Genomic DNA, 57,671 nt, shown 5'->3' on the forward strand with positions numbered 1-57,671 from the left:
CGTTTTCATCTTTCTTAGGGTTTGCATAGAAGTGAGCAGGACGAGGACGCAGCGCCCCCATTCTTAACAACAGCTCTTCAGGGTTAAGTTCTTTTGCTGCTTTCACCGCAAACGTTAGGTCATCAAACTTAATCACATCTTCAACAGTCTTGTTGTAGTAGTCGTTGTACCAAGGCTCGAGAATGTCTTTCGAGCGGTAGAACTTCAACATAAAGACAAAGTCGTCGGCAGTAACAGGTTTACCATCCGACCATTTTGCTTCTGGATTCAGTTTGAAATAAACGGTTTTGTTATCACCCGCTAACGCCCACTCATTCGCTAACTCTGGGATGAATTCTAGAGTATCTGGGTGACGTACCACCAAGCCCGGAGTTTCATCCAAGATATAAGAACGCAAACCAGAGTTCGCATCAGGGCCGACGCTGCGCAAAGTCTGCGGAAAGCTAGACATATACGCTCGGAAAGTACCACCGCGTTTTGCTTCAGGAGAGCCATATTGAGGCTCATCCCAGTTTGTTTGCCAGTTTAAGTCAGTCGGAAGCGTTGCTGACATCGCACCAAAACTCAGGGCGCTCAGCGTTGACGCTAGTAATAATTTTTTCATAAAACTTCCCTTTTTTATGTTTTGCTCACAATGCTTGCTTAAACATAGCGTGTGAATTTTTTCGGGTCGAATGCCGCTCGGATTGCTTCGCCGATGAAGGTCACCATCACCAATACCAGTACGATAGAGCTTACTACTGAAGAAACAATCCATGGCGAGTCTAAGTTTGACTTACCTTGTTGTAGTAACTCCCCCCAACTTGGCGTTGGTGGCATCAAACCAAGACCTAGGTAATCAAGAGCGGTCAGAGCGGTGATGTTGGCTGCAATGGTAAACGGTGCGAGTGTCACGATCATTACCATGGTGTTTGGCAGGATGTGGTTAAACAAGATACGCCCAGTCGATGCACCTAATGCACGCGCTGCCATTACGTATTCACGCGCCGACTCTTTGTAGGTCATGGTACGCATGTACCACGTCATCCCCATCCACCCAAAGAGTACGTTAATACCGACGAACAGAGTAAAGGTTGGTTGCACTATCGAGACGAGGATCATGATGACGTATAAGAAAGGCACCATTGACCAGACCTCGATCAAACGCTGAACAAACAAGTCGAACTTGCCACCCCAGAAACCCATCGCACAGCCAACAGCAGTACCAATCGCGTACGAGATCGCCATTGTAAGTAGCGCAAATCCCATCGCAGTACGGAAGCCGTACACCAATCGAGCTAAGATGTCTCGACCAATCACATCAGTGCCTAGGTAGTGCTTATCTTCAGCGCTTGGCGCTGTCGGTGGGAAATCACCACTAAAGTCTTGCTCGTAAGGGTTCCAAGGAACAATCGGTAGAATAACGAAGTTATCGCCGCCTTCCGCTTCAAATACTTTCTGTAGTTCTCGGTAATCGGCCTCACTTGAAGACGCTTGACCAAACTCGCTACCTAGACGTACATCGCTTACGACCGGAAAGTAATAGCTGCCATCGTATTTGACGACCAAAGCTTTGCTGTTGATCAACAGTTCAGCAAAGAGAGATAGGATCAACATGGTTGATAAGATCAAAAACGACCAGTAACCACGTTTGATTTCTTTAAAGTGACGGATTTTCTTTTGAGTTAACGGGCTCACTTTAATCATATTACGCTCCAAACTTCACACGTGGGTCGACTAAAGCAACACAGATATCTGAAATGATATTACCGATCAGCAGCAATACCGCGTTGATAGCTACGATGCCCATTACTACAGGGTAATCGCGCTCCATGATGGATTCATAGCCAAGCAGACCGATACCATCAATGTTAAAGATTACTTCGATAAGGAAAGCACCCGTCATGAAGAACAACAGTGAGTTACCAAAGTGAGAGGCAATAGGAATCAAGCTGTTACGCAGAGCATGTTTACGCACTGCTTTCTTAAATGGCAGACCTTTAGCAATCGCGGTACGGATGTAATCGGATGACAGGTTTTCCATTAGGTTATTTTTCATTGTCATCGTTAGCGTTGCGAAGTCACCAATGAGGTAACAGATCAAAGGCAATACTGCGTGCCACATGATGTCTTTTGCGCGCTCGAAGAAGGTTTCATAGTCATCAAAGTCGTCTCCGACAAAGCCCCCCATCGGGAACCACTCTAGGTGATAACTGAACAAGGTAATAAGTAGGACGCCAACCACGTATCCGGGAAGTGCGTACCCAACAAAGATGAGAATAGAAGAAGCGGAGTCAAATACAGAGCCGTGTTTGAGCGCTTTATAGTAGCCGAGCGGAATCGAAATAAAGTAACTGATAAAGAAGGTCATTCCGCCATAAAACAAAGACACAGGTAAGCGCTCTGCGATCATGTCAGATACAGGCTCGTAGTAGCGAGTCGATTCACCTAAATCTAACGTCACCAAACGGCTTAACCATTCTACGTAGGCTTCCATCACGGGCTTATCCAGTCCGTAAAAAGCGTTTAGCTCTGCAATTTGGTCATCAGATAAGGCGGTGTTGCCACCAGCTGATGTCATAGACGCGGCACCATCACCTTGCGCCTGCATTTGTGAAAGCATGCGCTCAACCGGACCACCTGGCACGAATCGAGTGATAGCAAAGATAAGAATGGTAATCCCGAGAAACGTCGGAATAACCAACGCTAAACGGCGTAAAAAGTACGACAGCATATACAACTTGCTCCTTGTCTACTGTCCATTATTAGGCGGGTTTGGAGAGGAGAATTCCGGCCCAAAATGGTGCATCTCTATCCCGTAGTAACTAAAGCTGTTGAAACACACTCCCTGAGTTTCAAAAGCTAGTTTTTTCCACTACTGCAATAATTTCAGCGTCATATTTATCTTGAATCCAAGTAAGCTTCAAGTGTTTGAATCCAAAACATGACAAACTTCCTCCGATGTCCAAAAACAGAAATGTTTTTGTAAATAATTATAAAAAACCACAAAACCAATTCATACAGAATATCAATCTAGGCACTTTAGAGCCAAAACCCTATATAAACATGCATATATGCAGAATAATTAGACAAAACACCCCCACTACCATTTGACCTCAAAATACGAGTGAGCCCTTTTATAACGGTGGGTATCATATTCTGATACCACCTTGTGCGATCGAGTTAACATGCCCTGCATTCCATAAAAACTCTCAATCAGAACAATTATCTAGATTAATGCTTAAATTCAGTGCCAATCGCCCACTTAAAAAGCATAGGCGATATAAGTCATTAGACTTTACAAGAAACACAAAATACGGTGTTTTATTAAAATTTAATCTCAATTTATAAACGTCATGCAGTAAATTATTCTGTGATTTATGTCACTTTTGGTTTTTTACATCTTTTTTACATTTCTTTATCTCTGTTTACCACTGGTTTGACTTCCTTTTTTCATCTCAGGTATACATGTTCGGAACGTTAACGAAATATTAACGTCATAATTGGCCGTTATGGCCAGACATAGGAATAATAATAATCGGAGCAACAAGGATGTATAAAAACACAACCGCTTTATCTGTTGCGATCAGCCTTGCACTGGGGACGGCAGCAGTGGCCCCTCTAGCAGCGCAGGCAGAAGAGCAGCAAGTTGAACAACTTCAGAAGATGAAGGTAACAGGTTCACGAATCTCCACGACGGATATGGAAGGTCCATCGCCAGTCACAGTAATCAGCAGTAAAGATATTGAATCGAAAGGTTTCAATAGCGCTCAGGACGTTTTAAATAGTTTGACTCAAAACACCGGTGGTGTGATGGCGCAAACGAACTCATTCTCTTTCACTCCTGCAGCTCAATCGGTAAACCTGCGTGGCCTTGGGGCTTCTCGTACGTTGATTTTGATTGACGGTCGTCGCTTACCTCAATACCCATTAGCAGAAAACGGCACTTCAAACTTCCAAGACATTGGTCAAATCCCTGTGGCAGCTATCGAAAGAGTCGAGGTTATGACTGACTCAGGTTCTGCAATCTACGGTTCTGATGCGATCGGTGGTGTTGTTAACTTCATCCTGAAAAAAGACTTTGATGGCGTCTCTGTCAAAGTTCGTGCTGGTGATGCAACAGACGGAGGTTACCAAAATGGCCGCCTAGATGTTGTTGCTGGTAAAGATTACGAAGATAAACGCATCTTGTTTGTCGGCCAATTCGCGGGCAACGAAATGCTAAAGCAATCCGATCGCGACTGGGCGGGTAATGATGCTTCAAATCGCTCACAGCTAAGCGGATACTCTAGCTACGGTTCTAACTTTTACGGTGATGACGGCACACATCTAACGCCGGCAGATGTAGGCTCATCATGTAAAGAAGTCGTTGGTGAACACGGTGTCGATCGTGCTGATGGTAAGTGTGGTTTCAACCGCTCTGCATACCGAACTTTGAAGCCAGAAAACAAACAAGTTGACCTACTAGTACGTGGTGAACTTGATGTGAATGATGATGTTACAGCTATGGCTGAAGCGCGTTTTGGTTACAAATCAACAGAATCTGAGTTCGAACCAAATCCATACAACGTTGTTGTTGATGACACACACTTCCGTGGTGCAGGTGAGTACACGCGTCGAATGGTTGAGTTTGGTCCACGTGAAAGCAACACAGAAGCAGATTCTTACGGCCTAACAGTAGGCCTAACTGGCTTATTAGCTGACGCTTACGATTGGGATGTTTACGCTAGTTACTCTGAACAAACAGTTGAAACTGATAACCCAGCAATTTACACAACTCTAGATGAAGCTGTTCAAAACGGTGATGTAGACCTACTAGGTCCGATTTCTCAAGATGTTGTAAATAAGTACTCAGGTACGTCAACCAAAGAAGCATACTCAAAACTTTACTCTCTTAACAGCTCACTTTCTGGTGATCTAGTAGAACTTCCTGCGGGTATGTCTGGTTTCGCTGTTTACGGTGAGTGGAACCGTACAGACTACAACGAAAGTATTGATGCTACGACTGCAGCAGGCGGATTCTCTGGCCTTGGTGGTACATCTGGTGGTGGCGAACGTGATCAGATCGGTCTTGGTGTAGAAGCATTGATTCCTATCATTGAAGATCTAGAAATGACTATCGCAGGTCGTTACGACCACTACTTTGATGATTCAGCGACTGGTGGTGCTTTCACTCCTAAAGTAGCTCTAGCATACCGTCCAATCGACACACTTCTACTTCGTGGTAGCTACGGTCTAGGCTTCCGTGCTCCGGACCTAAAACGTCTATTCGGTCAAGAGACTCGCGGATTTGGTTCTGGTTTTGACCCAGTTCTTTGTGCAGCAGCTGGCGGTAGCGGTCCTCAAGACAAAGACAAGTACCCAGAGTGTGATACTCAATACTTCGATACAGTAAACGGTCCAAACTCAGAGCTCAAAGAAGAGACAAGTACCAACATTAACTTAGGTCTTGCTTGGGAGCCTGTTGATGATCTTGGTCTAACGGTTGATTGGTACCACATCAAAATGGAAGACGTCGTAACAGCGCCTAGCTACCAGGATGTAATCAACGATCCAGGCAAATACCCTGGTACAGAAGTGGTTCGTAATGCAGACAACACTATCGCATCTGTTTCATACGGCCCTGTAAACCAAGCATTTGAAGAGCGCTCTGGTATTGACCTAGCAGTATCTTATGCATACGACACTGATGCGTACGGCTCTTTTAACTCGCGTCTTGCTGTTACAAAGATCCTAGTTGCGGAATACCAAGAAAACGATGCTGAGCCTGTTGTTGATGAAACAGACTTCCTACCTGAGTACACAGCAACGCTAAACCTAGGCTGGGCGTACGAAGATGTAGCAGTAAACGTGTTCGGTAAATACCGTGACCGTATGTGTTCAAGCTTTGCAAACCGCTACTACTTCGACGACTGTGATGCAGCAAAAGATGCTGGTTACAAAGCAGAAATTGCAAGTATGACTACTTGGAACCTAACTGCGTCATACCAGTTCACTGAAAGCGGCCGAGTAACACTTGGCGCAATTAACGTCTTTGACAAAGTTCCACCTGCGGATCCTCTAAGCGACACATCTCCGTTCTACGCAAGTGGTTACGATGACCCAATCGGTCGCCAACTATACATCGAAGCATCATACGACTTCTAAAAACTATTTGGCGCGGAAATTTCCGCGCCCTTTTCGACTGACTTAAACACTGACAAGGATGCAACATGAAATTTAAGGAATTTGGCCTTAGTGCCATAGCTGCAGCATTGCTCACGATCAGTAGCAGCTCTTTAGCAGCAAACTCAGGAGCAGTTGTTTCAACACAAGCAAAAGCAAACAAATCCTCAGAAGTTTCACAACAAAAAATCGACACCTATGCTGAAAGCACTGAAGGCATGTTGGCTGAATACAAAGGCCTACTGCGTCAGATCGACAGCATGAAAGTCTACAACGAGCAAATCAACCGCATGGTTCAATCTCAGCAGGGAGAGCTGGATTCATTGAACAGCCAGATTGCTCAAATCGACCAAACAGCAACAGAGGTTGTGCCTCTGACGCTAAAAATGATCGATGCCCTAGATGAATTCGTTACTCTGGATCTACCATTCCAAAAAGAAGAACGTACTAAACGTGTCGTTGAGTTACGTGACCTAATGGATCGCGCAGACGTAACAACTTCAGAGAAATTCCGTAAAGTGATGGAAGCGTACCAAATCGAAGAAGGCTTCTCTCGCTCAATTGAATCTTACAAAGCTAGCCTAGAGCGCAACGGTGAAACCGTGACTTACGACTTCCTACGTATTGGTCGTACTGCGCTTCTATTCCAATCTCCGGATGGCGGTGAAACAGGCATGTGGAACCAACAAACTCGTCAATGGGAATCACTACCTGAGAACTACCGTATCGCTGTACAGCAAGGCCTTCGTATCGCTAAGAAACAAGCGCCACCAGCGCTGATCAAACTGCCTGTATTTGCTGGGGAGGAATAAGAAATGAAAGGATTCAAAACTCTAGCCGCTGGTTTGCTAGCGAGCTTATTCATGATTTCTGGTGCACAAGCTGAAGCGCCACAGAACCTATCTGAGCTACTGAAAAACGTCAAATCAGAAAGTATCGTTGAATCAAAAGAGAACAAAGCTCGTGAAGCTGAGTTCAAAAACAACCGTGACCAACAAGCTGCACTTCTTGAAAAAGCTCGTGCAGAACTTGCAGCACAACAAGCACTTGGTGATGAACTCAAAGCCACATTTGATGAAAACGACAAGCAGCTAACTGAACTGACTGAAACACTGCGCGTTCGTTCAGGTACTTTAGGTGAGATGTTTGGTGTGGTTCGCCAGTATGCTGGTGAGTTTAAAGGTCTATTTGCCGCTTCGCAAAACGCCGTTCTTTTCCCTGAGCGTGATGCTCTGCTGTCTAAACTAGCAGAAAGTAAAGAACTGCCGTCAACGCAAGAACTTGAAGCGTTTTGGCACACCATTCTACAACAAGTCGTAGCTTCAGGTGATACAACAACAGCACCAGCAACCGTTGTATACGGCGAAGGTAAAGAAGCGGTCCGTGACGTAACCCTAGTTGGTGAGTTTAACGCAATCGCAGACGGCAAATACGTAACTTACGTACCTCAAACAGGTAAGTTCGAAGAGCTATCACGTCAACCAAGCAAAAACATCACTCGTCTTGTGGGTGGCTTTGAATCAGCAGACGGCACATACGAACCACTGTTTATCGACCCATCTCGTGGTGTGATTCTGTCTTTATTAGTACAAAGCCCTACTGTTCAGGAACGTATTGACCAAGGTGGTATCGTTGGTTACGTCATCCTAGGTATGGGTGCAATTGGTGCACTTATCGCTCTCGTTTGTTACCTACGCCTATTGGTTATCGGTGGCAAAATGCGCAAACAAGCGAAATCTGACACTGTTATCCCTGGTAACCCATTGGGTGAAGTTATCCAAGCTTACCAAGAACATAAAGGTGACAACCTTGAAGATCTTGAAGCGAAGCTGGACGAAATCATCCTACGTAACGCACCGAGCATTGAACGCTTTATCAGCTCAATCAAACTGTTCGCTTCTGTAGCACCTCTTCTAGGTCTACTAGGTACGGTTATGGGTATGATCGGTACGTTCCAAGCAATCACACTATTTGGTACAGGTGATCCGAAGCTAATGGCTGGCGGTATCTCAGAAGCACTTGTTACTACGATGCTTGGTCTGGTTGTCGCAATTCCTCTGCTGTTCCTGTACACAATCGTACACAGTAAAGGTCGTCGTTTGGTTCAAACTCTTGAAGAACAGAGTGCAGGCTTCATCGCTCGCTATCAGGAAAAACTGCATAAAGCCGAAAGCTAAGGAGGCGTTATGTGGTGGTTAGTTGGAGAACTTGAATCAATTAGGCGCTTCTTGGGAATGGGTGGTGATGTACTTGTCGCCATCTTTATCCTCAGCTTCATGTTATGGGCAGTCTTACTAGAACGTTGGTTTTACTTCGCTGCCGTCGCTCCCAAAGCAATGAAAAAAGCCGTTAGTTTTTGGGAAGAGCGTTCAGAACATAAAAGCTGGAACGCAAAGATGATCCGACAAGAAATGGTTTCTCGTCAGGATATTGAGAATAAAAAGGGACTGCCAATCGTCAAAGTATTGATTGCACTTTGTCCCCTACTTGGCTTGCTCGGCACCGTTGTCGGCATGATTCAAGTATTCGACATCTTAGCGGTAACAGGAACAGGAAGCCCTCGAGCAATGGCCTCGGGGATCTCAAAGGCAACAATCCCAACACTAGCGGGAATGGTGGCTTCACTATCAGGACTTTTCTTTAGTACACGTCTTGATCATTTAGCCAAAGTCACCACGCAGAAGCTTGAAGACAAGCTAAAGCACATTGCCTGAGTAAACGGAATTAGAGGTATAGGTCATGAAGAGACGCTATAGCAATGACAGCAGCGACGAAGCTGCTATCGATATGACCCCGATGCTAGACATCGTGTTCATCATGTTGATCTTCTTTATCGTAACAACATCGTTTGTTAAAGAAGCAGGTCTTGAAGTAAATCGTCCGACGGCGAGCTCAGCGCAAACCGTTAAGAAAGGTAACATCATGGTTGCCATCGGTGCTGCGGGTGATGTTTGGGTTGATAAACGTCGTATTGAAGTTGACGCCGTACGTGCCAACATCGAACGTCTACGTGCAGAAAGCCCAGATGGCGCGGTTGTTATCCAAGCGGATACAGAAGCTAACGCTGGCGTAGTCGTGAAGGTTATGGACCAGATTAAGATGGCAGGTGTAGAAAGCATCTCCATTGCCGCAACCAATAAGGATTAAGCCTATGCGGTATCTGGCCTCAATTGCACTGGCGCTCATTGTCTCCCTCGGATTGTTCTGGGGGATGGACAAGCTAGTAAACAAAGAGCGCCACGAGCTAGTGTCGAATGATGACCTACGTATGGTTGAATTCATTCGCATTAAACCGGACGAAAAAATACAGGAGAAAAAACGCGAACTTCCGAAACCGCCACCACCGAAGCGTCCGCCACCACCTCCAGAAATGAAGGTGACGTCAACGGTAAAACCGGTGATGGATCAAATCCCGATGGACATGCCAAAACTTGATCTTCCAGTTAACGTAACTGGTGGTTCAGTACTTGGACACTATTCTCAAGGCGGCGGGGCACAAATGGCTGGTAGCGGCGGTCCAACACCGCTTGCAACATTCCAACCCCAAATGCCAAGAAAAGCGGCTAAAGCTGGTATTGAGAAAGGCGTGGTTTTACTTGAGTTCACAGTAAACGCGAGAGGCGCCGTTGAGGATATTAAAGTCCTTAAAGAAAAGCCTCGTCGTTTAGGGCTAGGAAAGGCTGCAAGAAAAACGGTTTCTAAATGGACTTTCAAACCAAAACTGGTTGATGGAAAACCTGTTAGCACGCGCTTGTCGCAAGAAATAGAGTTTTCAACCAACTAAGGAGTCACCATGAAAAGTTTATGGAAAAGCAATGTGGCTTCTTTAATTCTCCTTGTTGGGGTGGCAACTGCCACTCCTTCAATGGCGAAGGAAGCACCACAATTATCGGATCGCACATTTCGTACCGTAAATAAAGTACAAGAGTTAATTGCGACCGAGAAATACTCAGCTGCGAAAGAGAAGCTTACTAGTGCTTTAAACAGCACAAAGTCAAAAAAGTACGACAGAGCAGTACTACTTCAACAAACGGGTTTTCTCTATTCTTTACAGGATAATTACACGCAGGCAGCTAAGTATTTTGCTGAGGCACTCAAGCAGGACGCCCTGCCCGTCCCCGTTGCTCAGCAAGTTCGATACAGCTTGGCGCAGTTATACTTGGCTGAAGAGAAGTTTAAGTTATCAGTAAAAACAATGAATGAGTGGTTTAAAGTTGCAGAGACAACCAAAGAAAAACCACAAGCTCATGCTTACATCACTCTAGCTAGTGCATACATTCAATTGGAAGATTACAGAAATGCAATTCCTCCAACGAAGAAAGCAATCTCGATGACGAAGAATCCAAGTGAATCTTGGTACTTGATTCTGGTCGCTTCTCACTATGAACTAGGCCAACTGAAGAGTGTTGCAAGCGTACTGAAAACGCTAACCTCTAAATACCCAGAGAAAAAGCGTTATTGGATGCAGCTTTCCGGCGTATATATGGAGCTTGGCCAAGAGCGTAACTCTTTAGCAGCCCTAGAAGCTGTATATAAAATGGGTAAGCTCGAAGGCGAAAAAGAGTACTTGAGACTTGTTAACTTCTTGGCATACCAAGGCATTCCTTATAAAGCAGCTAAAACGCTTGAAAAAGAGATGGCTTCTGGAAATATCGAGAAAACAAAGGCGAATTACGACCGCTTAGCAAGTTTTTGGCAGCAAGCGAAAGAGCTAGACGAATCGATCATTGCATACAAGAAATCGTATGAGATGGCACCATCAGCAAAAACCCAGATTCAGATTGCTCGCTTAATGATTCAAGATAAACAGTATTCACAAGCAACAAAATTTGCTCAAAAAGCATCCTCAAATGCGACGAGGGAGCAACAAGCAGAACTCGAATACATACGTGGTATGGCTTTCTTCGAGCTTAAACAACCTCAAAAAGCACTGCAGGCAATGAAAGGGGCGGCAAAATCACCAACCTTCAAGCCTACGGTGAGCCCTTGGATAAACTTCTTAGAGTCACAAGGCTAGTCACTGAAAAGCAGTAACGTGCAACGCTAAAGTTGCTCCGAAGATTAAGTGTGAGTCAGTCGCACGCCTGGGGAAGTGAAAGCTTCCCCTTTTTTCGCCTCTATATATAGAGAGAGAAGTCATCCCACACGTCAAAGATCAAAAAGATCGGCTAGCAACCACAGGGAGTTCATGATACTCTTCGCCTCCATTTTTTCTGGCGGGTTTATCACCAATCCTGAGTGGTTTGGTGGAGAAATCATCAACGTCAGTGCTATCGTTATACCAATCTAGCTGTTAAGCATCATTGGCATAACTACAAGGTCGAGACTTCTTTTCGGCATTCACTCAATCCAACCAAAAGTGGAACAGTACAATGGGCAAAGGTACTCTCTATATCGTATCTGCACCTAGCGGCGCAGGTAAATCTAGCTTGATCTCAGCAATGTTGGAACGTAACCCAACATACGCAATGAAAGTGTCTGTGTCTCATACTACTCGTGGCATGCGCCCTGGCGAAGAAAACGGTATCCACTACCATTTCGTCGCAAAAGAAGAGTTTAAAGCTCTGATTGCACAAGGCGACTTCCTAGAATACGCAGAAGTGTTTGGTAACTACTACGGCACATCACGCGTATGGATTGAAGAAACGCTAAACAAAGGCATCGACGTTTTCCTAGACATCGACTGGCAAGGCGCGCGTCAAATCCGCGAACAAATGTCAGAAGCGAAAAGCATCTTTATCTTGCCGCCATCAAATGGCGAACTTGAGCGCCGCCTAACCACTCGTGGTCAAGACAGCGATGACGTTATCGCAAAACGCATGGCAGAAGCAAAGTCAGAAATCTCGCATTACAACGAGTACGATTATGTGATCGTAAACGACGATTTCGATACTGCATTGATGGACTTTAAAGCCATCCTACGTGCGGAAAGATTGAAGGAAGAAAAGCAAGCTGCTAAATATAAAGGTATGCTTGACGCACTTCTAGCAGAGTAATTCTGCGCAGAAACACAAATTTTCGCTTCTTTATTACGGTAAGGAAGCTTATATTGCTTATATAGAAAGTCATTGTTGTTGCACGTCTTATCGCTAGTAAATATTACGCTGAGACTGTATACTTTCTCGTCATTCAAAATTTAGTTAACTATTTGGAGTCCTCATGGCACGCGTAACTGTTCAAGACGCTGTTGAAAAAGTTGGCAACCGTTTCGACCTAGTACTGATTGCGGCTCGCCGCGCTCGTCAAATGCAAACTGGCGGTAAAGATGCACTAGTGCCAGAAGAGAACGATAAGCCAACGGTTATCGCTCTACGCGAAATCGAAGAAGGTTTAATTACTAAAGAAGTTCTAGACGCTCGTGAACGTCAAGAACAGCAAGAGCAAGAAGCGGCAGAGCTAGCGGCAGTAAGCAGCATCGCTCACAACCGTTAATTCTGACTTTAGAATTCAACAACCTCCCGGGCCTATAATTTGTATCTATTCGATAGCCTCAAAGACGTTGCCCAAGAATACCTAACAGAGCCTCAAATTGAGGCTCTGCGTCAATCTTATGTGGTAGCAAGAGATGCCCATGAAGGGCAAACCCGCTCAAGCGGTGAACCATACATCATCCACCCAGTCGCTGTGGCTCGAATCTTGGCCGAAATGCGCCTCGATATCGAAACCCTCCAAGCTGCTTTGCTGCATGACGTCATCGAAGACTGTGACGTTACAAAAGAAGATCTCGAAGAGAAATTCGGCAATACCGTCGCTGAGCTGGTTGATGGTGTATCTAAACTGGACAAACTCAAATTCCGCGATAGGAAAGAGGCTCAAGCCGAGAACTTCCGTAAGATGGTTCTGGCGATGGTGCAAGACATCCGCGTTATCCTGATCAAACTGGCTGACCGTACGCACAACATGCGCACGTTAGGTGCCCTGCGCCCCGACAAAAAACGCCGTATTGCTCGTGAAACACTGGAAATCTATGCGCCACTGGCTCACCGTCTTGGTATTCACAATATCAAAACGGAACTTGAGGAGCTTGGCTTCGAAGCGCTTTACCCAAACCGCTACCGCGTTCTAAAAGAAGTGGTAAGGGCGGCACGTGGTAATCGTAAAGAGATGATCCAACGTATTCACAGCGAAATTGAAGGTCGACTCGAAGATGTTGGCTTGAATGCGCGCGTGTTAGGTCGTGAAAAGAACCTGTTCTCCATCTATAACAAGATGAAAACCAAAGAACAGCGTTTCCACACCATCATGGATATCTACGCTTTCCGAGTGGTTGTTGATACTGCCGATACTTGTTATCGCGTTCTAGGCCAAGTACACAGCTTGTATAAGCCGCGTCCTGGTCGCATGAAAGATTACATTGCGGTACCAAAAGCGAACGGCTACCAATCGCTGCATACTTCTATGGTTGGCCCACATGGCGTGCCTGTTGAAGTTCAGATTCGTACCGAAGATATGGATCAAATGGCGGACAAAGGTGTCGCTGCGCACTGGTCATACAAAGACAAGGGCGACAAGTCTGGCACCACAGCACAAGTGAAAGCTCAGCGTTGGATGCAAAGCCTGCTTGAGCTACAACAAAGCGCTGGTAACTCATTCGAATTCATCGAAAACGTAAAATCGGATCTTTTCCCAGATGAGATTTACGTCTTCACACCAAAAGGTCGTATCGTTGAATTGCCATTAGGCGCAACGGCTGTCGACTTTGCCTATGCCGTACATACTGATGTCGGTAACTCTTGTGTTGGTGCTCGTGTTGACCGCAACCCTTACCCACTAAGTAAGGCACTGAAGAACGGTCAAACAGTAGAAATCATCAGTGCACCTGGCGCTCGTCCAAACGCGGCTTGGTTAAACTATGTCGTGACTTCTCGCGCTCGCACTAAGATTCGTCAAGTATTGAAGACCATGCGTCGTGAAGAGTCGATTACCTTAGGTCGTCGTCTACTGAATCACGCTTTGGGTCGTCATTCGATTGATTCAATCTACCCTGAAAACATCCAAGAAGTGCTGACTGATCTGCGCCTAGAAAGCGTCGATGATCTGCTAGCAGCCATTGGTTTGGGTGAATTGATGAGTATCGTCATCGCACGTCGCTTATTGGGTGACACTGATGAATTGACCACCACAAGCTCAATTCCAAACGAGTCTAACAAGAAACTGCCAATCCGTGGTGCAGAAGGTCTGCTACTGACTTTCGCAAATTGTTGTCACCCTATCCCGGATGACCACATTATTGCTCACGTATCGCCAGGTCGTGGTCTTGTGGTTCACCGTGAAACGTGTCCAAACGTACGCGGATACCAGAAAGAGCCGGACAAATATATGGCAGTCGCTTGGTCTGAAGAGTACGACAAAGAGTTCATCGCGGAACTGAAAGTCGATATGCTCAACAACCAAGGTGCGTTAGCGGAATTGACCAATGTGATTTCGAAAACTGGTTCGAACATTCACGGTCTCTCAACCGAAGAACGCGATGGTCGCTTGTACACCGTTACCGTTCTGCTAACCACCAAAGATCGTGTTCACCTTGCTGGCATCATGCGTAAGATTAAGACCATGCCACAGGCGACTCGAGTCAGACGAAGAAAGAACTAAACTCTATCGCCACCCACACTCTGGGTGGCGATTTTTTTATATCCCTATTTATTATGAATTTAGAACGTTACAACCGCATCCATCAGGTGCTAAAAGCACGCCAAACCGACCTCACTCTGTGCCTTGAAGAAGTTCATAAGCCGAACAACGTTTCTGCCGTGATCCGCACAGCAGACGCAACAGGCTTACACAAAGTTCATGCGATTTGGCCCGACAAAATGCGCACACTGACCCACACCTCAGCAGGTGCTCGCAATTGGGTTGAAGTGGATACGCACGATTCGATTGAAACTGCGATTACTGAGCTCAAAGCGCAAGGCATGCAAGTTCTGGTCACTAATCTTTCAGACACCGCAGTCGACTTTCGTGAAATCGACTACACCAAGCCAACGGCAATCATTCTGGGTAGCGAAAAAATTGGTGCTTCAGAGCAAGCGAAGAAACTCGCAGACCAAGACATCATGATTCCAATGATCGGTATGGTGCAGTCTTTGAATGTCTCAGTCGCCAGTGCTGTGATTCTTTATGAAGCACAGCGTCAGCGTGAAGCCGCTGGGATGTACGAACGTGATGAAAGCGCACTGCCAAAAGAGACCATCAACCGCATTCTGTTTGAGCGTGGTCATCCAGTCTTAGCAAAGGTAGCGAAACGCAAAGGGCTAGAATATCCACAACTTGATGACGAAGGCCAAATTGTGGCTGATGAATCATGGTGGAAAGAGATGCAGAAGAAATAAATAGACTCGAGAGGCGAGAACGCTGTGCTTCGAGATAACCTCATATCACCAATCGATATGGCTCTTTCTCGCCTCACTGGTTAAGTTTGTTTCCGCGTTCTCGAATCTCGGAGCGTAAGCGTTCCCATATCCCTTTCTCTAACTTAATCCTGTACAAAAACACAGCTTAGTGGTTAACATACTGCTATGTTAACTATTTTCTTGAGCCCACTATGTCTGCCCAAATGTTATCTGCTGTTCCTTTAACCTCTCTGTCTGGAGTTGGCGCCAAAGTCGCAGAAAAACTCGCCAAAGTCGGCTTACATAGCGTTCAAGATCTACTGTTTCACCTTCCTCTTCGTTACGAAGATCGCACTCGCATTTACCCAATCGCCAAACTGCATGCAGGGCTCTGGGCGGCGGTACAGGGCAAAGTCATGGCTGTCGATACCACTTTCGGCAAACGCAAAATGCTGACGGTAAAAATCAGCGACGGTAATGGCACGATTACCCTACGCTTTTTTAACTTTACTGCCGCGATGAAGAACAATTTCTCGAATGGTAAGTTAGTACACGCTTACGGCGAAATTAAGCGTGGCGGTATGGGCTTAGAGATTGTTCACCCTGACTACAAGTTTTATGTAAGTGAGCAAAAGCCGGACGTGGAACAGAGCTTAACCCCCGTTTATCCAACCACCGATGGGTTACGCCAAATCACTTTGCGTAACCTGACGGAACAAGCCTTATCACTCCTCGATAAAGCTGCTGTACAAGAGTTGCTGCCTTCCGGTTTGTACGATCACCAGATCACCATGTCGCAAGCGCTGCATACGATTCATCGACCGCCTCCAACCATTAATTTGGATGAGTTTGATGAAGGTAAACACCCTGCTCAAATTCGGTTGATCATGGAAGAGTTACTGGCGCAGAACCTCTCTATGTTGGCAGTGCGCAGCAAAGGGCAACAAGACGTTGCATTACCTTTGGCGTCGTGTGACTCGCTGAAAAAGCAGTTACTGGCTCAATTACCTTTCTCACCGACCAATGCTCAAGCACGAGTCGTTAATGAAATTGAAGCTGACTTAGAAAAAACGCACCCAATGATGCGCCTTGTTCAAGGCGACGTAGGCTCGGGAAAAACTTTAGTTGCGGCACTCGCAGCAGTCAGAGCCATTGAACACGGCTATCAAGTCGCTTTAATGGCACCGACCGAACTGCTCGCCGAACAGCACGCGATTAACTTCGCCAATTGGTTTGAGAAAATGGGCATTCAGGTCGGTTGGCTTGCGGGTAAATTGAAAGGTAAAGCCAAAGAAGCCGAATTGGAGCGTATTGCCAGTGGTGAAGCGAAAATGGTCGTGGGCACTCACGCCCTTTTCCAAGAGCATGTTGAGTTTCATCACCTTGCTTTGGTTATTATTGATGAACAGCACCGCTTTGGTGTCCACCAGCGCTTAGAGCTGCGTGAGAAAGGCGCGAAACAAGGCGCTTATCCACATCAGCTCATCATGACAGCAACGCCGATTCCGCGAACGTTAGCCATGACAGCTTATGCTGACTTAGAAACGTCGGTGATTGATGAATTACCTCCAGGTCGAACACCAATCCAGACAGTCGCAATTCCAGACACTAAGCGCGATGATATCGTCGAACGAGTACGCAATGCCTGCTTAAACGAAGGCAAACAAGCGTATTGGGTATGCACCTTGATTGATGAGTCCGAAGTTTTGGAGGCTCAAGCTGCTGCCGACACTGCAGAAGAGCTGCAACGTAAACTGCCTGACGTAAAAATTGGTCTAGTGCACGGACGAATGAAGCCCGCTGAGAAGCAAGCGGTGATGCAGGATTTCAAAGACAACAAGCTGCATTTGCTGGTCGCAACTACGGTGATTGAAGTGGGCGTGGACGTGCCCAATTCCAGTTTGATGATCATCGAGAACCCAGAGCGCTTGGGTTTAGCTCAGTTGCACCAGTTGAGAGGTCGTGTTGGTCGAGGTTCAGTGGCGAGCCATTGTGTGTTGCTGTATCACTCACCACTATCAAAAACCGCCCAAAAACGTTTAGGCGTATTACGTGAAAGCAACGACGGCTTCGTGATTGCACAGAAAGACTTAGAGATTCGTGGACCGGGTGAGCTTCTTGGTACCAAACAAACTGGCTTGGCAGATTTTAAAATTGCCGACTTAGTGCGAGATCAGCGCTTAATTCCGGAAGTTCAACGCATTGCACGTTACATTCATGACAACTACCCAACGAATGCGACAGCAATTATTGACCGTTGGTTAGGTGAGCGTGACATTTATTCCAAAGCATAAGAGATTAAGGCGAGCAATTTAGTTCGCCTTTTCTTTTTAGCTCAAAGCAAACGTTTGCTTTTTGAATAAATCCCTCTATAATCGCGCTCAAAATTTATGGTGTGCACCTTGTCACATCAAACCAACCTGAGTTGACACTGATTAACAGCAATCACAGGTCATAACGTCAACTCCACCCAGCACTCCCATTCAGCGAGCTCTGGGGCAAGAATTATTGCGACTAGCGAGACAAACATGACAACTTCAAACCGAACTTCGGAACTGGTCTATCAGTTAAACGATCGTCCACCACTACCTCAGACCATTTTTGCTGCACTTCAGCACTTATTGGCGATGTTCGTAGCCGTTATTACCCCTTCTCTGATCATTTGTCAGTCTTTGGGCGTGCCTGCTGACCAAACTAACACCATCATCAGCATGTCGCTGTTTGCATCTGGCGTGTCTTCCTTTATTCAAATTCGTACCTTTGGTCCTATCGGGTCTGGTTTGCTTTCAGTGCAGGGCACCAGCTTTAATTTCCTTGGTCCAATCATTGGTGCGGGTCTTTCTCTTAAAGCTGGCGGCGCAGACATCAACACCATGATGGCAGCAATTTTCGGTACTATCTTGGTAGCGTCTTTTGCAGAAATCCTGCTATCTCGCGTTTTAGAACACGCACGCCGCATCATCACGCCATTGGTATCTGGCATCGTCGTGACGCTTATCGGTCTGACGCTTATCCAAGTGGGTTTGGTATCAATGGGCGGAGGCTATGCTGCAATGGGCGATGGCTCTTTCGGTAGCCTAGACAAGCTAGCTCTCGCTGGCACAGTACTTGGTTTGATCGTAATCCTTAACCGTTCAAAGAACCCATACCTACGCGTAGCTTCTATCGTGATTGCAATGTTGGTTGGCTACGTCATGGCTTACTTCATGGGCATGGTCGACACCTCAACACTGGGCGAAACTGACCTCATCGCACTGCCGATCCCAATGCAATACGGCTTGAGCTTCGACTGGTCGTTGTTTATTCCACTGGTTCTGATTTTCTTCATTACGGCACTAGAAGCAATTGGTGACATCACCGCAACGTCTGAAGTTTCCGGTGAGCCAGTGAAAGGTCCGGTTTACATGAAACGCATCAAAGGCGGCGTATTAGCTGACGGTCTGAACTCAGCGATTGCAGCAGTATTCAACAGCTTCCCGAACTCTACTTTTAGCCAAAACAACGGCATCATCATGCTCACTGGCGTAGCAAGCCGTTACGTGGGTTACTTCATCTCAGGCATGTTGGTGATTCTGGGGCTGTTCCCGGGCGTGGCAAGCTTTGTTCAGCTGATTCCTGAGCCAGTGCTGGGCGGCGCAACTATCGTGATGTTCGGTACCATTGCCGCAGCGGGCGTACGCATCATCTCTCGTGTCGACCTCGATCGCCGCGCAATCCTGATTATGGCGTTGTCGTTCTCAATGGGTTTGGGCATTGCACAAAAACCAGAAATTCTGCAATTCATGCCTGAGTTTATTAAGAGCATTTTCTCAACCGGCGTGGCTGCAGGCGGCATCACCGCTATCGTACTGAACCTACTGCTTCCAGAGAAGTTGGAAGAGGAAGACGAGCTGGTTGCTCAAGAGGTAAAAGAATCCTAACCTTGCACTAGGATGATCGGAAAGCCCAACCAAACTTTGGTTGGGCTTTTTTATTGGGATCGATTGAGCGAAGAACGCTTACTTGGTTGGGAAACTGATTTGCGCGATTAAGCCACCTTCACTACGGTTACGTACCACAACCGAACCAGAGTGTTGGCTAACGATACGCTTCACAATGGCTAAGCCCAAACCGGTCCCTTCACTGCCTCGCGCCGTATCACCACGAGTAAAAGGTTCAAACAGCTTGGCGATTTGCGACTGCTCGATGCCCGGACCGTTGTCTTCAACGCATACCCACACCAACTGTTTGTCGGCAGTGACGCCCGTACTGATTTTCACCCAGCCATTACCATAACGCAGAGCATTGACCACGAGGTTACTCACCGCACGTTTGATCGCGATTGGGCTGCCTTTTGCGGTTGGCATCGTTGGGTTGAGGTCCGTTTCAATTTCGACTTCATAACCCCCTTCCGACGTTGCCACATCGCTGGTGATGGTATTGATATCCACCTGCTCAAACGACTCTTTATTTACTGGCTTGAGGTAGTCCATAAACTGACTGATGATCTCGTTACACTCTTCGGTATCACTGATGATGCCTTCGGCTAGGTAACTGTCTTCAGGTGACATCATTTCTGTCGCGAGGCGAATACGCGTCAGTGGCGTACGCAAGTCGTGACTGATGCCTGCCATTAGTAGCGCACGATCTTCTTCCAGTTCTTGAATACCTTTCGACATCTGGTTGAATGCGCGAGTGACAGAGCGGATTTCTGAAGCACCTTTCTCCGGCAACGGCGGTGGAATTTCGCCTCGACCTACTCCTTTCGCGGCTTTTTCTAGCGCAATCAAAGGTCGGTTTTGCAAACGGATAAACAACCAGCCACCAGCAATAATAAGAAGCGCCATGATCAAGCTGTTACGGAACAGCGGAGCAAAATCTTCTTCTTGCAGTTCAGAAAGCGGAATACGGATGATGGAGTTAGGTAACTGATCGATGCGCATCCACAGAATGTAGCTTTCACTGCCAAGCAGCAAACGCACTTCTGTTGGTGAGCCGAGCTCTTGCGTCATCTCTTCCGACATCAAATCAATCGACATCGCATGATTGAACTCATTCATCATCTCGCTATCAACGCTGTGTACCGTCACACCCAAGTTTTCCAGCAGTTGGTGGCGCAGCGGAGCATCAGCTTTGAGTAGACCATCTTCATCGAGTACTAGATTCAACTCGTGGGCGAGAATTTTGTTGAACTGCTGCAAACTTGGCATCAACGCGTAGTTAAAAACGGCGTAGTAAGAAAAGACTTGGCTAGCGAGAAGCAAAGAGATGAACAGCAAAATGGATTGTGTAAATGAACTTCGGATTCGCATGGAGGATCCCTAATGGACTGTTCCTAGTGAACAACATTAATTGCGAGTTTCCAGCCCTCAAACAGGAAGGAGGCTTGAGGGTGGAATATGAGCAGCCGAGTATTATCGGCAGGCCTTAGAAGGTATTACGCTTCTTTGCCGTCTGGAACGAACACGTAACCCAAGCCCCATACCGTTTGGATGTAGCGTGGTTTGCTTGGGTCGTCTTCTAGCATGCGGCGTAGACGTGAGATTTGAACGTCGATAGAACGCTCCATCGCTGAGTATTCACGACCACGAGCCATGTTCATCAGCTTATCACGCGACATCGGCTCACGAGCGTTGGTCACTAGCGCTTTCAGCACTGCGAATTCACCCGAAGTCAGTGGCATCGCTTCATCACCACGGAACATTTCACGCGTACCGAGGTTCAGGCGGAAGTCACCGAACTCAACCACTTTCTCTTCCGTACTTGGCGCACCTGGCAGTTCAACCGTTTGACGGCGAAGTACTGCTTTAATACGAGCCAGCAGCTCACGCGGGTTGAACGGTTTTGGTAGGTAATCGTCTGCACCCACTTCAAGGCCAACGATACGATCGACTTCATCGCCTTTCGCTGTCAGCATCAGAATAGGTAGCATGTTGTTGGCATGACGTAGACGACGACAAATCGATAAGCCATCTTCGCCCGGCAACATTAAATCCAACACCATAAGGTGGAAGTTTTCACGGGTCAGAAGACGGTCCATCTGCTCGCCGTTAGCGACACTTCTCACTTGAAAACCTTGCTCAGAAAGGTAACGCTCCAACAGAGCACGCAAACGAGCATCGTCATCAACCACTAATATTTTATGATTTTCCTGCATTGAAACATCCTTTCAGAGGCATCTATAGTCAAAAATGTATCACTGTTTTTTCAAACGTGCTTGTTCAAATTGTTACTCTTTTTATCTTAGCCACGGTTTTGATGAATTATTTCGATGTTTCGCATTATTTTTCTCCTCATCACAACAATTTACAGTCAGACAAAATCAAGGCTGCTATACCCAAGTGACTTCAAGATACAGGATTCAGAGCGCTGTCATTGATTCGAGATCAAGGAAAACAACGCAGTGTAATAGCCAGCTCTTCCCAAGTTGTTTGACGCAGAAGTCGGGTCAATGACACGCTCCCGAAGGGCGAGTTGTCTTGGCTTGTATACTTTGTTGCCGATTCTTGATTTAGGCCCACTAGACCTTTAAATCGCCGCCGCGTCTACAAACCAAGTCATTCTCGCTGAACCTAGCATCTTGAGGTTACTTGGGTATATTATCGGCAGAATCCAATAACGGCTGATTTACTTCTAATGAAAACCAATTTAATTACCCGTGAAGGCTACAATCGCCTAAAAACAGAACTCGACTTTTTATGGCGAGAAGAACGCCCTGAAGTCACCAAAAAAGTCACTTGGGCAGCAAGCTTGGGCGACCGAAGTGAAAACGCAGATTACCAGTACAATAAAAAACGCCTGCGTGAAATTGACCGTCGTGTCAGATACTTACGAAAGCGCCTAGAGCAAGTCAAAGTGGTGGATTACTCACCTCAGCAGGAAGGCAAAGTATTCTTTGGTGCTTGGGTGGAAATTGAGAATGAAGCGGGCGATGTGAAGAATTTCCGTATCGTTGGTCCCGATGAAATCTATGGTGATGCAAAAGGTTATATCTCGATTGATTCCCCAATGGCTCGTGCGCTACTAAAAAAAGAAGTCGATGACGAATTCACAGTAAGAACGCCGGAAGGCTACAAAGAATGGTTTATCAATAGTATTCGTTACCAAGCCGAAGAAAATTGATTGAATGACCCGATAAGAAGAAAGCCGCACTCTTTAGTGCGGCTTTTGCGTTTTGAATATCAACCTTGAGGGTTACTCTTCGTAGTCAGGCTTCTCGGTCACAATGTAGTTGGTATCGCTGGCAACGATCGCACCGTGTTTCAAGAAGTTCTTACCCAGAATCATGCTGTAATGGAAGCGGCTACGGTCTTGCAAATTAACTCGAATCTTCTTCTCTAATTCGCCAAGCTTAACGTGCATCTCCACTACAGGGCGCACGTTGGCTTTCTCACCTTTCTTGGCTTTGATGCGCATCACGTCGACAACGGGCTTGGTAAACTCTTTCTTCATACCGCTATCGTTCTCGTAAGTGAAGCTCACCATGTCTTTACCATCTTTCTTGAACTGTTTGATGTTCTTGGCATTAATTGAGCTCACATCCGCGCCTGTATCCAATTTCACAGGGAAAGACATACCTTCCACTTCTGCCACTTCAATGTGACCCGCTTTGAACAGTGGACGCGCATCGAGTAAGTGGTCAGCGCGAGTATTCAGCAGCACACCACCTTTCGCCATGTTGTGGCCGAAAACAAAGAACGGCTGTTCTTGGTCGTCTTTCTCTAAAACATCAATCGCGAAGTCGATGGTCTTCTCTTCATCACCAAACAGGAATTCCCCCTCAACAACTGGGCGAACCGAATCTCCTACTTTGAGCTTCTTCAGTACGCGTTTAGTGATTTTCTCTTCCTTGCCTTTCGAGCTTGGCAGGTAGAAGGTCACGACTTCTTTTTTGTCTTTCTCGGTCAGTTCAAAACCATCCACACGCAGCAGCGGAGTCTTCACCGCAAAAGTTGGATAAGCAGATAACACGTGACCATCGATATTCACTGTCTCTTCAGGAGAGATAACCAATGGTTTTGATTTAAGCGCGCTCTTGAATGATTTCTCGACCCCGCCTAGCAAGTTCTCTTTATCGGTATCAATTACGAAGTGCTGACTTGCCACGTCTTTGCCCAAACGGATTTGCGAACTAAAGCCGCTGCGATCACGCAGATAGACCAGCCATTGTTGCGTCTCAGTTTCACTCACTTGCACTGGTAGGTACACCAAAGGACGCTCACTCTTGCTGGTTTTCAGCATGCGAACAAGCGGCAACGTCATTGGGTGACGCTTACCGTTCTCGCCTTCAAGGGTGAAAGAGACTTGTTTTTTCTTCTTATCGACCTTGATGTTCAGCGCATGCACGTTGGTGTAGCGACTGGTAGTAGAAATACTGATGCGATATGGCACGCCTTCAACATTCACCGTTTCTTTCTTACCGATCATTTGTGCATTTGGCTGCTCTTGCAGGTAATCATAACCAGCAAACACCCACGCGTTGTTATCGAGGTAAGTTTTACCAATCAAAATCGGCGCTGAAAATTGAGTACGCTTGGTCAGGTTCACCACAGTATCGACCGTGTGTCCTGCAATGGTCATCGGCATTTTTACCGTCGGGCGCAAAATTGGTTTTTCACTGGTACGGCTACGGATCGCACTGATGCGTTCAAGATCATCGGTGATCTTAATTTCTTTGCCCGTGTACGGATGATGAATCGTAAAGCTCACAGTCACTTGGTAGGGTTTGAAGCTGTCTGCATCCCACTTGGCTTTCGTCCCACCAAGGTCATCGATGATCGCCCACATCAATTTATCGTCTTTCAGACTTTTGTATTCAGGGTTGCTACTGCTGACGTGGATGTTTTCAGCGTGCATTGATGTGGTATCGGCACCAGTATCGATCTTACCGATAAATGGCACATCGCTTAGCTCAGGAATGTCGCTGTAGTAAACACTTTCTACACGACCTAAAACCAGTTTGTCATCAAGTTGATAGATAGGATCTTGAGTGGTCGCAGAAAGGGGTTGCGACCAAGCGAACGGCGTCGCTAATAAGGCACTAGAGAGCGCCAAAGCCAAAGACATTTTCTTCATCATTGTTTTCCGTATGAGCTAAGGTACAGGGGTTAGTCGATAACCAAATGTATAAGTTCTCAATTTAATTACAGTTTTGACACAAATCTGACTGATGTCCACCAGCGCTCGGTAAATTTTTGAGTTACTAGTTTAAAACATTGCAAATTCCATGAATGACCCCAATGTTCTATACACAACCAATACCCAAACAGAATTAAAGAGAATACACGGATGAGCCAAGCTATCTGTCGCATGATTGCTCAAGAGCTGAATGTTCGCCCTGAGCAAGTCAACGCTGCTGTAACCCTTATTGATGACGGTAACACGGTCCCATTTATTGCACGTTACCGTAAAGAGGTGACGGGCGGCCTTGATGATACCCAACTGCGTACTCTAGACAGCCGTCTGTCTTACCTTCGTGAACTAGACGATCGCCGTCAAACCATCCTGAAATCGATCCAAGAGCAAGGCAAACTTACGCCAGAGCTAGAACAAGAAATCACTCAGGCAGACAGCAAGACTCGTCTTGAAGACTTGTATCTACCTTACAAACCAAAGCGTCGCACCAAAGGTCAGATCGCGATTGAAGCCGGTCTTGAGCCACTTGCAGACCAACTTTGGAATCATCCGCAAACTGAGCCAGAAAGCGAAGCAAGTAAATACCTTGATGCAGACAAAGGCGTGGCAGACACCAAAGCCGCACTGGATGGCGCTCGCGCGATCATCATGGAACGCATCGCGGAAGACGCAAACCTGCTAGAGAAAATCCGTGGTCACCTAAACCGCAATGCGGAAATGGGTGCTCGCGTCGTTGAAGGCAAAGAGCAAGAAGGTGAGAAGTTTAAAGATTACTTCAACCACAACGAGCCATTAAGCAAAGTACCATCGCACCGCGCACTGGCGATGCTACGTGGTCGTAACGAAGGCTTCCTGACATTGGCAATGAATGCCGATCCAGAACAGGAAGAAGGCGTTCGTCAGTCTTACTGCGAAACTATCATTGCAGACCACTACGGCGTGACACTTAGCAGCGCACCTGCAGATACCTGGCGTAAGCAAGTGATCAGCTGGGCATGGCGTATCAAAGTATCGATGCACATGGAAACCGAGCTAATGGGCGCAATGAAAGAGCGCGCAGAGATCGAAGCAATTGAAGTATTCGCTACAAACCTTAAAGACTTGTTGATGGCAGCACCGGCAGGTCCTCGTGCAACACTTGGTCTCGATCCGGGTCTGCGCACGGGCTCGAAGATCGCTATTGTCGATCCGACTGGTAAAGTGCTTGCAACCGAAACCATCTACCCTCACCCACCACAAAAGCAATACGATAAATCAGCGCAAATCGTTGATCAGTTGGTGCGCAAGTACAACGTGGATTTGATTGCGATCGGTAACGGCACGGCTTCACGTGAAACCGACAGCTTTGTCGCAGACGTCATCAAACGTGGCAACCTGAAAGTTCAGAAAATCATCGTGAGTGAAGCGGGTGCATCGGTTTACTCAGCATCCGAGCTTGCAGCGAAAGAATTCCCGAATATGGACGTATCTTTGCGTGGTGCAGTGTCGATTGCTCGTCGTCTGCAAGACCCACTGGCTGAGCTAGTGAAAATCGATCCTAAGTCGATCGGTGTGGGTCAGTACCAGCACGATGTTAGCCAATCAATGCTGGCAAAACGCCTAGATGCGATTGTGGAAGACTGTGTAAACGCGGTTGGTGTTGACGTAAACACCGCTTCTGCAGCACTACTGACGCGCGTAGCGGGCTTGTCGAGCACCATCGCGCAGAACATTGTCGATTTCCGTGATGAAAACGGTCGTTTCGAAGCACGTACAACCTTGAAGAAAGTACCTCGTTTAGGTCCTAAGGCATTCGAGCAGTGTGCGGGCTTCCTACGCATTATGGATGGTAAGAACCCACTTGATGCATCTGCAGTTCACCCAGAAGCGTACCCAGTGGTAAAAGCAATCTCTGAGAAGAACAACAAAGACATCAAAGCACTGATTGGCGATTCAAGCTTCCTAAAAGGTCTGCATGCGGTCGATTACACCGACGATAACTTCGGTGTTCCAACCATTACAGACATCATCAAAGAGCTAGATAAGCCGGGTCGTGACCCGCGTCCAGAATTCAAAACGGCAACGTTCGCAGAAGGCGTAAACTCAGTTTCTGACTTGGAACCGGGCATGATTCTAGAAGGCGTAGTATCGAACGTAGCCAACTTTGGTGCCTTTGTTGATATTGGCGTTCACCAAGATGGTCTAGTACACATCTCAGCACTGACAGATCGCTTTGTGTCTGATCCACGTGAAGTGGTGAAAGCAGGCGACATCGTTAAAGTGAAAGTGATGGAAGTAGACGTGCAACGTAAGCGTATTGGCCTATCGATGCGTATGAACGACGAACCGGGTCAAGACAACCGCAGCCAGCGCTCATCAGCAGCGCCGCGTCGTAATGACCAACCGCAACGTCGTCAGCCTCGCCGTGATGACTCATCATCTAACAGCGCAATGGGTGGTGCTTTTGCAGCAGCGTTTGCTAAAGCGAAAAAGTAATTTCGTCTAAGCTTCACCACTAATAACGAGGCTACACCGCTAACTCGTTTTCATTGCTAAAAAGAAAACGCTCCAATCAGTTAATCTGCTTGGAGCGTTTTTATTTGAGTAGGATATTGAGTCGTCATAATACTGCTATCACTTCTGACGGTGTATGGGGCGCGACCGAGTGACCATAATGAAACTTAATCACCTTCCTGCGCTTTTCCATCAATCCCTCTTTGACCGCAGCATCCAAAATGCGCTTAGGTAATCGAAAGCGTATCGCGTAGCCCTTACCCTGATCTTCGCTGTAACTCTTGAGCGCAAGCAAGCCGAACAGACGTTCTAGCGTGTCTTCTGGTTCTTCGTGATAACGGGTATCCACCTCGGGTTCCACTTCGTAGTCTGGATGCTCCGATGGGTCCCACGAGGATTGGCGTCGCCGCTTCTCATCACTTTTTACTTTGCGCTCCGCATTGGTTTTCGCCAGTGCGACTGTTGGCGTCACAGGTTCTCGGACTTTATTGTCACGAGCAGCTTGTTCCGTCTGCACATTAACGGATGGGGCGATCAGTGGCACGCTTACGTTAGCCGGTGACACAATCATTGCGAACCCTCCTCAGAGTCGCCCAACTCGTCAATACAGCAAACTCCTTCCACAAGAAGAGTCCGCTAAAACTTATATCGACCAATTTTTAAACAGCTTTAGGGTTTTATTCGCTTAGATTTGTAGGCTCGCTAATTAAGCAGCAAATTCTCGTACTTGGAGACAAAACGCTTCATGTTCGGTCATGAACGGCGCATGAGAAGATTGATTGAAAACAAACTGCTGAGTACTCGGCAACTTCTCACTCAAGTCACTTGCCACTTTGATTGGCACTAAACCATCAAGTCGACCATAAAGGCGCAGCATCGGCATCGAAAGGGAGGCCAAAGCATCGCGCAGATCCACATCGGCAAGAATATTCAAACCAACCAACAACGAATCAGGGTTCGGCTGTGGACGTGATAGTACCGCTTGCTTGAGTTGCTTAACGTCTTTGCGCGCAGACGGACTGCCCATCGCTTGCAGCGCCATAAAGCGCTCAATAGTGACAGAGAAGTCTTCCAGCAATTGATCGGTGAATGCAGTCAGCACGTTAGGTTGAATGCCACGCCAAGGACGTTCAGCAGCAAATTTTGGTGAACTGGCTACCGTGATTAATTTGCTCACACGCTGCGGAGCATTAAGTGCTATGTGGGTTGCCACCAAGCCACCTAATGACCAGCCAAGCCAAACTGCTTTCTCTGGCGCGTCTTGCAGAACAAGGTCAGCGATTTTTGCTAAGTCTTCAGCGTGAGATTCTGCGCTGTGCCCGTACCCCGGAAGGTCGACCACATGCACTCGGAAATAAGGTTGAAGAGACTCGACCGTCTGCTGCCATACCGCACCATTCATGCCCCAACCATGAAGCAACACCAAATCTGGTCCTTGACCAAATGACTGCCAGTGTAAATTCGTGCTCATGCTCTCGTTCTCTCCCACTTATCTTATTCCTTACCACGTAATCCAAGCTTTAGTCTGATGACTCGCTCACCTTGGATGGATTGTATGTTATCTCATCAATGGCAAAACATCATGCACCGCGTACTTGGCAGCCAATGTGGTTTGTGTCGATTTCCGATCTCCGCTGAACAGAAACCAAACCCAATGCGTTGGTGCGACCGTTGTTTTGAACACCTTGCCCCCATCAAACGCTGCACTCGCTGTGGTTTAAAAATGACAAAAGAGGAATCACATACCTCAACAGAGTGCGGTGGGTGCCTGAAAGAGCCACCACCTTGGCAACGTTTGTATACGTTGGGGGATTATGATTTCCCATTATCTAACCAAGTACAACGCTTTAAAGATCATGGCGAGGCATGGCATGTCGGCGCACTCACTCAATTGCTGGCCGAACGAATTGAACACCCAGCTCCAGTGATTACTTGTGTACCAATACATTGGCAACGTTATTTAAAGCGAGGATTTAACCAAAGCCATATTCTAGCCAAACACCTCGCCCACCATTTAGATGTGCGATATGAAGATAAGGTATTTAAACGCGTTAAAAGCGTCCAATCGCAACGAGGAAACAAAAAAGCCAGTCGTGAACAGAATTTAAAAGGGGCATTTACCCTACAAGGTGAGGTGAACTTTTCCCACGTCGCGATTGTGGATGATGTGGTTACAACAGGTAGTACGGTCCGACAATTATGTCATTTACTACTTGAAGTTGGCGTAGAAAGCATCGATATTTACTGCATCTGCAGAACTCCTGCCCCGGGCTCACTCTAGATCGCTTCGCCATGTCTTAGCATCAAAAAGACTAGACCGAGCCGTCAACAGGAGTAGAATAGCAGCAATAGCCTACAAATTTACTCAGGTATTCGTCGTGTCAAATATTACTATTACAGAAACTGCGCAAACGCATTTCGCCAACCTTTTAGGCCAACAGCCTGAAGGCACTAACATTCGAGTTTTCGTTGTTAACCCAGGAACACAAAACGCAGAGTGTGGCGTGTCTTACTGCCCACCAGAAGCGGTTGAAGGCACTGACACTGAAATCCCTTACAGCGGTTTCTCTGCATTCATTGATGAGCTAAGCCTTCCTTTCCTTGAAGACGCTGAAATCGATTTTGTTACTGACAAAATGGGTTCTCAACTAACGCTAAAAGCGCCAAACGCAAAAATGCGTAAAGTCGCGGATGACGCTCCACTTGTAGAACGTGTTGAGTACGTAATCCAAACTCAAGTGAACCCGCAACTTGCAGGTCACGGTGGTCACGTAAACCTAGTTGAAATCACAGACGACGGCATCGCTATCGTTGCATTCGGTGGTGGTTGTAACGGTTGTTCAATGGTTGATGTGACTCTAAAAGAAGGCATCGAGAAAGAGCTTTTGAACCAATTCGTTGGTGAGCTAACTGCTGTTCGTGATGCTACCGAGCACGACCGTGGTGATCACTCTTACTACTAAGTCGCTGATGACTTACTAGCAATGCATATCGACGAGAAATGGGAGGCACTTGCCTCCCATTTTTGTTTTCAATTGCGTTATGCTGAATCATCACGCTAGAAACTCGAGCTTTCTTCTCATATATTAAGAAATCTCATTTCCTCGATGAGTTAACGATACTAAGGAGCCAGCGTTATGTCGAAAAGGACCCCACCAGAGATCCTCTCTTGTCAGACGGTCGCACAATCTAAGCTGTTTGCTGTGGAAGCCCTCGACCTTCGCTTCTCTAATGGCGAACTACGTACTTATGAACGCATGAAACCGAGTGGGCGTGATGCCGTGATGGTTGTTCCTGTGACTGAGCAAGGCGACTTACTCTTGGTTCGTGAATACGCTGCAGGTACAGAACGCTACGAGCTCGGCTTTCCAAAAGGCTTGATCGACCCAGGTGAAACACCACAACAAGCGGCTGACCGAGAGTTAAAAGAAGAGATCGGTTTTGGTTCTAATGACCTGACACCACTCAAACAGGTGATTCTTGCTCCTTCTTATTTCTCGAGCAAAATGACACTGTTTTTGGGGCAGAACCTTTATCCAGAAAAACAAGAAGGCGATGAGCCTGAGCCACTAGACATTGTTCGTTGGCCACTCGCTCAAGCAGAAGAGCTTTTAACACACTTGGATTTTTGTGAAGCAAGAAGCATCACAGCGTTGATGTTGGCACTAAGACACTTACAAAACACCACTCACAACCAATAACAGCCGAAGAGCTGATTCATAAAAGTGAGGAAGGACCATTACCTATGCCAATGACAAAAGATTTATCTCACCTGCTCCCGCAAGTCATCGAAATTGCGCGCAGTGCAGGTCAATTAATTCTCGATATCTACGAGAAAAAGCAGTACGAAGCCTACACCAAAAGTGACGAGACCCCAGTCACCAGCGCTGATATCGCGGCGCATAAACTGATTACTGAACGCTTGAGCGAACTCACCCCAGATATCCCTGTCCTCTCTGAAGAAGCGGCGGATATCAGCTTAGAGCAACGTGGGCAATGGGAACGTTACTGGCTTGTCGACCCGCTAGATGGCACCCAAGAGTTCATCGCACGCAGCGGTGACTTCGCGACTATTATTGCGCTAATCGACAACAACAAACCAACCATGGGTGTAGTTTATGGCCCGGTTTCTGGCGTGACTTACTACGCATACAGCGGTAAAGGCGCTTGGAAGATTCCAGACATGTCAGAGAGCGTGAAAATCCACACTCACAAACATGAGCAGCCTGGACAAAACATCGCCATCGCAATCAGCCGTCGCCAAGACATCAACCGCATCACGAGCCGCATGAGTAGCGCTTGGAACTATGACTTGATTCCACTTGGCTCTGCCGCACTCAAAGCCTGTCTTGTCGCTGAAGGAGCTGTGGATTGTTACTTACGTCTAGGTCCAACTGGCGAGTGGGATACCGCAGCTACACAATGCATTGTTGAAGAGGCGGGCGGACGCATTCTCAGCACGCAACTTGAGCCGCTTTCTTACAATGAGCGCGAGACATTGGAGAACCCAAACTTCATCGTACTGGGCGATGCGGATTTGCCTTGGGATGAGATTCTACAGCGCAAAGACTGACCCTAATCCAACCTGCATTGCTAGATTTTTAAAAAGGCCACGAATCGACTTCGTGGCCTTTCTTTTTTATTCTTGTACAGCGTTAGGAGTATTTGGCCTACCATGTTCCAAATACTACCATAGCTGTGCGAATTTCAATTATTCAATAAAAATCAGACACTTATGTAGAAGAAAAGTAATCCTTGGATTTCTTGTACAGCGAATGGAGGGTTTGGCCTACTATGATCCAAAAACAAAAAGAGCTGCACGCTGGCAGCTCTTTAAAGATGTTGTGGTTTTTAAGTGTGGCTAAAAACGCCCTTTGTAATCAAACTCGTATTGGCCTTGAGCGTTTGGATTGCCCAACCATTTAAGTTGATCGCTCATGCCTGATGGGAACTCTGCCCCCGGCTTAAACCACGCTTTGGTAGAGTAGCGTTGATTTGGCATTAGCTCAGCAGAAAATGCGGCTGAAACTTGCTTGCTCTTTTGCTCACCCGATGCCGATAGCACGCTGTCTTTACAATTTAAATCAGCAATGACAGGACCAAGTTCAAGGCTACCAAGGGGGCTTTGAATGCCACTCGCACTCCAAACTAACGTACCTTCTGCTGTCTTACACCAGGGCGCTGCGTAAGTCGCATGACGGATGTTCAACTCAAGCTGACCTTCAACGCCAACCGGTACAGGAAGACGTGCTTGCTCCACCACTTTTGCCGCAGGAATCGACGCGACTAAGTTTTCCGCGTATGGCCCGCCAGTTAAGCTGTAGCCAACCAAGCCACGACCACGCACATCCATATCGCTCCCGCGACCGAAACGGACGGCGAATTCCGCTTTACCGGTAAACAAACTGGAAAGTTGGAAATCCCAGTTCACTTCACCTAAGTTCTGACGCTGCCAACGTACGCTTGATGCTCGGCCTTGCCAAACTGTGCCTTGCGCACCTTGAATGTCGAGACCTCTTACGCTTGGCACTTGTTGTAGCACCCAAGAAATTGGCAAACCAGCAATCAAACTGGTTGAGAAAAAGGCAATAAAAATCACCACATAAAGAACGGCTTTCTTCACCTTAACCTCGCTTAAATTGCAGGCGGTTTACGTCAATCATACCCGCTTGGTCGGTACGATCGATGTCTAGGAATTCCACCTCAATCCCTTGTTGTTCTTTTAGATAACGCAACCAATCGACCATTTGGTTGAATGCCAAAGGCTTAATCCATACCTGAACACTGTCATTACGTGGTTGTACACGGATCAACTCCACCTTGTAACGACGAGCGGATGAAGACACCACTTGGTTCAATGGCTGATTAGAAAAGCTTACACCACCACTTTTACGCAATGCGCTGATATCATCGGCTTTATCTTGTACCCAAGTCAGCAGTTGTTTTTCACTTTGGATTCGGGATTGTGCTAGCTCTGCACGTTGATTCATTGGTTGTAATACTCCCCAATAAATCATCCCGATAATGGCAATAATGCCACCACCCATTACCAAACGCTGCTCACGTTGTGAGATGCTACTCCACCAAGTCTGAGCTTGTGCGATTAAATTCTTCATCATCACCTCACTGACGCTTCAACACAAAACTGCCCATCACAACATTGCCGTTGCGGTTCAGTTGGCCTTGTTCAACGTTAAACTTCTCCGCCAATTTGACTCGAGCTTGCTCGAATGGCTGGAAGTCAGAACTGCTCGCTTGAATGCGAACCTCACCACGTTGACCGTCGTATTTGAAACTGGTGATTTGTAGGTCATTAACCTGTCCCAATGTTGCTGGCAAAGCCGCGATCCAAGACAACATCGCCACATCACTTGATCCACCAGACAGACGACGTTCTTCATCCGTCATTTGGCGCTTCAAGTAGCTAACTGTTGGGATGCGTCGTTTGTCTGGGAAGATTTGACGGAAGATACGCTCACTCTCTTCACGATAAGCTTGAGCTTGCGCTTCGTATTTATGCACCATTAACAGTTGCTGACCAACCAAAACAACCAGCAACACACCAGCGGCTATTGCGGCTTTCTGCCAAACCTTAACGTACTTGCCCCAAGACGATTTAGGCTTAAACGCGCCAGAAAGTAGGTTAACCTTGCTTTCTGTTGTGCCCTTTGCCAACAACGCCATGGTCATTTCTTCAGGCTTTGATACCCAAATGTCTGGCACGCTTGATTCAGGCAGCGAACTGTAACAGTCCAGCTTCCAACCTTCGTGGCTTTGTAAGTAGGCAGATAAATAAAGGTCTAGCCATGAAGCATCAACCACTGCACCTTGAGTTTGAGAGTGGCGAATCAACCATTGCTCACCCAAGAGTGCTGCAGAGCTCGCTTCTGCGTCCACTGGCATAGCTAATACGTCAGGTAGCATTCGCTTTATTACAAGACCTTGGCTGGCAAAACGCTGCAAAATGGTTTGAATCCAAGCTCGCTCCACGGCACACACTTGTGCGCTTTCTGCTTGCTTATCTAAAACGGTGAAATGCAGGTTGTCCACGTCTTGCGCGACTTCGTCTTCCACCAAGTAAGGCAGCATACTGTCAAACTGACGTGCAGCACCCGGTGGGATATCCACTTCTGTTAACACAACATCGTGGCTTGCTAATAGCGCGATAATTTGTCGCTGATCGGCATACGCGACCAGTTCATCCAGATGTTCCCATCCGGCAATCTCACCACTGGCAATCACTTCTTGCTGTTGTGTCGACCACACCAACCATGGAATGGTACTTTGTTGTTCGCTACTCAGCCGAACGGTCAGAAACTCGCTCACTGATTCCTCCAAAACGACGGCGAACGACAGTCACCGTTTCTCTATCTGTACTTTGCAAAAGGCTTCGGATACGTACACGGGATTCATCCACCAGCACTTGTGCATCCAATTCAAAAAAGGAGCTATCGACTCCTAAGTAGCCTCGGGCATTTTTCTTTACATCATCGCTCAGGCCAGCTAATTCTGACTCTGACAAAAATTCATCGACGCTTTCCCAGCCATCGAAAGGACGCTTTTCTATCAGCTGAACAGCATCGCTGCTGCTCAAGCCTGGGGTAAACATGGCAACCAAAATAGGCGCTTGCTCGACTTCTATGGTATTGACGTTTAAGCGCCAATCATCGCTCGGAAGCGCACAAATCATCGGAGCAATTTTTTGGTAGATGTCTCCACTAACTTGGTACACCGCGCGCAGTTCACTGGCATCCGCCATCCAACCGTTGGGTGGCAAGTACTGCGGTTTCATCGCTTCGTAAGTACTGTCTTCCACACCCGCGGTTGAGCGCACTGTACTGTCACTATCAACGTATTCCCACGTCGAATCGGCGATCACTTCAGCTTGGTAAGGCTCCACATCCATTTCTTCCATCAAACGTTGGAACACTTGCACTAAGTATGGACGCGTCGTTTGTTCACCCGTTGGCTGCACACTCGCGAGGACGTTCATATTGAAGCAGGCTTGCTTATCAACAATGCGACCTAAAGCCTGTCCGTAATCAAGCGGATAAACTTGCTCTTTGATTGCCCAAGGCTGGCTTAAGTTAATGGTATCGTCGTCTTCATAACTTTGTTCGATACCAATCTCAGCTAACGCTTCTACCCCCAAGCTATACCAGTAAGCTTGTTGGTAATTAATTTGATTCGAACCACGCTGAAACTGCAAAAACAATCGCTCTGACATACTCGCGGCTACTGTTGTCATAATCGCAAGCAGCATCAGGACAATAAGGAGCGCAACTCCGCGCTGACGATTAGCCATCATTGCTGCCCCCTGATGAGTCATTGCCTGAAGAATCATCTTCTCCACCCGGATTGAGCTTGCCATCCGGCGTCAGGTAAGTGCGAGTAATCTCACCATAATCTTTCAGCTTCAATATCACTGAAACGGCTTTTGGCAGTTCACGGCCGTTTTCCCACGTTTTCTTCCACGACTTTCCGTCAAAGAAGCGCATATCAAATTCTTCGACCTGTGTTAGCAGTGGTGTAATCACACCTTCTTGCCCTGTTGGTGTATCAGGGTATCGCCACCACACACGCTGTAAGACTTCATCTTTGATGCGATAGCCAACCTTAGTCACCTCACCGCGTGGAAATTGCTGCTGTGGGTTATGCCAACCCAAACGCGCAAACATCACGCCTTTCGCATCAGAATCTAGCAAGTAATCCGACCAAAACAGCAGTTGGCTTGAAGGCTCTTCACCGTTAGTACGCATTTGACGCATTGCCATTTGACGGAAGTCGTTATCCATCATGACCATCGCGCGCTGTAGTTCATTGAGACGTTGGGTTCGCTCTTGAGACAACACATTGCTGCGCTGCACTTGCGATACCACTTGGTAAGCGGCGACACTCATGCTGGCAAAAATCGCAATCGATACGAGTACTTCAATCAAGGTAAAACCTCGATTGAACTTTGAGCTGCGAGCTTTATATCGCTTGTTATTCAGCAACATAACTTCTCACCGTGACAACTGGGCTCGCTTTTTTATCTGTCGCGACACTAACATCAAATGCTTTCAGCAATGGCTGCGCAGTGGCTACCGGTGTGACTTTCCAATACCAAGTGCGCCCTGCTAATTCTTCTGTACCGTTTTTCGCTTTAAGCTTTTCGGTCGAGAGCATCACATTGGCCATTTGGTTATCCACAACCATGGCTGCAAACATTTTTTCTTCTAAATAACTGACAGTATTGATGTGCTGACTCACTGAGCGAATCACACTGATCGCTGCCGTTGCGAAGATCGCTAGGGCGACCAGCACTTCAAGTAATGTCATACCTCGTGTGTTGCGATGCGACGAGCCAATACGGCTTGGCTTAGAATATCGAATTGTCATCGTCTTCCGCTTCTTCCCCAGGCGCTAACAATTTGATTTCGCCTGTTTCTTTACCAATGATTCGCCAACCATCGTTGAATGCATCTCCTTCTTCAGGAAAGAAAGATAGGGAGAATGGCGTAATCTCAGCACTTGAGAAAATGAACACTTGAGGTGGTTTCACTTTCTTCTTCTCTTTGTCCTCTTCCTCAGCAAACATGTCTTCATCAAACAGAGAGCCAGGCTCGAACAATCGATCGTCTTTATCCCAAGCACCACCGCCTAAATCCAATTGCAATGAAATATCCCCTTCGAGTTTTGTCTCACTTGGAATTTGCTTTAACTCAAGTGGCTGCCAACCATCTTGGGTCAAGCTCAACAAGGTGTAGGTGGATTTAACATCATCAACGCGCAGACCAAAGTCTTTACCACTTAACACGGCTTCTTCATTAAGTAGCTGTAAGCGTTGAAAAAAACTGTGCGCGTATTGTTTGGAAAGGTCTTTCTGACTAGTAGGCAAGGTAGCGATCACCGCCACGGCGGTAAGAGATAACAAAACCAGCACCAATAGAATTTCTATCAATGTAAAACCGAGATGTTTTTGCATTTGCTTCATTAGTGCTGGTTTCAGCTAGCGCTTATTGGAAATCTTGCATGTTCCAGTTGCCGATATCTGCAGCTGGACCTTCACCGCCCTCTTGGCCGTCAGCGCCTAGAGTGAAGATATCAATCGTGCCATTGTCGCCAGGGCTTAGGTATTGGTACTCGTTGCCCCATGGATCAGATGGAAGACGCTTGATGTAACCACCGTCACGGTAGTTGCGCGGTTCTGGGTTAGAAGGTTTGTTCACCAATGCATCTAGACCTTGGTCAGTCGTTGGGTAAACGCTGTTATCCAACTTGTACATGTCCAACGCGTTTTCCAATGCTACGATGTCTGTGATCGCTTTCTGTTGGTCTGCTTTTTCTTTGTTACCCAGCAAGTTAGGAACAACAACACTCGCCAAAATACCTAGGATAACCACAACAACCATCACTTCTAGAAGTGTAAAGCCTTGTTGCTTACTGCGTTTAAATTTCATTATTTTCTCCGAAAGTTAGATTCAAGCCATGCCTTCAATAGACACGTCTTAACTCGAATTCTATCCGCTCATTAAGTTATTCATTTCCAACATTGGCATCAATGTCGCCATTACGATGAAAAGTACCAAGCCCGCCATCAGGGCAATCAATACTGGAGTAAAAATGCCAAGTGCAATGTTGACCGTCGATTCAAAGTTTTGGTCTTGGTTGTCCGCCGCTCGCGTCAACATGCTTTCAAGCTCACCACTTTGCTCACCACTTGAAATCATGTGTAGCATCATTGGTGGGAACAAGCGAGTTTGATCAAGGGCTTTGCGCAGACTTGCACCTTCTCGCACGTTGTCTGCCGCAACTAAGACCTGTTGTTTTACATAACGGTTCGACATAACGTCGACCGCGACTCGCATCCCTTCAAGAATAGGAATCGCACTTGAGGTACAAATCGACAAGGTGCGAGCAAATCGTGAGGTATTCAGACCGCGAGAAATCTTACCAATCAACGGCAGACTGAGAATTTTTTGGTCCCAAGCCAAGCGAAAATTTGGTTTCTGTAATGCGAGTTTAAGGCCATAGAAGAGCACCACCACCACGACAAAGATGATAAGCCCCCATTCTTGGACAAACTCACTTGCAGACAACAGGAATTGCGTCGATTGAGGCAACTCTTGTCCCATTTGAATAATTGGTTCAATGATTTTAGGTACGACAGAAGACAGCAACAGAGAGACGATACCAACAGCAAACACCACCAATACCACAGGGTAAATCATGGCTTGCAGCAACTTAGAACGCATCTTTTGGCGGTTTTCTACATAATCAGCCAAGCGTTCTAGCACTGTATCCAAGTGACCAGATTTTTCACCCGCTGCCACCATCGAAAGGTAAAGCTCATCGAAAACATGTGGGTAGTCACCCAAACTGTCGGCCAGAGGGTAACCCTCGGTGACTTTTGAGCGCACCGCGGCAATCATCGAACGAATACGTGGCTTTTCAGCTTGCTCTGAAACAGCCTTCAAACATTCTTCCAGTGGCATCCCCGATTGAACCAAGGTCGAAAGCTGACGCGTAATCAACGCAAGCTCTGCGGTTTTGATGCCTCGTTTGAACCCAACTGACCCGCCTGAAGACTTAGCGGCTTTCGCTTTGGCTTCCATCACCTCGACAGGAATCATACCCTGCTCTTTTAGGCGTTGGCGCACCTGACGAGCGTTATCACCCTCGATGGTGCCTTTCTTCTGTTTGCCTTTCGCGTCCAGCGCTTTGTATTCAAATGCTGCCATTACGCTTCCTTGGTCACTCGCATGACTTCTTCAAGAGAAGTGATACCACGACTGACTTTACTCAGGCCGTCGCTACGAATACTTGGCGTATGCTGGCGAACGGTTTTCTCAATCTCTTGCTCACCCGCTTCGCTATGGATCAGTTCTTGGACTTTTTCATCCACCATCAAAAGTTCGTGAATACCAGTACGTCCACGATACCCTTTGTGGTTACACACTTCACAACCTTTAGCTCGATGCAAAATGAGCGATTCATGTTCTTCCAAACCAAACAGTTTCTTCTGCTCTTTGTCCGCTTCGTATGGTTCTTTACAGTCAGAACAAAGCGTACGAACCAGACGCTGTGCAAGCACGCCCAGTAGTGAAGAAGAAATCAGGAATGGTTCAATACCCATGTCGCGCAGACGAGTAATCGCACCCACAGCCGTGTTGGTGTGTAGTGTCGACATAACCAAGTGACCAGTCAAAGAGGCTTGCACCGCAATCTGTGCGGTCTCTAAGTCACGGATCTCACCGACCATCACTACATCCGGGTCTTGACGAAGAATCGCACGCAGACCACGCGCAAAAGTCATATCGACTTTCGGGTTTACCTGCGTTTGGCCGATGCCATCAATATCAAATTCGATAGGGTCTTCAACCGTTAGAATGTTGCGTTCGTTGCTGTTGATCTCTTGCAAGCCCGCGTACAAGGTCGTCGACTTACCCGAGCCTGTCGGACCGGTTACCAAGATGATGCCGTGAGGACGACCAATCAGGTGACGGAAGTTGTCATGCACTGAAGGCGTCATACCCAAACTATGCAAGTCAAGACGAGTAGCGTTCTTATCCAATAGACGCATTACCACACGCTCACCATGCGACGAAGGCATGGTAGATACACGAACGTCTACCGCACGACCACCGATTCGCAGAGAAATACGACCATCTTGAGGTACGCGTTTTTCAGCAATGTCGAGTTTCGCCATAACCTTCACACGAGAAACCAGCAAAGGTGCCAACTTACGGCTTGGGGTTAGAACTTCACGCAGTACACCATCAACACGGAAACGAATCGAAAGGGTTTTCTCGAACGTCTCGATATGGATATCCGACGCCCCCTCTTTGATCGCTTCACCCAGCATGGCGTTGATCAATTTGATGATTGGCGCATCATCTTCAGATTCCAGCAAATCTTCGTCGTGAGGTAGTTCTTCTGCTAACGAGAAGAAGTCATCGCTGTCTGCACCAATGTCTTCCATCAACTGACGAGCTTCAGAAGAGTCACGTTGATATGCTTCAGTGAGCTTTTTATCGAACGCTTCTTTGTCCATCACTTGAGGAATAAAGTTTTGTTTCAGTACTCGACGTACTTCAACCAGAGCCGCAGGGTTAAGCGGCTCTACGTAATACAGAATTGGAGGGCGCTCAGGGTGCTCCGTCTCCAAAACCAGTTTAAAGCGATTGGCAAAACTGAATGGCAGACGACGCATACTTGGCGCTGTGTCTAACATATCAACCATTATTCTTTACCATCTGATCAATGAACGCTTGGATTTCAGCAGGATGCTTACGATCTTGGCCAAACTCAGGAATCACTGGGATATTTGAGTCATCCATTAGCTTCAAGCCTTCTTGTGCTTTGTAAAGCTGTTCAGCACGGATGAAGTTGTATTTGCGCTGAGTAATACCATCTGCCGTCATACCATCACGGATGATGGTTGGCTTGATGAATACCATCAGGTTACGCTTCTCAGTTTGCGTGCTGGTTGATTTGAACAGTTGACCAATCACTGGGATATCACCCAGTAGTGGCACTTTAGATTCACTCTCCAGTGCACGCTCATCAACCAAGCCACCAAGTACTAGCATTTGACCATCTTGGATCATCACAGAGGTGTTTAGCTGACGCTTGGCAAAACGTACGTCAACCGCACCGTTTGCACCCAGAACGTTAGAAACTTCTTGCTCGATGTTCAACTGAACCGAGTCGCCTTCGTTGATTTGAGGCACGACTTTCAGTTTGATACCGACTTCTTTACGGTCAACCGTTTGGAATGGGTTGTCGTTGTTCGAGCCTGCAGTCGAGCCTGTAATTACCGGCACTTCTTCACCAACGATGAAGGACGCTTCACCGTTATCCATCACTGTAATGCTTGGAGAAGACAGAATGTTTGAATTTGAATCCGATGACACAGCAGTAATCAATGCTGTCCAGTCACCCATCATGATGCTCATTGCTGCGCCGTTAACACCACCAAGTGCTGCCGCTAGAGTCGAATAGTCACCTTCTTCAGTATAATTTCGAGTTTCCCATTGGTTGGTGTCACTATTCCAGTAACTCTCTTCTTTAGTTGTATCTTTTGCTTCTTCAAGACCAACCATTACGTTACCAATTTGCGCACCAGTGTTGCCGTATTGGATTACCGCACCTGTCTCTAGGTTACCCCATTGAACGCCAAGGTTGATGCCGTCGCCTTCAGACATTTCAACGATAAGCGCTTCAATCAGAACCTGTGCACGACGGATATCCAATTGAGAAATCACATCTTGCAGCGCCATCATGATATCTGGCGGAGCAGTCAGAACTAGCGAGTTGGTTGCTTCGTGAGCCGCAATCACTACTTGACCACGTTGTGTACTTGATGCGCCTTTTTGACCCGCTTGCTTCTCCGCTTGCAGGTTGTCAGATACGCCTTTTAGTACGTCAACCAAGTCTTCTGCTTTCGCGTACTTTAGGTAAACCACGCGGTTATTGCCTTTGGTCGCCATTTCCACATCAAGCTGACGAATCAAACGTTTCAAGCGCGCGCGCACTTTAGGGTCGCCAGAAATTAGGATTGAGTTAGTACGATCATCCGCAACGATTTTTGGCTCTAGGAATTCAGGCGTGCTCTTTTGATTGGTCGTTTTGTTCAGGGCATCAACGATACGCACCATTTCAGACGCAGAAGCATTTCTCAGCTCTACGACTTCAATTTCTTTATCACCCGCTTGGTCAACACGTTTGATGATTTCAGCCAAACGATTTACGACCGCTGCACGGCCAGTGATCAAAATGATGTTAGCAGGATCGTAATGCACCACGTTACCCGCACCAGCGTTATCAATCAGCTGACGCAGTAGCGGAGAAAGTTCACGAACCGATACGTTACGCACCGCAACCACACGTGTAATCACGCTGTCGCCTTTTGCGCTGTCATCACCCAAAACAGGAATTGCAGAGGTTTTTGAATCTTTCGATTTGATGACTTTCAGTACACCGTTATCCATTTCAACAACAGCGTAGCCGTACACTTCTAATACGTTTAAAAAGAAGCTGTAGTATTGCTCCTCGTTTAAAACGTCATAGCTGCGCACGTCGATCTTGCCGCGTACAGACGGGTCAACAATGATGGTCTTCTCTAAGTTACGACCAACAATGTTGATGAATTCTTGAATGTCAGTGCCTTTGAAACTTGCACTAAACTCGTTCGCCATCGCACCCGGAGCGCAGAGTAGTGTCCCTGCAAGTAACCAAGCACTTTTGCTAAACCAATGTTTCACGTATGTCTCCCTGAACTTACGCAGCTTGCCTAAGTATTACAATTGGATATAGATGTCGTACTGCTGGCCGTCGCGCTCAACAGTCAAATTCAGTTCTTGCGGATCGTTCATCACTTGCATCAGTTCTACTGAAGATGAAGGATCACTTAAATCGATCCCGTTTAATTGCACCGCAATATCACCAGGTTTTAGACCGACATCATTAAACAACGCCGCATCACGACCTGGTGAGACGCGATAGCCGATGATTCCTCCGTCTTTCTTAACCGGAGAAATGTTGATGTACTTGAATACGCTTTGCGGATCTTTAGCAATTTCCGCACGAATTTGGTCGACCTTTTCACTCACTGCGGATGAGTTATCCGCTTTCGCTGTTTTTGGTCGAGTTGCCGGACGACTCTCAGACAACTTGCTGTACTCGATGCCTTCCAACATAAGGGTTTCATCACGACCTTGGTTATCAATGATCACTCGATCAACCAAAACCGCTTTTAATTCTGCACGCGTGCCGTCAATTTCTTCACCAATGCCGTAAGTTGCCTGCTTACCTCGGTTTGCAATCACCGCTAAACTCGTTTTTGCGTTGCTGCTCGCAACAGCACCAACAAGTGTTAGGTTTAGGCGGGTTTTAGGCGCATCTTGCACGACAGGTTGTTCTACTACGACCGGCTTTTGCTCGGTGTACTTTCCGAACAAGTTGGCATTTTGGAGGGCATTGAAATCAATCGCGTCTTTTTTATTGGTTGACGCAACAGCGTTTGCTGATGGCTTCCATTGAGTCACACCAGAGGTTTGAGGCATTGCTAACCACACCACTTTACCAAGTATCCAACCTGTCATTGCTATAAATAGACAAGTTAAGAGCAAACTTAGTTTCGCTTGAATGACGTGATTGTTGGACTTAATCTGAGCCAGTAGCGGGCTGCTTGATAATCCTGCACTTAGCTCTAAACGCTTCACTGAATTGATTCCTTTATTCTTACGTCCGTCGACTTTCACTATGAATGAAAGCGTGTCGACTCTATCTTGCTAAAATTGCAATAAAATTACTACTCAACAAAGAGCAGTGAACTATATCACAAGTTCCTTTTCATACCTTTTTCTTATGCAGTTTTTGCCAACTCCCTTGAAAAAAAACAGCCTTGGCTCCATCTGTAGGTGAATAATCCACCAGTCACTGCATCATTCTTGCAGTGATTAGATAGTGTAGAGTCGTATGAGTTCCACAAATGAAGCCGTAAGGCTAGATAAATGGCTATGGGCTGCCAGATTTTATAAAACCCGCTCCATCGCACGCAATATGGTCGATGGCGGTAAAGTCCACTATAATGGGCAACGAAGCAAACCAAGCAAAATCGTTGAGTTGGGCGCTGAGATTCGTCTTCGTCAAGGTAATGAAGAGAAGACGGTGATCATCGAGAAAATCTCTGATCGTCGAATGGGCGCACCAATCGCTCAAACGCTCTATCGCGAAACTGACGAAAGTGTCAGCCAACGCGAAGAGTTCGCGAAACAGCGTAAACTCAACGCCCACAACCCTAGTCCGGAACGCCGCCCAGACAAAAAGCAGCGCCGCGACATCATTAAGTTCAAACACCAATAAAAGCCGGAATTACCGACGAGGAAAGCACTCCATGGCAAATAATGTTTTAAACCGCTACCTATTTGAAGATCTTTCTGTACGTGGCGAGTTGGTTCAATTGGATGAAGCATACCAACGTATTATCTCCAGCAAGGAATATCCGGCAGCACTGCAAAAACTGTTGGGTGAGCTACTCGTTTCAACCACACTTTTAACTGCAACTTTGAAGTTCGAAGGCTCAATCACTATCCAACTACAAGGTGATGGCCCTGTATCTTTGGCAGTCATCAACGGCGACCACGATCAGAAGATCCGTGGCGTAGCGCGTTGGGAAGGCGACATTGCTGATGACGCAACGCTGCATGAAATGATGGGTAAAGGCTACCTAGTGATCACCATCGAACCGAAAAAAGGCGAACGCTACCAAGGCGTGGTTGGCCTAGAAGGTGAAACACTGGCTGACGTTATCGAAGGCTACTTCGCAAACTCAGAGCAGCTAAAAACGCGTTTGTGGATCCGCACTGGCGAGCATGAAGGCAAAAAGCATGCGGCAGGCATGATGATTCAGGTAATGCCAGACGGTACAGGTACACCTGAAGACTTTGAACACCTAGAGCAACTAACAGCAACGGTTAAGAACGAAGAGCTGTTCACGCTACCAGCAAATGAACTGCTTTACCGTCTATACAACCAAGACTCAGTTCGTCTATACGAGCCACAACCTGTGGAATTCCACTGTGGTTGTTCTCGCGAGCGCAGTGGCGCGGCGATCATCACAGTTGATAAAACTGAAATTTATGACATTTTGGCGGAAGAAGGCACAATTTCTTTACATTGTGATTACTGCGGCACGTCATACACGTTCGACGAACCTGAAATTACCGAACTGTATACGCAAGCAACTTCCGGCAATAAAACCGTGCATTAATTTTCATAGCTTAACAAGCATGTAATTTTCCTATCAAAAGGCCAGCATCACGCTGGCCTTTTTGTGATCAAACCCTCGTATACCTTAGCCTCCCACGTAATAAAGCAACCGCTTAATTTTAAATAATTAATAATTCTTTTGCCCTAGCGCAAAGGTTTGCGGCCACGATAAACTATTCGCACCAATATGTGACGGGTTACCTAAAACCACACTGAAATCATGGATAATTTTTGAACTATATCCCTGTTTTCTCCCCGCCCCGTTGCTAGCATGGTGAGCAGATAAAAATTAAAACATTCTTACAAAATCCCTACAAAAATCCTTATAAGGAGCACCTATGACCGTTATGGAACATACAAAGGCTGCAACACTTGATCTAACCAAACACGGACTGCACAACGTTAAAGAGGTTGTTCGCAACCCAAGCTACGAAATGCTGTTTGAGGAAGAGACCCGTGCTGACCTAACAGGTTATGAACGTGGTGTGGTTACAGAACTCGGCGCGGTTGCCGTAGACACTGGTATCTTTACTGGTCGCTCACCAAAAGATAAGTACATTGTTAAAGATGCAACGACAGAAGAGCACATGTGGTGGACTTCTGACGCAGTGAAAAACGACAACAAACCAATCAACAAAGAAGTATGGGACGACCTAAAAGAGCTAGTGACCAACCAGCTTTCAGGCAAGCGTCTATTTGTGATTGACGGTTATTGTGGTGCAAACCCAGACACTCGTTTGAGCATTCGAGTGATCACTGAAGTAGCGTGGCAAGCGCACTTCGTGAAAAACATGTTCATCCGTCCAACAGAAGAAGAGTTGGCAACGTTTGAACCTGATTTTGTGGTAATGAACGGTGCGAAGTGCACCAACGAGAAGTGGGAAGAGCATGGTCTGAACTCTGAAAACTTCACTGTGTTCAACCTAACAGAGCGCACTCAGTTGATCGGTGGTACTTGGTACGGCGGCGAAATGAAGAAAGGCATGTTCGCAATGATGAACTACTTCCTTCCGCTAAAAGACATCGCATCAATGCACTGTAGTGCAAACATGGGTGAAGAAGGCGATGTTGCGATCTTCTTCGGTCTATCTGGCACAGGTAAAACTACCCTATCAACTGATCCTAAACGTGCACTGATTGGTGATGACGAGCACGGTTGGGATGACGACGGCGTGTTCAACTTCGAAGGCGGCTGTTACGCGAAAACCATCAAGCTATCGAAAGAAGCTGAGCCTGATATCTACAACGCCATCCGCCGTGATGCACTACTAGAGAACGTAACAGTTCGTAGCGATGGTTCTATCGACTTTGATGATGGTTCTAAGACTGAGAACACTCGTGTGTCTTACCCACTGCATCACATCGACAACATCGTTAAGCCAGTATCGAAAGGTGGTCACGCAAACAAAGTGATCTTCCTATCGGCTGATGCGTTCGGCGTACTTCCTCCGGTTTCTAAACTGACTCCTGAGCAAACTAAGTACCACTTCTTGTCTGGCTTTACCGCTAAGCTAGCAGGTACTGAGCGTGGCATCACTGAACCAACACCAACGTTCTCAGCGTGTTTCGGTGCAGCGTTCCTAACTCTACACCCAACTAAATACGCAGAAGTGCTAGTGAAACGCATGGAAGCAGCAGGAGCAGAAGCTTACCTAGTTAACACAGGCTGGAACGGCAGCGGCAAACGTATCTCTATCCAAGATACACGCGGCATCATTGATGCGATCCTTGATGGCTCGATTGAAGAAGCGAAAACCAAGCACATTCCAATCTTCAACCTAGAAGTGCCAACTTCACTACCAGGTGTGGATCCAAGCATCCTTGACCCACGTGATACCTACGTTGACCCACTACAATGGGAAAGCAAAGCGAAAGATCTAGCAGAGCGCTTCATCAACAACTTTGATAAATACACTGACAACGCAGAAGGCAAATCACTAGTGGCAGCTGGCCCTCAGCTAGACTAAGCCACTCGCTAAGCCTTCGTGACTTAGCTACAAAAATAATCTTCAAGCCCCTCTTTTGAGGGGCTTTTTATTGAATCCAACCTGAGATTGATACAAGCTTAAGCCTATCTAAGTAAGTCGATACTCACTTACTCCAATTTATAGACAGGTTTTGGCAGGGATGAAAACAGCAGGTCGAATTCTACTTCTTATCGTCATACTGGCGATCGCGATTCCAGCCGTCTTTGTGGGCATGCTGACCACCTCTTATTCTCGTCAAACGTGGAACCTGTTTTCTGATCTCGTCGACTTGCCACTGCAAGCAGACAACGTTCAATACGAGTTTCCCTACCATCTAACCCTTAGTGGGATAGCGACCAAACAAGACAAATTGCCCTTCATCGAGCAAGTCGATCTATGGCTAAACCCTGATGTTCGTCGCGATGGAAAATGGATTTTCGATAGCCTTTTGATTGATGGACTGAGCCTGCAGCAAGGTATGCCAACAATGCCAAAGCTCAACAATGTCTACTTCCACCAAATCGCCTTAAAGAACATCGATTACGCCGATGATGCATTCAGCATTAATGGCTTGAACGTCCAAATCCAAGACCCTACTTGGTCAAGTGACACGCAGCAAATGCCTTATGGCGAGGTTCAGCTCTCTGCCGAACAATTATATTGGAATGGTGAAGCTTTCAATAAACTGCTTGTCGATGTGGACTACAAACCACAAGACAGCACACTTTATGGCGCATCATTTAAGTGGCGTGGCAGTGAAGTCTCTGGTCAGGGTGAACAATACCCACAAGGTTGGTCGTTGATTAACGTGACCGTTGATAAGCTGCAAATAGACAATCTACAACTGCAATCCTTACTCGCCAAACCATGGCAAGCGTTGCCCGTTAACGTCAGCCATATCAACAGCCTCGATCTGCTCAATGCGGATATCGAATACGGAGACTGGCATTGGCAAAACCTTGAGTTATCGGTAGAAAACGCTTCGCTCCCGCTGTCATTGTGGAGCACAACGGCGCAGATTTCTCTGCAAGCTGACAGTGTCAGTTTCCAAGACCAAACCGCGGTTGAACCTCGTTTAAACGCCCAACTCAAGCCAGGGGCTGTCAAATTGCAAGAACTGAGCTTGGATTGGCAGCAAGGTAGCGTTCAGGTATCTGGTGACTTCGAACCTGATCATTGGAAAATCAACAATGCGACCATCAGCGGCTTAAAATGGGCTATCCAACCAGATGACAAGACTGACTGGTGGCAAAAAGCCACAGAGAAGCTCCAGCAAGTCGATGTGAAGCAGTTAGAGATAGAACGCAGCCAAGTTATCCAGTTATCCAAACAACCTTACTGGCAGCTTTCTGGCTTGAATTTGGAAGGTGACAAGCTCGAAGTAAAACACAGCAACGGTCATTGGGGTATTTGGAGCGGCAAGCTTGATGCCAGCGTCGTCAACGCGAGTTACGACCAAGTCATCACCTCACACGCAGCGATTTCAACCCAGAGTGAAAATGGCTTCTGGCAACTAACACGCTTGTTTGCCCCGTTAGAGCAAGGCTATATCGAAGGCTTAGGGCAAATCGATCTCAGCACCACCAGCCAACCTTGGGCGCTTAACCTCAATGCGGATGGTATTCCACTGCAATTACTTCATCCATACTTACCAACAGCACTTGCGGTCAATGGCTTCTCTGACTTAAGTCTTGATTTAAAAGGCTTGGCAGGCGATCAAAACATGCTTGCTTACAGCTTATCGGGAGAAGTTGAAGCTAACCTGCGCGATACCACCTTGAAGTCACAAGCAGATGAGTCACTCAAGGCAATTACCTTCAGCCCATTGCGCTTAGAGGCTCAGCGCGGCGAAGTGACGTTAAAATCCGTGACCATTTCCGGTAAAGCCATCTCGGGTAAGCTATCTGGAGAGTTTGATATGGCGAACAACCCGCTTAGTGGCGTGAGCTATCAACTTAAAGAAGCGTGTGGAATGCTCAAAGGTGATGTGCTGAGTGGCGAAGTTGAAACAAATGAGTGCCTAAACAAACCAAATAAGACAAAGCCAGTGGAGCCAGAACAGAGCGCTCCCGAAGCAGCCAGCGTGACAAACATCGATGCAATCAACATCGAACAACCTGAAGAAGAGTTAAGTGAGGAAGTTGCAGAAGAAAAAGAGTCGACCACAGCTGCGCATTCTGAAGAGCAACTTATCACAGAACAAAAAGACTCAGACCTTGCAGAACATTCATCGAAAGAAAGCGAGAACTCAGCTATCGATGAGACCAAAACAGAACAAGGCGCATCTGAAAGCCAAGGTGCGCCACTAGAAATACCAAAGTCTTAGAATCTAACAGCTGAGTAACTTAGAGTAATTTGGCAGTAGCATGTACGTACCGACAAAATCCACCGCTGGCACATCTCCACTGTAAATCACTACGTGGATAACGATACGCGCTTTACGCCCTGAAGCGAGCCTATCCAAGTCACCACTAATGCCATCTAACGACGTGCTCGCGACTGGGTTCTCTTCAACAGGATGGCGATAACGAATCGAGCTATCCGCCAACACAATATCACCGTGCAAACCGCGTTCTTTCATCAGCAACCACGTCATGCCCCAACCAGTTAGCGTTGCTAAGGTAAACGCAGAGCCAGCAAACATGGTGTTATGCGGGTTCAGGTTAGGGTTGAGCTGCGCGCTGCATTCAAACTGATAACCAGTGTACTGGTTAATTTTGATGCCCATTTTGTCCGCAATCGGGATCTGAGCCTCCCAACGTTGCTGCAGCTCAGTGCACCAATCTGGGCGACGCAATACATCGGCCATTGGATCAAGCTGTTTGACCATTTGTTGGTGACGCACAGGGCCACGCTCGTCGGTCAGTTCGCCGCGACGCTCAAAGCCATTCTTTTCATAAAAAGCAATCGCGTCTTCACGGGCATTGCATACCAGACGCTTCGCCCCTTCCTGACGAGCTAACGATTCAAGCGCCACCAGCACTAATGAACCCATGCCTTTGCTACGACGATTGTTTTTCACCGCCATGTAGCGGATCTGACCATCATTATCTGGGGTAATGTATAAACGACCAATCGCCATCGGACGACCACGACTGTCGGTAATCATGCGGTGATGGCTCATGCCATCGTACTCATCACGCTCGGAGCCTACTGGCATACGCCAAGGTTCGCGCAGCAACTGCCAACGAAATTGATAGTACTTGTTGAGCTGATTTTCTGTTTTTGGAGTTATGAGTTTGAACATATCAATCCTTTGAAAGTACAAATCAAATGAAAGCCTTAGAGGAAAATACCCAAGCAAATTCAATTTACTTGGGCTTAAAGCTTAGACCATGATGTTGTGGTTGCCAGATTAGACCTGTAGCCAAAAAGTCACTGGACCGTCATTAATTAATGACACTTTCATATCCGCTGCGAAGCGGCCGCGTTGTGTTGGCAGTTCTTGCTCACACAAGTCAGAGAAGTAGTCATACAGACGTTCTGCATCCGCAGGGTGCGCGCCACGAGAAAAGCCTGCGCGAGTGCCTTTTTTGGTATCCGCTGGTAACGTAAATTGAGACACCACCAAAACCTGACCGTTCACTTGTTTAACGTTAAGGTTCATTTTTCCTTCATCGTCTTCAAACACACGATAGGTAGTTACGCGCTCCATCAAACGTTTTGCTTTTGCTTCATCATCGTCCTTCTCTACACCAAGTAGGACAAGTAGACCTTGGTCGATTTCACCGACAACTTCACCGTCTACACGAACGGCGGCTTCACTGACTCGTTGAATTAGCGCTATCACGACTCTCGCTTCCTTCATCTGTTAATTGCAATTCAGCGGTCGAGTGTATCATTTCTAGGTCGTCACTCCAGTGCTCTCTTTCGCCCAGAGCAGCCGTCACTTCCGCGCCAATCAATACGATCAGCCAGCACAGATACACCCACACAAACAGGATCGGAATCGCAGCGAGCGCACCGTAAATCAACTGGTAAGACGGAAATTGGGTAATGTAGAAGGCAAAGCCTTTCTTACTCAATTCAAACAACACAGCGGCAATCGCAGCACCAACCGCGCCATGGGATAGATAAACCTTTTTATTTGGCACTAAGAAGTACAGCCCCATGAACGCAAAGAAGGACAGCAGTAAAGGTAACCAACGTAAAAACAGGTTATACGCGCCCGATAAGGTTTCGTTTTCAATCAGCTTTAGCGATGTCACATAGGATGTTGCAGCAATACTCGCACCCACTAAGATAGGGCCAAGCGTCAACACCATCCAATACATAGAGAAAGAGAACACAGGACGACGTTTGTCTTTCACTCGCCAAATGTAGTTTAGGTTCTTGTCGATATTCGAAATCAGCATCAAAGCAGCAACAAACAAGAAAGCACCACCCACGGCGGTCATTTTGCCTGTGTTTGAGACGAACTCTTGCAGCGCGGTTCTTACTGCATCTCCAGAAGCAGGGACAAAGTTATCAATGATGTAACCTTGCAAGGTTTCACCTACATTCTCAAACACCGGAAACTTCGACAATATCGATAAAAGTACCGTCAACATTGGCACAATAGACAACAAAGTGATGTAAGCTAGATAGCCTGCATTAACGTTAACGCGATCGTGCGTCATACGCTTGAGCAAATATTTGAAAAACGCGACGCTCCCCGGCACGAGCTTGCTCAATCTCACCTTGTAACTCTCTGATAACTGGTTCATAGTTCATCCCATAAATTAGCGTCGAGGACATAAGAATGCCTTATTTATTAGCAATTGTACTATCAATTTTCACTTTGACAGGATGTCAGTCCGCATATTATTCAGCAATGGAACAAGTGGGTTACCACAAACGTGACATTATGGTTGATCGCGTAGAAGACGCCAAAGAATCGCAACAAGACGCACAAGAAGAGTTCACCAGCGCGCTAGAAGCCCTTTCTGCTCTAACCAACTTTGACGGCGGTGAACTAGAAAGCGTCTACAACAACATTAACGATAAATACGAAGACAGCGAAAAAGCGGCGCAAGATGTGCGCGACCGCATTGCTGCAATTGAAGATGTATCGAATGCTCTGTTTGAGGAATGGCAAGGCGAATTAGACCTGTACACCAGTGCGAAACTACGTCGCTCTAGCGAACAAAAACTGCGTGAGACGAAAGCATCTTACAAAACCATGCTTAGCGCGATGAAGCGTGCAGAAGACAAGATGACGCCAGTATTGAACACGCTGCGTGACAACACGCTTTATCTGAAGCATAACTTGAACGCAAGCGCGATCGGTTCATTGAAAGGCGAATTTTCTAGCCTAGAGAAAGACATTCAATACGCGATTAAGCAGATGAATGCTGCGATTGCTGAGTCAGATAAGTTCTTGCAACAGCTGAATCAAAAGTAATTCGATAAAGCCTCCTCCTCGTGAGGAGGTTTTGCTATCTAGTGACCAAACTCAGTTCTTCGCTAGGTGAGTTGAATACCTACCGAGCTCTAATCACCTTCCTCACCTTCTACCTCGACCACTAGGTCCATTACTTGCCGAACAAACGCCACTCGCTCTTCCACACTTCCCCATGGTACTTCGACTACTTCGTAACCCAGTTCCGCATAGGTATCAACTAGGGTTTGATGGATTTGTAGCGCTTCTTCAAAGCTATGTGGGCGCACATCATCTTGAACATAGATAGAGGCCTCAGGTCGACAAGTGAGCACCTTACATTGGTACCCAGCACTCTCGGTCAAGAAGGCTTGCTCAACAGGACAATCGCCAACTTGTAGGTATGCCACGATGTCTGGGATAGCACGGTCAACGAAAGCAACCTCATGACTCAGTGCTTCTTGCTTCTGCTTCCCCATCAACTCAAGGCATAAGTTGGCAAACTCAGGTAGGTTGGTCCAAGGCAAGACACCGTTGTCCAACTGACTTTGCTGCTCGATCAAGGTGCGAGAGCCCTCAGCAAAGGTGGCATAGCCCAACTCTCCCAACGCATTCAATAAGGTGGTTTTGCCCGCTCCGGGGCCACCCGTAATCACGATTGGCTTCATAGCCTCATTCCTTTAGATACAAAAAAACCCGAGCGAAACTCGGGTTTTTCTTAATAGAATCCGTTACAGCAAATTATTTTGCTGAACGTGAAGCACGCTTACGATCGCTTTCCGTTAGGAATTTCTTACGGATACGGATGCTTTCAGGTGTTACTTCTACTAGTTCGTCATCATCGATGAACTCTAGTGCTTGCTCAAGAGTCATCTTGATTGGCGGAGTAAGAACCTGAGCGTCATCTGTACCAGATGCACGAACGTTAGTTAGCTGCTTACCTTTCAGTGCGTTTACTGTTAGGTCGTTGTCACGGCTGTGAATACCGATAACCATGCCTTCGTAAACTTCAACACCGTGACCGATGAATAGACGACCACGTTCTTGTAGGTTAAACAGTGCGTTTGTTAGCGCTTTACCCATCGCGTTCGCGATTAGTACACCGTTAACACGTTGACCGATGTTACCGCCTTTGTGTGGGCCGTAGTGGTCAAATGTATGGTACAGAAGACCAGAACCTGAAGTCAGTGTCATGAACTCAGTTTGGAAACCGATAAGACCACGTGATGGCATTTCGAAGTCCATACGTACACGGCCTTTACCATCTGGAGACATGTCTTTCAGCTCACCTTTACGTAGGCCGATGTTCTCCATGATGCCGCCTTGGTGCTCTTCCATAACGTCGATCGTTACAGTCTCGAACGGTTCCATTAGCTGACCATCTTCTTCTTTGATGATTACTTCTGGACGAGATACAGCAAGCTCGAAGCCTTCACGACGCATGTTTTCGATCAGGATAGAAAGGTGAAGTTCACCACGACCTGATACACGGAATTTGTCTGGATCGTCTGTTTGCTCAACGCGTAGTGCAACGTTGTGTACCAATTCTTTCTCTAGACGCTCAAGGATGTTACGTGAAGTCACGAACTTACCTTCTTTACCAGCGAATGGAGACGTGTTTACTTGGAACGTCATCGTTACTGTTGGTTCATCAACAGAAAGCGCAGGTAGTGCTTCTACTGCGTTTTGTGCACAGATAGTGTCAGAGATTTTTAGCTCACCAAGGCCAGTGATTGCAACGATATCACCCGCATTCGCTTGCTCAACTTCGTGACGATCTAGGCCTAGGTAGCCCATTACTGTACCCACTTTACCGTTGCGAGTTTTACCGTCAGCACCGATAACTGTTACTTGTTGGTTTGGCTTAACGCTACCACGAGTTACACGAGCAACACCGATAACACCAACGTAAGAGCTGTAATCTAGCTGAGAAACTTGCATCTGTAGAGGACCGTCTAGGTCAACTTGAGGTGCCGTTACTTCTTCAACGATAGTTTGGAACAGTGGTTCCATGTTCTCGCCAGTTTCGCCTTCTTCTAGCGCAGCCCAACCGTTAAGTGCTGAAGCGTAAACTACTTTAAAGTCTAGCTGTTCGTCAGTTGCACCTAGGTTGTCGAATAGGTCGAATACTTGGTCCATAACCCAATCAGGACGAGCGCCAGGACGGTCAATCTTGTTGATTACAACAATTGGCTTAAGACCGTGAGCGAATGCTTTTTGAGTTACGAAACGCGTTTGCGGCATTGGGCCGTCAACTGCGTCAACGATAAGTAGTACTGAATCTACCATCGACATGATACGTTCTACTTCACCACCGAAGTCCGCGTGTCCTGGAGTATCTACGATGTTGATGCGGTAGTCATTCCAGTTAATTGCTGTGTTTTTAGCAAGAATGGTAATGCCACGCTCTTTCTCAATGTCGTTCGAGTCCATGACTCGCTCTTCAGCTTCACCGCGAGACTCTAGCGTGCCTGATTGTTGTAGCAGCTTGTCAACCAACGTTGTTTTACCGTGGTCAACGTGCGCGATAATCGCGATATTTCTTAATTTATCAATCTGTGGAGTAGCCATGGATATTGATTCACTTAGATAGATGAAATGCCCCCATGCCGAGAACGGGTGCTCTCTGGCGACATTTGCTGATTAAAAAAACGGCCATAATGTACCAGATTTTAGCAAAAAGCCTAGAAATATGTGATCTACTCCTTAGCTTTTCTATCAATTTTACGCTTAGCGCCCACTTTCTTCCGTTACTCGAATTGATTCAACGCAATTTTATTCCAATCGTTGCTTATTACAAATTGACTCTTGCTCAAAATCTGGGCTAGATAAGCAACGTGATTGTCACATTGTGGTGCAATAATTTAAATTAGCACCACAATGGTGCATTAATAGATCATTTTGGTGCAAACGTTTGCACCAAACTAGTATCTAAAAACTTAATTCCTTGAAATTAATGGAATAATTTTTTTGGCACGGTTTTGGCTTTAGAAAAACCAGCATCGATTAATAAAATGTCAAACAGATTAATCAATGCTGGATTTAATCAAATTTTCATAAATCGAGCTTACCGCTTTATTAACACTGGAGGTTATCCAAGATGTCAGTAGAAAACGTTTTATCACTGATCCAAGAAAACGAAGTTAAGTTTGTTGACCTACGCTTCACTGATACAAAAGGTAAAGAGCAGCACATCTCTATCCCTGCTCACCAAATCGACGCAGACTTCTTCGAAGAAGGTAAAATGTTCGATGGTTCATCAGTTGCTGGCTGGAAAGGCATTAACGAATCAGACATGGTTATGATGCCAGATGCATCTTCTGCAGTGCTTGACCCATTCACTGAAGATGCAACGCTAAACATCCGTTGTGACATCCTTGAGCCTGCTACAATGCAAGGCTACGACCGTGACCCTCGCTCTATCGCTAAGCGCGCTGAAGACTTCATGCGCTCTACTGGTATTGCAGACACTGTACTTATCGGTCCTGAGCCAGAGTTCTTCCTATTTGACGACGTTAAGTTCGCGACTGACATGTCTGGTTCTTTCTTCAAGATTGACGACGTAGAAGCAGCGTGGAACACAGGTTCTGATTACGAAGAAGGTAACAAAGGTCACCGTCCAGGCGTTAAAGGTGGTTACTTCCCAGTAGCTCCAGTAGATTCATCTCAAGACATCCGTTCTGCTATGTGTCTAGTAATGGAAGAGATGGGCCTAGTTGTTGAAGCGCACCACCACGAAGTAGCAACTGCGGGTCAAAACGAAATCGCAACTCGCTTCAACACGCTAACAACGAAAGCTGACGAAATCCAAATCTACAAGTACGTTGTACACAACGTTGCTCACGCGTTTGGTAAGACGGCGACATTCATGCCTAAGCCACTAGTTGGTGACAACGGTAGCGGTATGCACGTTCACCAATCTCTAGCAAAAGACGGTGTAAACCTATTTGCTGGTGACAAGTACGGCGGCCTATCTGAAACTGCTCTTTACTACATCGGCGGTATCATCAAGCACGCTCGCGCAATCAACGCATTTGCTAACCCATCAACTAACTCGTACAAGCGTCTTGTACCAGGCTTCGAAGCACCAGTTATGCTAGCTTACTCAGCGCGTAACCGTTCTGCTTCTATCCGTATCCCAGTGGTACCAAGCCCTAAAGCGCGTCGTATCGAAGTTCGTTTTGGTGACCCAGCGGCTAACCCATACCTATGTTTCGCAGCAATGCTAATGGCTGGTCTTGACGGTATTAAGAACAAGATCCACCCAGGCGAAGCGATGGATAAAGACCTTTACGACCTACCAGCTGAAGAAGCAGCAGAAATCCCAACTGTTGCATACTCACTAAAAGACGCACTAGAAGAACTAGATGCTGACCGTGAGTTCCTAACGGCAGGCGGCGTATTCTCTGATGACTTCATCGATTCTTACATCGGTCTTAAAGCTCAAGACGTCGAGAAAGTAAACATGACAACTCACCCACTTGAGTTCGAACTTTACTACTCTGTATAAGGTCTCAACTGTGTAAAATGTAAACACAGAAACAAAATATTAGGCTCGCCTCGCAGGCGGGCCTTTTTTGTATTCGCTCACCCTATATGGGCGTTTAACATGGAGGGATAACTAAAATACGCTCAAACGTGAAATCATCTATCAAAAGAAGGTGAGCAATGAAAGTTCAGCTTTTACCATCGCTATGTGCCTTAAGCGGCCTTTTAATGGCGTCCGCTATCTCATCACAAGTTGCCTATACTTGGGTGGATAAAAACGGCGTGGTGCACTTTAGCGACACCCCAAGCCAAGGTGCGAAAGCCATCTCTCTACCTAATCTAGAATCTAGTGCACCTGCACCAAAAGTAGAAAGTACCGAGTCTCTCGCCCCTCAAGCCAAAAACACATCAGAACCTCAAACCGATGAGAAACCAAAAGCAGACAAGCCTCTTCCGCTCTCCTTATCCATGCTGACACCGCAACATGATGAAACCATTCGCAGCAACCCTGGCGCTATCAATATCCAACTCGAAGCCAACCGCAAGCTAGGCATTGGTGAACAACTGCAACTCTTTCTTGATGGCAAGCCATATGGGGCGCCACAAAGCCGTTTAACTTGGCAATTGAATAACATCGACCGTGGAACTCATACCCTTGCGGTCCAAGCCAAAAGAAGCGGCAAGCTTATTGCATCTACTAGCCCTATAACGGTGCATTTACATAGAGCGAGTATCAAGCCGACCATTAAAGGGGCAAAGTAGAATATTAAGTGAAAAAAACCGCACTCTGATGGCGCTTTTCACTTTTTCTTCTGAGGTTTATTCGCCATACTTACGTTCTATTGCACCAATATAGTGCAGCGCACAAATACAACGCAAACAAGGACGTAATGTGGATACTAGTCTCTCCAGTGCCATTCTCAACAACATGGTGACAGCAACGCTGATTCTCGATGATGGATTAGCCGTTCGCTACGCCAACCCTGCGGCTGAGTTATTGTTCTCACAAAGCGCCAAGCG

Annotated in this window: 52 protein-coding genes (2 of these 52 cut by a window edge); 27 read left to right on the forward strand and 25 right to left on the reverse strand. The window is 46.8% G+C overall.

From position 1 onward, the window contains the following. The 3 genes in view from KIT90_RS14165 to KIT90_RS14175 are tightly spaced (at most 38 nt apart) and all read right to left on the reverse strand, a layout consistent with a single transcriptional unit that may run on beyond the window. On the reverse strand, window positions 1-604 hold the start of the coding sequence (locus KIT90_RS14165) for an extracellular solute-binding protein (RefSeq protein WP_285377213.1). It extends 1,223 nt beyond the left edge of the window; only the first 604 of its 1,827 coding nucleotides appear in the window; its start codon is at window positions 602-604; its stop codon lies beyond the left edge, outside the window. 38 nt (window positions 605-642) lie between these two features. Beyond that, entirely contained in the window at window positions 643-1,686 is a 1,044-nt protein-coding gene (locus KIT90_RS14170) for an ABC transporter permease (protein ID WP_005434430.1), read from the reverse strand. Between the two features lies 1 nt (window position 1,687). Beyond that, window positions 1,688-2,713 carry an ABC transporter permease subunit gene (locus tag KIT90_RS14175; RefSeq protein ID WP_005434432.1) on the reverse strand — a complete coding sequence of 342 codons (1,026 nt, stop codon included), beginning with the start codon at window positions 2,711-2,713 and terminating at the stop codon, window positions 1,688-1,690. An 818-nt stretch (window positions 2,714-3,531) separates the two neighbouring features. On the opposite strand from KIT90_RS14175, the gene KIT90_RS14180 reads away from it, so the two are divergent. The 13 genes from KIT90_RS14180 to KIT90_RS14240 all read left to right on the forward strand — a co-directional run bounded on the left by KIT90_RS14180 (window position 3,532) and on the right by KIT90_RS14240 (window position 19,393). Beyond that, window positions 3,532-6,126: a TonB-dependent receptor gene (locus tag KIT90_RS14180; RefSeq protein WP_038893796.1), complete on the forward strand. Its 2,595-nt coding sequence runs from the start codon at window positions 3,532-3,534 to the stop codon at window positions 6,124-6,126. A gap of 65 nt (window positions 6,127-6,191) precedes the next feature. Beyond that, window positions 6,192-6,956, forward strand: a complete 765-nt coding sequence (locus tag KIT90_RS14185; protein ID WP_010650178.1) for a DUF3450 domain-containing protein — start codon at window positions 6,192-6,194, stop codon at window positions 6,954-6,956. 3 nt (window positions 6,957-6,959) lie between these two features. After that, window positions 6,960-8,321, forward strand: a complete 1,362-nt coding sequence (locus KIT90_RS14190) for a MotA/TolQ/ExbB proton channel family protein (RefSeq protein ID WP_005434439.1) — start codon at window positions 6,960-6,962, stop codon at window positions 8,319-8,321. Window positions 8,322-8,330: 9 nt separating this feature from the next. Continuing rightward, window positions 8,331-8,858: a MotA/TolQ/ExbB proton channel family protein gene (locus KIT90_RS14195; RefSeq protein ID WP_009707952.1), complete on the forward strand. Its 528-nt coding sequence runs from the start codon at window positions 8,331-8,333 to the stop codon at window positions 8,856-8,858. A gap of 25 nt (window positions 8,859-8,883) precedes the next feature. Then, window positions 8,884-9,291, forward strand: a complete 408-nt coding sequence (locus KIT90_RS14200) for a biopolymer transporter ExbD (RefSeq protein WP_005430119.1) — start codon at window positions 8,884-8,886, stop codon at window positions 9,289-9,291. 4 nt (window positions 9,292-9,295) lie between these two features. Then, complete coding sequence (locus KIT90_RS14205) at window positions 9,296-9,928, forward strand: energy transducer TonB (protein ID WP_010650172.1); 633 nt, start codon at window positions 9,296-9,298, stop codon at window positions 9,926-9,928. A gap of 9 nt (window positions 9,929-9,937) precedes the next feature. After that, window positions 9,938-11,161, forward strand: a complete 1,224-nt coding sequence (locus tag KIT90_RS14210) for a lipopolysaccharide assembly protein LapB (RefSeq protein WP_285377214.1) — start codon at window positions 9,938-9,940, stop codon at window positions 11,159-11,161. Window positions 11,162-11,516: 355 nt separating this feature from the next. After that, entirely contained in the window at window positions 11,517-12,140 is a 624-nt protein-coding gene (gene gmk, locus KIT90_RS14215) for a guanylate kinase (RefSeq protein ID WP_285377215.1), read from the forward strand. Window positions 12,141-12,303: 163 nt separating this feature from the next. Continuing rightward, window positions 12,304-12,576: a DNA-directed RNA polymerase subunit omega gene (gene rpoZ / locus KIT90_RS14220; protein WP_005379346.1), complete on the forward strand. Its 273-nt coding sequence runs from the start codon at window positions 12,304-12,306 to the stop codon at window positions 12,574-12,576. Window positions 12,577-12,615: 39 nt separating this feature from the next. Beyond that, complete coding sequence (gene spoT, locus KIT90_RS14225; RefSeq protein WP_005434453.1) at window positions 12,616-14,736, forward strand: bifunctional GTP diphosphokinase/guanosine-3',5'-bis pyrophosphate 3'-pyrophosphohydrolase; 2,121 nt, start codon at window positions 12,616-12,618, stop codon at window positions 14,734-14,736. 53 nt (window positions 14,737-14,789) lie between these two features. Continuing rightward, window positions 14,790-15,473, forward strand: coding sequence for a tRNA (guanosine(18)-2'-O)-methyltransferase TrmH (gene trmH, locus KIT90_RS14230; protein ID WP_285377216.1), 684 nt, complete (start codon window positions 14,790-14,792; stop codon window positions 15,471-15,473). A gap of 212 nt (window positions 15,474-15,685) precedes the next feature. Beyond that, on the forward strand, window positions 15,686-17,767 hold the full coding sequence (gene recG / locus KIT90_RS14235; protein WP_285377217.1) for an ATP-dependent DNA helicase RecG: 2,082 nt from the start codon (window positions 15,686-15,688) through the stop codon (window positions 17,765-17,767). 234 nt (window positions 17,768-18,001) lie between these two features. After that, a complete protein-coding gene (locus KIT90_RS14240; RefSeq protein WP_054823137.1) occupies window positions 18,002-19,393 on the forward strand; it encodes a uracil-xanthine permease family protein in 1,392 nt (463 codons plus the stop codon). A gap of 78 nt (window positions 19,394-19,471) precedes the next feature. Here KIT90_RS14240 and envZ read toward each other — a convergent pair whose 3' ends face one another. Beyond that, window positions 19,472-20,764, reverse strand: a complete 1,293-nt coding sequence (gene envZ, locus KIT90_RS14245; RefSeq protein ID WP_045368237.1) for a two-component system sensor histidine kinase EnvZ — start codon at window positions 20,762-20,764, stop codon at window positions 19,472-19,474. 125 nt (window positions 20,765-20,889) lie between these two features. After that, window positions 20,890-21,609: a two-component system response regulator OmpR gene (gene ompR, locus KIT90_RS14250; protein ID WP_005430151.1), complete on the reverse strand. Its 720-nt coding sequence runs from the start codon at window positions 21,607-21,609 to the stop codon at window positions 20,890-20,892. A 479-nt stretch (window positions 21,610-22,088) separates the two neighbouring features. On the opposite strand from ompR, the gene greB reads away from it, so the two are divergent. Continuing rightward, on the forward strand, window positions 22,089-22,574 hold the full coding sequence (gene greB / locus KIT90_RS14255; protein ID WP_285377221.1) for a transcription elongation factor GreB: 486 nt from the start codon (window positions 22,089-22,091) through the stop codon (window positions 22,572-22,574). A 72-nt stretch (window positions 22,575-22,646) separates the two neighbouring features. On the opposite strand, the gene KIT90_RS14260 is transcribed toward greB, so the two are convergent. Next, window positions 22,647-24,530, reverse strand: coding sequence for a RimK/LysX family protein (locus KIT90_RS14260; protein ID WP_005434462.1), 1,884 nt, complete (start codon window positions 24,528-24,530; stop codon window positions 22,647-22,649). 210 nt (window positions 24,531-24,740) lie between these two features. Between KIT90_RS14260 and KIT90_RS14265 the strand changes: the two genes are divergently transcribed. Then, a complete protein-coding gene (locus KIT90_RS14265) occupies window positions 24,741-27,062 on the forward strand; it encodes a Tex family protein (protein ID WP_285377223.1) in 2,322 nt (773 codons plus the stop codon). A 124-nt stretch (window positions 27,063-27,186) separates the two neighbouring features. Here KIT90_RS14265 and KIT90_RS14270 read toward each other — a convergent pair whose 3' ends face one another. Together KIT90_RS14270 and bioH are read right to left on the reverse strand one after the other, a co-directional pair. Then, on the reverse strand, window positions 27,187-27,651 hold the full coding sequence (locus tag KIT90_RS14270) for a hypothetical protein (protein WP_005430182.1): 465 nt from the start codon (window positions 27,649-27,651) through the stop codon (window positions 27,187-27,189). Between the two features lie 135 nt (window positions 27,652-27,786). Further along, window positions 27,787-28,551: a pimeloyl-ACP methyl ester esterase BioH gene (bioH, locus tag KIT90_RS14275; protein ID WP_285377225.1), complete on the reverse strand. Its 765-nt coding sequence runs from the start codon at window positions 28,549-28,551 to the stop codon at window positions 27,787-27,789. Between the two features lie 84 nt (window positions 28,552-28,635). Here bioH and KIT90_RS14280 point away from each other — a divergent pair, with 84 nt between their 5' ends. The 4 genes from KIT90_RS14280 to cysQ all read left to right on the forward strand — a co-directional run bounded on the left by KIT90_RS14280 (window position 28,636) and on the right by cysQ (window position 31,653). Next, window positions 28,636-29,361 carry a ComF family protein gene (locus KIT90_RS14280; protein WP_285377226.1) on the forward strand — a complete coding sequence of 242 codons (726 nt, stop codon included), beginning with the start codon at window positions 28,636-28,638 and terminating at the stop codon, window positions 29,359-29,361. A 97-nt stretch (window positions 29,362-29,458) separates the two neighbouring features. After that, window positions 29,459-30,043: a Fe-S biogenesis protein NfuA gene (gene nfuA, locus KIT90_RS14285; protein ID WP_005434470.1), complete on the forward strand. Its 585-nt coding sequence runs from the start codon at window positions 29,459-29,461 to the stop codon at window positions 30,041-30,043. Between the two features lie 174 nt (window positions 30,044-30,217). Further along, entirely contained in the window at window positions 30,218-30,781 is a 564-nt protein-coding gene (gene nudE / locus KIT90_RS14290; RefSeq protein WP_020195431.1) for an ADP compounds hydrolase NudE, read from the forward strand. A gap of 44 nt (window positions 30,782-30,825) precedes the next feature. After that, entirely contained in the window at window positions 30,826-31,653 is an 828-nt protein-coding gene (gene cysQ / locus KIT90_RS14295) for a 3'(2'),5'-bisphosphate nucleotidase CysQ (protein WP_005434478.1), read from the forward strand. 288 nt (window positions 31,654-31,941) lie between these two features. Here cysQ and KIT90_RS14300 read toward each other — a convergent pair whose 3' ends face one another. Genes KIT90_RS14300 through gspC form a run of 12 tightly spaced genes read right to left on the reverse strand, consistent with a single transcriptional unit; the run spans window position 31,942 to window position 43,288 of the window. Further along, window positions 31,942-32,703 carry a type II secretion system protein N gene (locus tag KIT90_RS14300; protein ID WP_039985610.1) on the reverse strand — a complete coding sequence of 254 codons (762 nt, stop codon included), beginning with the start codon at window positions 32,701-32,703 and terminating at the stop codon, window positions 31,942-31,944. A gap of 1 nt (window position 32,704) precedes the next feature. Further along, complete coding sequence (locus KIT90_RS14305; protein WP_009707965.1) at window positions 32,705-33,196, reverse strand: type II secretion system protein M; 492 nt, start codon at window positions 33,194-33,196, stop codon at window positions 32,705-32,707. Between the two features lie 7 nt (window positions 33,197-33,203). After that, window positions 33,204-34,406, reverse strand: a complete 1,203-nt coding sequence (gspL, locus tag KIT90_RS14310) for a type II secretion system protein GspL (protein ID WP_020195434.1) — start codon at window positions 34,404-34,406, stop codon at window positions 33,204-33,206. Then, window positions 34,375-35,385, reverse strand: a complete 1,011-nt coding sequence (gene gspK, locus KIT90_RS14315) for a type II secretion system minor pseudopilin GspK (protein WP_038894010.1) — start codon at window positions 35,383-35,385, stop codon at window positions 34,375-34,377. Before gspK ends, gspL begins: the two co-directional genes overlap by 32 nt. Next, window positions 35,378-36,079 carry a type II secretion system minor pseudopilin GspJ gene (gspJ, locus tag KIT90_RS14320; protein ID WP_264404084.1) on the reverse strand — a complete coding sequence of 234 codons (702 nt, stop codon included), beginning with the start codon at window positions 36,077-36,079 and terminating at the stop codon, window positions 35,378-35,380. Before gspJ ends, gspK begins: the two co-directional genes overlap by 8 nt. Continuing rightward, window positions 36,066-36,461: a type II secretion system minor pseudopilin GspI gene (gene gspI / locus KIT90_RS14325; protein ID WP_020195437.1), complete on the reverse strand. Its 396-nt coding sequence runs from the start codon at window positions 36,459-36,461 to the stop codon at window positions 36,066-36,068. Before gspI ends, gspJ begins: the two co-directional genes overlap by 14 nt. Continuing rightward, window positions 36,442-37,056: a prepilin-type N-terminal cleavage/methylation domain-containing protein gene (locus KIT90_RS14330; RefSeq protein ID WP_005434491.1), complete on the reverse strand. Its 615-nt coding sequence runs from the start codon at window positions 37,054-37,056 to the stop codon at window positions 36,442-36,444. The genes gspI and KIT90_RS14330 overlap by 20 nt, the downstream gene beginning before the upstream one ends. A gap of 22 nt (window positions 37,057-37,078) precedes the next feature. Then, window positions 37,079-37,522: a type II secretion system major pseudopilin GspG gene (gene gspG, locus KIT90_RS14335; RefSeq protein ID WP_005434493.1), complete on the reverse strand. Its 444-nt coding sequence runs from the start codon at window positions 37,520-37,522 to the stop codon at window positions 37,079-37,081. Window positions 37,523-37,582: 60 nt separating this feature from the next. Further along, entirely contained in the window at window positions 37,583-38,803 is a 1,221-nt protein-coding gene (gspF, locus tag KIT90_RS14340; RefSeq protein ID WP_005434495.1) for a type II secretion system inner membrane protein GspF, read from the reverse strand. Beyond that, window positions 38,803-40,305 (reverse strand): type II secretion system ATPase GspE, encoded by a 1,503-nt coding sequence (gene gspE, locus KIT90_RS14345; protein WP_005434497.1) that lies wholly within the window; start codon window positions 40,303-40,305, stop codon window positions 38,803-38,805. The genes gspF and gspE overlap by 1 nt, the downstream gene beginning before the upstream one ends. Beyond that, entirely contained in the window at window positions 40,298-42,328 is a 2,031-nt protein-coding gene (gene gspD, locus KIT90_RS14350) for a type II secretion system secretin GspD (protein ID WP_045414269.1), read from the reverse strand. Before gspD ends, gspE begins: the two co-directional genes overlap by 8 nt. A gap of 36 nt (window positions 42,329-42,364) precedes the next feature. After that, the gene (gspC, locus tag KIT90_RS14355; protein ID WP_285377235.1) at window positions 42,365-43,288 is read right to left on the reverse strand and encodes a type II secretion system protein GspC; all 924 of its coding nucleotides are present in this window, start codon (window positions 43,286-43,288) and stop codon (window positions 42,365-42,367) included. Between the two features lie 256 nt (window positions 43,289-43,544). On the opposite strand from gspC, the gene hslR reads away from it, so the two are divergent. The 4 genes from hslR (at window position 43,545) to KIT90_RS14375 (ending at window position 49,130) form a co-directional block, all read left to right on the forward strand. Beyond that, on the forward strand, window positions 43,545-43,931 hold the full coding sequence (hslR, locus tag KIT90_RS14360; RefSeq protein ID WP_027726637.1) for a ribosome-associated heat shock protein Hsp15: 387 nt from the start codon (window positions 43,545-43,547) through the stop codon (window positions 43,929-43,931). A 31-nt stretch (window positions 43,932-43,962) separates the two neighbouring features. Continuing rightward, entirely contained in the window at window positions 43,963-44,838 is an 876-nt protein-coding gene (gene hslO, locus KIT90_RS14365) for an Hsp33 family molecular chaperone HslO (RefSeq protein ID WP_005434505.1), read from the forward strand. A 337-nt stretch (window positions 44,839-45,175) separates the two neighbouring features. Further along, entirely contained in the window at window positions 45,176-46,804 is a 1,629-nt protein-coding gene (gene pckA, locus KIT90_RS14370; protein ID WP_005434507.1) for a phosphoenolpyruvate carboxykinase (ATP), read from the forward strand. A gap of 160 nt (window positions 46,805-46,964) precedes the next feature. Further along, window positions 46,965-49,130, forward strand: a complete 2,166-nt coding sequence (locus KIT90_RS14375; protein WP_285377238.1) for an AsmA family protein — start codon at window positions 46,965-46,967, stop codon at window positions 49,128-49,130. A 3-nt stretch (window positions 49,131-49,133) separates the two neighbouring features. On the opposite strand, the gene KIT90_RS14380 is transcribed toward KIT90_RS14375, so the two are convergent. From KIT90_RS14380 to KIT90_RS14390, 3 genes are all read right to left on the reverse strand, one after another. Next, window positions 49,134-50,051, reverse strand: coding sequence for a bifunctional GNAT family N-acetyltransferase/hotdog fold thioesterase (locus KIT90_RS14380; RefSeq protein ID WP_005448516.1), 918 nt, complete (start codon window positions 50,049-50,051; stop codon window positions 49,134-49,136). A 108-nt stretch (window positions 50,052-50,159) separates the two neighbouring features. After that, the gene (dtd, locus tag KIT90_RS14385) at window positions 50,160-50,594 is read right to left on the reverse strand and encodes a D-aminoacyl-tRNA deacylase (RefSeq protein WP_010650498.1); all 435 of its coding nucleotides are present in this window, start codon (window positions 50,592-50,594) and stop codon (window positions 50,160-50,162) included. Next, complete coding sequence (locus tag KIT90_RS14390; RefSeq protein ID WP_005434515.1) at window positions 50,566-51,510, reverse strand: virulence factor BrkB family protein; 945 nt, start codon at window positions 51,508-51,510, stop codon at window positions 50,566-50,568. The genes dtd and KIT90_RS14390 overlap by 29 nt, the downstream gene beginning before the upstream one ends. A gap of 35 nt (window positions 51,511-51,545) precedes the next feature. On the opposite strand from KIT90_RS14390, the gene KIT90_RS14395 reads away from it, so the two are divergent. Continuing rightward, the gene (locus KIT90_RS14395; protein ID WP_285377240.1) at window positions 51,546-52,187 is read left to right on the forward strand and encodes a DUF2959 domain-containing protein; all 642 of its coding nucleotides are present in this window, start codon (window positions 51,546-51,548) and stop codon (window positions 52,185-52,187) included. Window positions 52,188-52,276: 89 nt separating this feature from the next. Here KIT90_RS14395 and KIT90_RS14400 read toward each other — a convergent pair whose 3' ends face one another. Next, window positions 52,277-52,831: an AAA family ATPase gene (locus KIT90_RS14400; RefSeq protein ID WP_285377241.1), complete on the reverse strand. Its 555-nt coding sequence runs from the start codon at window positions 52,829-52,831 to the stop codon at window positions 52,277-52,279. Between the two features lie 73 nt (window positions 52,832-52,904). After that, window positions 52,905-54,734, reverse strand: coding sequence for a translational GTPase TypA (gene typA, locus KIT90_RS14405; protein WP_005434522.1), 1,830 nt, complete (start codon window positions 54,732-54,734; stop codon window positions 52,905-52,907). A gap of 529 nt (window positions 54,735-55,263) precedes the next feature. Between typA and glnA the strand changes: the two genes are divergently transcribed. From glnA to glnL, 3 genes are all read left to right on the forward strand, one after another. Next, window positions 55,264-56,673 (forward strand): glutamate--ammonia ligase, encoded by a 1,410-nt coding sequence (glnA, locus tag KIT90_RS14410; RefSeq protein ID WP_045482798.1) that lies wholly within the window; start codon window positions 55,264-55,266, stop codon window positions 56,671-56,673. A gap of 158 nt (window positions 56,674-56,831) precedes the next feature. Continuing rightward, a complete protein-coding gene (locus KIT90_RS14415; RefSeq protein WP_285377243.1) occupies window positions 56,832-57,413 on the forward strand; it encodes a DUF4124 domain-containing protein in 582 nt (193 codons plus the stop codon). A gap of 106 nt (window positions 57,414-57,519) precedes the next feature. Beyond that, window positions 57,520-57,671 carry the 5' end (the start) of a nitrogen regulation protein NR(II) gene (gene glnL, locus KIT90_RS14420; RefSeq protein ID WP_032803151.1) on the forward strand. The gene runs 919 nt beyond the window's last position, so only the first 152 of its 1,071 coding nucleotides appear in the window; the start codon lies at window positions 57,520-57,522; its stop codon lies off the right edge, out of view.

The organism is Vibrio sp. B172a (assembly GCF_030248355.1).
Classification (GTDB): Bacteria; Pseudomonadota; Gammaproteobacteria; order Enterobacterales; family Vibrionaceae; genus Vibrio; species Vibrio owensii.

Bases quoted from the DNA above. Each gene is read 5' to 3' on its own strand.
- KIT90_RS14280 (WP_285377226.1), top strand. From the start codon at position 28,636: ATGTTATCTCATCAATGGCAAAACATCATGCACCGCGTACTTGGCAGC.
- KIT90_RS14200 (WP_005430119.1), top strand. From the start codon at position 8,884: ATGAAGAGACGCTATAGCAATGACAGCAGCGACGAAGCTGCTATCGAT.
- KIT90_RS14380 (WP_005448516.1), bottom strand. From the start codon at position 50,051: ATGTTCAAACTCATAACTCCAAAAACAGAAAATCAGCTCAACAAGTAC.
- cysQ (WP_005434478.1), top strand. From the start codon at position 30,826: ATGCCAATGACAAAAGATTTATCTCACCTGCTCCCGCAAGTCATCGAA.
- KIT90_RS14390 (WP_005434515.1), bottom strand. From the start codon at position 51,510: ATGAACCAGTTATCAGAGAGTTACAAGGTGAGATTGAGCAAGCTCGTG.
- gspK (WP_038894010.1), bottom strand. From the start codon at position 35,385: ATGGCTAATCGTCAGCGCGGAGTTGCGCTCCTTATTGTCCTGATGCTG.
- KIT90_RS14260 (WP_005434462.1), bottom strand. From the start codon at position 24,530: ATGATGAAGAAAATGTCTTTGGCTTTGGCGCTCTCTAGTGCCTTATTA.
- gspF (WP_005434495.1), bottom strand. From the start codon at position 38,803: ATGGCAGCATTTGAATACAAAGCGCTGGACGCGAAAGGCAAACAGAAG.
- recG (WP_285377217.1), top strand. From the start codon at position 15,686: ATGTCTGCCCAAATGTTATCTGCTGTTCCTTTAACCTCTCTGTCTGGA.
- ompR (WP_005430151.1), bottom strand. From the start codon at position 21,609: ATGCAGGAAAATCATAAAATATTAGTGGTTGATGACGATGCTCGTTTG.
- KIT90_RS14330 (WP_005434491.1), bottom strand. From the start codon at position 37,056: ATGAAGCAAATGCAAAAACATCTCGGTTTTACATTGATAGAAATTCTA.
- KIT90_RS14375 (WP_285377238.1), top strand. From the start codon at position 46,965: ATGAAAACAGCAGGTCGAATTCTACTTCTTATCGTCATACTGGCGATC.
- KIT90_RS14415 (WP_285377243.1), top strand. From the start codon at position 56,832: ATGAAAGTTCAGCTTTTACCATCGCTATGTGCCTTAAGCGGCCTTTTA.
- KIT90_RS14395 (WP_285377240.1), top strand. From the start codon at position 51,546: ATGCCTTATTTATTAGCAATTGTACTATCAATTTTCACTTTGACAGGA.
- gspE (WP_005434497.1), bottom strand. From the start codon at position 40,305: ATGGTTGATATGTTAGACACAGCGCCAAGTATGCGTCGTCTGCCATTC.
- greB (WP_285377221.1), top strand. From the start codon at position 22,089: ATGAAAACCAATTTAATTACCCGTGAAGGCTACAATCGCCTAAAAACA.
- KIT90_RS14210 (WP_285377214.1), top strand. From the start codon at position 9,938: ATGAAAAGTTTATGGAAAAGCAATGTGGCTTCTTTAATTCTCCTTGTT.
- hslR (WP_027726637.1), top strand. From the start codon at position 43,545: ATGAGTTCCACAAATGAAGCCGTAAGGCTAGATAAATGGCTATGGGCT.
- KIT90_RS14205 (WP_010650172.1), top strand. From the start codon at position 9,296: ATGCGGTATCTGGCCTCAATTGCACTGGCGCTCATTGTCTCCCTCGGA.
- bioH (WP_285377225.1), bottom strand. From the start codon at position 28,551: ATGAGCACGAATTTACACTGGCAGTCATTTGGTCAAGGACCAGATTTG.
- hslO (WP_005434505.1), top strand. From the start codon at position 43,963: ATGGCAAATAATGTTTTAAACCGCTACCTATTTGAAGATCTTTCTGTA.
- KIT90_RS14265 (WP_285377223.1), top strand. From the start codon at position 24,741: ATGAGCCAAGCTATCTGTCGCATGATTGCTCAAGAGCTGAATGTTCGC.
- gspI (WP_020195437.1), bottom strand. From the start codon at position 36,461: ATGACAATTCGATATTCTAAGCCAAGCCGTATTGGCTCGTCGCATCGC.
- rpoZ (WP_005379346.1), top strand. From the start codon at position 12,304: ATGGCACGCGTAACTGTTCAAGACGCTGTTGAAAAAGTTGGCAACCGT.
- KIT90_RS14270 (WP_005430182.1), bottom strand. From the start codon at position 27,651: ATGATTGTGTCACCGGCTAACGTAAGCGTGCCACTGATCGCCCCATCC.
- KIT90_RS14180 (WP_038893796.1), top strand. From the start codon at position 3,532: ATGTATAAAAACACAACCGCTTTATCTGTTGCGATCAGCCTTGCACTG.
- KIT90_RS14190 (WP_005434439.1), top strand. From the start codon at position 6,960: ATGAAAGGATTCAAAACTCTAGCCGCTGGTTTGCTAGCGAGCTTATTC.
- KIT90_RS14170 (WP_005434430.1), bottom strand. From the start codon at position 1,686: ATGATTAAAGTGAGCCCGTTAACTCAAAAGAAAATCCGTCACTTTAAA.
- KIT90_RS14240 (WP_054823137.1), top strand. From the start codon at position 18,002: ATGACAACTTCAAACCGAACTTCGGAACTGGTCTATCAGTTAAACGAT.
- KIT90_RS14195 (WP_009707952.1), top strand. From the start codon at position 8,331: ATGTGGTGGTTAGTTGGAGAACTTGAATCAATTAGGCGCTTCTTGGGA.
- typA (WP_005434522.1), bottom strand. From the start codon at position 54,734: ATGGCTACTCCACAGATTGATAAATTAAGAAATATCGCGATTATCGCG.
- envZ (WP_045368237.1), bottom strand. From the start codon at position 20,764: ATGCGAATCCGAAGTTCATTTACACAATCCATTTTGCTGTTCATCTCT.
- KIT90_RS14185 (WP_010650178.1), top strand. From the start codon at position 6,192: ATGAAATTTAAGGAATTTGGCCTTAGTGCCATAGCTGCAGCATTGCTC.
- glnA (WP_045482798.1), top strand. From the start codon at position 55,264: ATGTCAGTAGAAAACGTTTTATCACTGATCCAAGAAAACGAAGTTAAG.
- gspG (WP_005434493.1), bottom strand. From the start codon at position 37,522: ATGAAATTTAAACGCAGTAAGCAACAAGGCTTTACACTTCTAGAAGTG.
- nudE (WP_020195431.1), top strand. From the start codon at position 30,218: ATGTCGAAAAGGACCCCACCAGAGATCCTCTCTTGTCAGACGGTCGCA.
- pckA (WP_005434507.1), top strand. From the start codon at position 45,176: ATGACCGTTATGGAACATACAAAGGCTGCAACACTTGATCTAACCAAA.
- gspJ (WP_264404084.1), bottom strand. From the start codon at position 36,079: ATGTTGCTGAATAACAAGCGATATAAAGCTCGCAGCTCAAAGTTCAAT.
- gmk (WP_285377215.1), top strand. From the start codon at position 11,517: ATGGGCAAAGGTACTCTCTATATCGTATCTGCACCTAGCGGCGCAGGT.
- trmH (WP_285377216.1), top strand. From the start codon at position 14,790: ATGAATTTAGAACGTTACAACCGCATCCATCAGGTGCTAAAAGCACGC.
- KIT90_RS14305 (WP_009707965.1), bottom strand. From the start codon at position 33,196: ATGAAGAATTTAATCGCACAAGCTCAGACTTGGTGGAGTAGCATCTCA.
- KIT90_RS14175 (WP_005434432.1), bottom strand. From the start codon at position 2,713: ATGCTGTCGTACTTTTTACGCCGTTTAGCGTTGGTTATTCCGACGTTT.
- KIT90_RS14400 (WP_285377241.1), bottom strand. From the start codon at position 52,831: ATGAAGCCAATCGTGATTACGGGTGGCCCCGGAGCGGGCAAAACCACC.